Below are 55,492 nucleotides of genomic sequence, written 5' to 3' on the forward strand. Positions count from 1 at the left end.
CTGGGCCTGCCCGCCCTGGCGGTGCGGCGCGACCACCAGGCGGCGGGCGACGCGGTTGGCGATCTCGGCGCCGTGCATGCCGCGCAGCAAGTGCAGGCAGCAATCCAGCGCCGCGGCGGTGCCGGCCGAGGTGGTGATGCGTTCGTCGTCGACATAGAGCACATCGCGTTGCAGAGCGACCTGCGGATAGCGCGCGGCGAAGTGCTCGCTCCAATGCCAGTGCGTGGTCGCGCGGCGACCGTCGAGCAGGCCGGCTTCGGCCAACACGTAGGCGCCCAGGCACAGGCCGACGATGCGCGCGCCGCGCGCGTGGGCGCCGCGCAAGGCTTTGAGCAGAGGTTCCGGCGGGCGTTCGTCGGCGTCCCGCCAGGACGGCACGATGATCGTGTCGGCGCTGCGCAACGCCTGCAGGCCGTAGCGCGTCTCGATGCTGAAACCGGCGCGGGTGCGCAGGCGGCCGGGCTCGGCGGCGCAGACGCGCAGGTCGAACTGCGGCAGGTCTAGGTCGCGGTCGCCTTCGCGGTTGTCGAACACCAGGCAGGGCACCGACAGGTGGAAGGGGCTGATGCGGTCGAAGGCGACCACGGCCAGGCGGCGGGATGCAGCGGATTCGTTCATGGCCTGATTCTACATGGCCCGATCCTATCGAATATTGTCATTCGGGCCAGTATCGGCCGGATCGGCAAAGACGAACAATGAGCCCACTTCGCAGCCACCCCTTCCCCGGAGACCACTCATGAACGCTTCGTCCAACAGCCGCAAACGCGCCCTGGTCGTCATCGATGTCCAGAACGACTATTTCGCCGACGGCCTGCCGATCGAATACCCGCCGGTCGCCAAGACCCTGCCCAACATCGGCCGCGCCATGGACGCCGCGCGCGCCGCCGGGGCGCCGGTAGTGGTGGTGCAGAACACCGCGCCGGCCGGCTCGCCGGTGTTCGACAAGGGCACCCCGGGCTGGGAACTCAACGACGTCGTCGCCAGCCGCCCGCGCGATCACTACATCGAGAAGAACTTTCCGAGCGTGTTCACCGGCACCGACTTCAAACAGTGGATCGAGCGCAACGGCATCGATACCCTCAGCGTGATCGGCTACATGACCCACAACTGCGACGCGTCCACGGTGTTCGAGGCCGCGCATCTGAACTTGAACGTGGAGTTCCTGCACGACGCCAGCGGTTCGCTGTCGTACGAGAACAGCGCCGGCTATGCCAGCGCCGAGGAGATCCACCGCGTGTTCAGCGTGGTGTTCCAAAGCCGCTTCGCCGCGGTGCTGAGCACCGACGAATGGATCGATGCGCTGCACACCGGCGCGGTGCCCTACCTCGACAACCCGCATGCCTCGAACCAGCGCGCACGGGCACGCAACAAAGCCGCCGCCTGAGGACCGCTGCCGCCGCCCGGACCCGGCCCGGGTTCGAGCCGGTCTGGCGATGTGCGGCCTTGCAATGCGAAGCCCCGCCCAGGCGGGGCTTCGTCTGTCGGTGGCTCGGCGACTTCAGAACGACGGCGGGTTCTTGAGTTGGACCTGCTGCACCCAGGTGCCGAAACCGGTGTCCAGATGCACGATCTCGCCGAGCAACTGCGCGCCGAGCGCCTCGGCCTTGATGAAGACCGAGCCGTTGTTGTACTCGTTGATTTCGTACTCCGGCCGGCCGCGCACGATGGTGCGCGAGGCGTTCACGTACTGCAGGCCGGTCACGACGATGTTCCACTGATTGCCGTTGGCGTTCAGGGTGGCGAAGGCCGAGCTGTCGTAGACGCCGCCGTTGGTGTAGTTCAGCACCGCATGCTTGATCGCGTCGGTGAGCGCGCTCCAGTTCACGTTGAATATCACCGTGCTGGTGCGCGCGTTCGGGTAGTTGCCGAAGCGCTCGTAGGCGGCCTGCGCGGCGATCTCGGGTAGGTCGGTGGGCTCGAAATGCTTGTCGAGGAATTCGAACTGGTTGGCCATGGACGGCTCCTTGGTGGTGACGGCGGGTTGTGCGGAAGTGGGCTGGCCGGCGCCCGCCGCATCCGTCGCGGGCGAGGGCCGGGTCAGGGCGTTGTGCAGAAGCAGCAGTTCGAGGGGGTTCAAGGCCATGCGGTGCCGATCCTCAGCGCGGGCGGTGCACATCTGGAAACGTGAGGGCGGGGGTGTTGTGAAGCGCGGCGGCGCGCCGCGACGGGGTTCACAGGGGCGGCGCGGCTGCGTTAGTTCGGGCAGTGGATGCAGGCGGGCCGTTCGTTGCGAGCGCACCGCTTTCGATCTCGTCCCGACCGCCAGGAGCCCGCCCCGATGCCCGTATTGACCGCCGCACAACTGCAAGGACTCGCCAGCAACAACCTCGGTGCCGGCACCGAGCTCGATCCCGATTGGCCCGATCCTTATCCCGATGCGCCGTGCTGGGGCTATGCATTGTTCGGCGGCCCGGGCGGGCATGCCGCCAACACGCCGCCGACGATCTTCGACCAGGCGTGGTCGTTCGATGCCGAGGCCGAAGACTTCGTGCTCAATCCGGGGTTCGTCGACTGGGTCCACGACAGCTTCGGCAACGCCGCGGCCGATGCGCAAGCGCAGATTCTCGCGGCGAACGCCGCCACCGCCGGCAACGATGCCGCGCCCGGCAGCGCCGCCGCGAAACAGGCCTGCACGCGTGCGCTCGCGCGCCTGTGCATGATCCTCAGCGGCCTGACCTTATCGGGCAACGGCGGAGCCGCGCCGACACAGTATTCCATCGTCATGGCCTCGGACGGTTGGCGGACTTGGGAGCATTGGGCTTTGGGCTTGGCGAACAACGTCGGCGCGCCGGATAACCCGGCGGTCCAATACACTCAACGCGATGCCGGCGTGAACCCGGTCAATACGCGTTGCGGGATCGTCTGGGGGAATCATCCGATCCTCACCACGCTCTACGTCGCCGAGCTGCTGCCCGGGCATATCGAGTATCTGCAACACGCCGTCGGTTGGCCCTGAGCCAAGCGCTGGATGCGGGGCGTTGGACGCAGATGAGGGGAACTTTCCCGCTGTCGTTCCCGCGAGGGCATTGGAAGATCGCCCGCGAAACTTAGCTGCCGTCGTTCCCGCGAAGGCGGGCTCCGCTTCGCTTCGGCGGAGCCGAATACCCAGGGTTTCGCCGAGGCAAGACGCTGAAAGTCCGCTTTTGCCGGACGACGATTTGTTCTCAAGGCTGAAGAAGGCGGGTGCGGCCGCTATCGAGCCGCACCCGCGTGGTGCGATCAACCGGCGGCGAGCACCGACAGCACCGCGTCGTCGAGCACGCCCGCGACGATCCGCGCCGCGCCAGCCTTGTCCCACAGGATGAAACGCAGGCCGGCGGCGTCGGCCTTCTTGTCCAGGCGCATGCGTTCCAGCAAGGCTTGCGGCGCCAGGCCGTCGGGAATCGAGGTCGGCAGGTCCAGCCGCTCCAGCAAATGCTTCAGGCGATCGACGTCGGCCGGACTCGCGCGTCCGAGCGCCGCCGACAAACGCGCCGCCAACACCATGCCGACCGCGACCGCTTCGCCGTGGTTGAGGCCATCGCCGCGGGTGCCGGCATAGCCTTGTTCGGTTTCGATCGCGTGGCCGAAGGTGTGGCCGAAATTGAGCATGGCGCGGTCGCCGTGTTCGTACAGATCGCGTGCGACCACGTCGGCCTTGTAGCGGCAACTGCGCGCGACCGCTTCGGCCAGGGCCTCGTCGTCGCGGGCCAGCAAGGCCTCCGCGTGCGCCTCCAGCCAATCCAGAAAACTGGCGTCGAAGATCGCGCCGTACTTCACCACTTCGGCCAGGCCGGCGCGCAGTTCGCGATCGGGCAGGCTGCGCAAGGCGGTGGTGTCGGCGATCACCGCGCGCGGCGGATGGAAGGCGCCGACCAGGTTCTTGCCGCTGGGCAGGTCGACCGCGGTCTTGCCGCCGACCGAGGAGTCGACCATCGCCAACAAGGTGGTCGGCACCTGTACGCAGTCGATGCCGCGCATCCAGCAGGCCGCGGCGAAGCCGGCCAGGTCGCCGACCACGCCGCCGCCGAGCGCGATCACGCTGGCGTCGCGGGTGGCGCCGAGCGCGGCGAGTGCGGCCAGGCATTCGCCGAACCGCGCCAGGGTCTTTTCGTGTTCGCCGGGTGGGATCACGAAATGCGCCACGCTCAGGCCCGGCCTGGCCGCATGCAGGGCGGCCTCGACGCGGGCGAGGTAGAGCGGGGCGACGTTTTCGTCGCTGACGATCAGCGCGTGGCGTCCGCGCACGGTGCGCGCCAGGCGTGCGCCGTCGTCGAGCAGGCCGGCGCCGATCTCGATGCTGTAGGTGGTCCCGCCCGATACTTCGACCCTGCGTATCGCGCTCATGCGTTGACTCCGGAATAAGGATGGGGCGGCGACGAGGCGTGCGGGCGTCGCCAGAGCCGATCGAGTTGCTCGGCGAGCTGGGTCGCGGCCTCGGCCGAGGTCAGCGCGCCGGTGTCGAAGCGCAGGTCGGCGACTTGCGCATACAGCGGCGCGCGTTGCTCGGCCAGCGTGCGCAGCACCTGCTCGCGGTTGCTGCCGGCGAGCAGGGGGCGGCTGCGGTCCTGGGCCAGGCGTTCGAGCTGTTGCTCGACGGTGACCAGCAACTGCACCACGAAACCGCGTTCGCGCAGCAAGCGCCGATTGTCGGCGGCGAGCACGGCGCCGCCGCCGGTGGCGAGCAGCAGGCCGTCGCCTGCGAGCAGCTCGGCCAGCACCGCGCTTTCGCGGGCGCGGAAACCGGCTTCGCCTTCGTGTTCGAAGATCGCCGCCACGCTGCTGCCGGTGCGTTGCTCGATCTCGCGGTCGGCATCGGCCAGGCGCAGGCCGAAATGCTCGGCGAGGCGTTTGCCGATGCAGGTCTTGCCGGCGCCCATGGGGCCGACCAGGATCAGGTTGCTGGCGGGGTTCATGCCCCGATTGTAGGGCACGCAGTAGGGCGCCCGTGCGACGGTGCTTGCGTCGTCTTAACAGGCACCGGCCTAGGCTCGGATCTCCGTCGCCGCGCAGGCGGCGGGCGGTCCTCCGGGACGTCCCATTCGCAGCACCCATCAGGAGAAAGACATGGCGGTCGCCAAAGTCATCGAACTCAATACCTCGTCCACCATCGGCATCGAGGACGCGGTCAAGACCGGCCTGGCCAAATGTGCCGAGTCGGTCAAGAACATCCAGGGCGCCTGGGTCAACGACGTCAAGGTGGTCACCGACGGTTCCGGCAACATCACCGAATGGCGAGTCAACCTGAAAGTGACGTTCGTCGTGAAGTAAGCGCGACCGCTGCGACCGATCGGGAGTGACGAAGCCGGCATTGCCGTCGCTTCGTCACTCGCCGCGTCACTGCGGGTTCGCGGCTGAGAGAACCCGTCGCGAGGCATCCAGGCGCAGGCTCGCGTCGGCGATCTGCGGCAGCCGCGCCAGCGCCTGGCGGCTGACCCGTTCGAACAGGCTTACGAAGCGCTCCACCTGCGCCCGCGTCATCGCCTGGCGGCGAGGGCGCCGCGCCTGCATCGCGGATTCCTGTTGCCAGCGCCAATCGGCGACGACCTCGAAACCCGGCGGCTGCAGGAACAGCAAGCGATCCAGCCGCGACCACAGCGCCGGATAGTCGCGGCCCAAGGCGGCGTTGCAGTGGCCGCGCCAGTGGCCGTCGCCGTCCTCATCGCGTTCGAGCGCATTGATCGGTGCGACCAGTTCGGCCGCAGTCTGCATCGGCGTCTTCAGGAACCAGCCTTCGAACAGGGTCAGGTCGACGGCTTCGGCCTGTGCCCAACGCGACGGCACGACCCGCGTATCGCGCAACTTGTCGAAGCGCGGCCAGCGCACCGCGGCGCCGGCGCGCAAGCGGTCGAGCACATCGCAGGCCAGATCGACGTCGTGGGTGCCCGGCGGCCCGCGCGTGGCCAGCAGTGGATGGACCTCGCGGCCCAGGCGCAGGCGTTCGCGCCGGCCGAGATAGAAGTCGTCGATCGACAACACCGCCACGCGCAACCCCCGCGAGCGCGCGAGCGCCGCCACCTGCGCCGCCAGCGTCGATTTGCCGCTGCCCTGCAGGCCGCAGATGGCGTAGATGCGGGCGTTCGCGGCAAGCGCGTCGTCGAGCACGTGGGCGACGCAGGCCGGTTCAAAGCCGGCCGGTGCGAAGCCAGCCGGTTCGAAGCCAGCCGGTTCAAAGCCGGCCGCTGCGGCCCGCTCGTGGCCTGGCGCTTTACCGGATAGGGCTGACGGATGCAGGCGCGTCGACATCGGCTCACAATAGCGCAATGACCACGACCCCCGACCTGCTCAACGAAGCCCTCGCCACCTTCGACACGCTGTTCGAAGAAGCCTTCATCGCCGGCGAGCCCGACCCGACCGCGATGACCGTCGCCACCGCCTCGCTCGATGCGCGGCCGTCGGCGCGCACGGTGCTGCTGAAGGCCCATGACGCGCGCGGTTTCGTCTTCTATACCCATCTGGACGGGCGCAAGGGCCGCGAATTGCAGGCCAACCCGCATGCGGCGCTGTTGTTCCATTGGCCGCGCGTGCGCCACGGCGTGCAGGTGCGCATCGAGGGTTCGGTGGAAGTGGTCGGCGAGGCCGAGGCCGATGCTTATTTCGCCACCCGCGCGCGCGGCAGCCAGCTCGGCGCCTGGGCCTCGAAGCAGTCCGAAACCCTGGCCGACCGCGAGACCTTCGAGCAACGTCTGGCCCAGACCGAACTGCAGTTCGAGGGCCGCGACGTGCCGCGTCCGCCGCGTTGGACCGGCCTGCGCGTGCGCGCCGAGAAGATCGAGTTCTGGTACGGCGCCGACTTCCGCCTGCACGAGCGTTGGTCCTACGAATGCGACCGCGCCGGCGACTGGAACAAGCGGATGCTGTATCCGTGACGCTTGCCGCTGCAGTGCGCGCGGCAGGCTCGCGCCGCGCGCATCAGTGCTCGCGCTTGTACCAGAAGGTGTCCTGCATCCGCGCCATGCCGGCGCGTTCGTAGAAACCGACCGCATCCGGCACCGAGGCCAGGACCACGCTGACGCTCGGCCCGACTTGACGGCGGACTTCGTCGAGCAGGCCTTTGCCGATGCCGAGCCCCTGCGCCGAAGCCGACACCGCCAGTTCCGACAGATAACAGCACCAGGAAAAATCGGTGACGCAGCGGGCCACGCCGACCAGAGTGGCATCGGCCCGGTCCAGGCGCGCGGTGACGATCAGGTTCGCGGCCGACAGCATCGCCTGCAGGCGCGGCTCGTCGGCGACCGGACGGATGGTGCCGAGGCCGGAACGTTCGAGCACCTGCCGGAACTCGGCGACCTCGATCGTCGGTTCGCGGGCATAGACGATGCGGATGGGCTTGGCCATGGCCGGCACCTTCGCACCGCCCGCGCCGCGGTGCAAACGCGCGTTCGGCGCGCGCTCAGCGGTGTCAGCGCTGTTTGGCCGACCAGGCCTGGATGATGCCGCTCAGGGCGTCCAAGCCCGCGGTCAGCGCGGCCGGGCCGGGCTGCAGGATGATCGGCGACTTGATCTCGTGCAGTTCGCCGTCGCGCACCGCGGGGATCGCGTCCCAGCCCTCGCGCGCGGCCACCTGTTCGGGGCGGAATTTCTTGCCACACCAACTGCCAAGGATCAGGTCCGGCGCGCGCCGCACCACTTCGAGCGGATCGGCCAGGATCCGGTCGCGCGCCAGCGGCATCGCCGCGCGTTCGGGAAAGACGTCGTCGCCGCCGGCGATGCCGACTAGCTCCGAGACCCAGCGGATGCCGGTGATCGGCGGCGTGTCCCACTCCTCGAAGTACACCCGCGGCCGGCGCGGCATCGCCGCGGCGCGCGCCTGCGCCTCGGCGATGCGCCGCTCGTAGTCGGCGGCGAGGGCATCGGCGCGGTCGCCGGCGCCGACCAGGGCGCCGAGGCGGCGGATGTAGTCGAGGATCCCGGCGACGCTGCGGTGATTGCTGATCCAGACTTCGATGCCGTGCTTGATCAGCTCGCTGGCGATCTCGGCCTGGATGTCGGAGAAGCCGACCACGAAGTCGGGCTGCAGCTTGAGGATCTCGCCGATCTTGGCGCTGGTGAAGGCGCTGACCTTGGGTTTTTCCTTGCGCGCGATCGCCGGCCGCACGGTGAACCCGCTGATGCCGACGATGCGGTGTTGTTCGCCGAGCAGGTACAGGGTTTCGGTGGGCTCTTCGGTGAGGCAGACGATGCGTTGCGGGCCCATGGGGTTCCGATGCTGACGACGAAGCGGGGATTGTCGGCCAAGCCGGCGATCCGCGGCGAGGGGCCCATGGCCGGCGGCAGGGCGACTCGGCGCAGATTTGGGTGCAGCGCAGCAATCGCAGGCCCCTCCAGGCGCGATAAACGGCGGATTCTAACGGCGGGATCACAGTTCGTAGCCGTATGGTGCGGCGCGGCGTGTGTTGACCATACCGGTTCGTACAGTCGGGCCGTCGGTGCCTGCCGACGTCCACCCACGATCGGAGGGATCATGTCGCGAGTTCATTACCGGCGCCTGTTGCGCGCACCGCTGCTGCTGGCCTGTCTGTTGCTGGCCGGGGTGGCCCCGGCATCGGCCGACGATTACACCCGGACCCGCTACCCGGTGGTGCTGGTGCACGGCCTGTTCGGCTTCGATGCGATCGGCGGCGTCTACGGTTACTGGTTCGGCATACCCGAGGCCCTGCGTGCCGGCGGCGCCCGCGTGCACGTCGCGCAAGTGGCCGCGACCCAGTCCAACGAAGTCCGCGGCGAGGCGCTGATCGACCAGCTCGAACACCTGCAGGCCCTGCACGGTTACGGCATGTTCAATCTGATCGGCCACAGCCAGGGCGGCCCGACCGCGCGCTATGTCGCGGCGGTGCGTCCCGATCTGGTCGCGTCGATGACTTCGGTCGGCTCGCCGCATGCCGGCAGCAAGGTCGCCGATTTCGTCGGCACGACCCTGCCCGAAGGCTCGCCGCTGCGGCCCCTGGTCGCATCGTTCGTCAACGCCTTCGCCGGCCTGATCGGCCTGTTGTCGGGCAGCGACGACCCCCAGGATTCGCTGGCCGCCTTGGCCGCGCTGGAAAGCGCAGGTTCGGCGCGGTTCAACGCGCGCTACCCGCAGGGCGCGCCGACCACCGCCTGCGGTTCCGGCGCCGCAAGCGTCAACGGCATTCGCTATTACTCGCTCGGCGGCACTTCGCGCGGCACCAACCTGCTCGATGCCTCCGACGTGGCGATGGTCGCCGGCGGCCTGTTGTTCGGCGGCGAAGCCAACGACGGCCTGGTCGGGCGCTGCTCCTCGCATTGGGGCCAGGTGATCCGCGACGACTACGGTTGGAACCATCTCGACGAGGTCAACCAGATCGCCGGCCTGCGCGGCCTCTTCAGTTCCAGCCCGACCAGCGTTTATCGCAGTCAGGTCAACCGCCTCAAGAACGCCGGTCTATAAGCGATGCGGCCGGTGCCGGGCATGCTCGCGGCGGCGTGTGCCTTCGCCGCGATGCTCGCGGGCGGGTGGTGGCTGTCGAGCCGCGACGGCGGGTCGGCGATCACCACCGCGGCGGTAACCGCGGTGCGCGACATCGATCCGCCCTTGCTCGTTGCGGCGCCTGCGGGCAGTCCGGCGACTGTCATGACGGCATCGTCGCCGACCGACTCCCTGCGCGACACCGACGTCGACGGCGCGGTGCGCGTCGACGCGCAGGGACGCCCGCAGCCGGATCGCGAGTTGCGGCGCTTGTTCGATTACTTCCTCAGCCGCACCGGCGAGCAATCGCCGGAAGCGATCCGCGTCGCCTTGATCGCGCATCTGCAGCCGCGCCTGGCCGCCGATGCCTTGGCGACAGTGCTGGCCTGGTTCGATGCCTATGTCGCCCTGGAACGCGACTCGGTCGTGGCCGGACACGAGGCCCGCGACATGGCGGCCGCGGTGGCGCGGGTGCGTTCGCTGCGCCGCGAGCGCCTCGGCGCCGAACTCGCGCAGGCCTGGTATGGCGAGGAAGAGCGTGCCTACGACGATGCGCTTACTCGGCGCAGGTTGTTAGCCGATCGCAGCCTCGACGAGGCCACGCGCGCAAGGCGCCTGGCCGAACTGGACGCGCGCTTGGACCCGCAACGGCAGGTCGTGCAGGCGCAAGCTCTGGAACTCGACAGCGCCGTGCGGCAAAGCCGTGATTTCGAATTGCGCCAGGTCGATGCCGCCACGCGTTACGCCGAACGCGAAGCCTTGTTCGGGCGCGAGGCCGCGCAGCGCCTGGCCGCTCTGGATGCACGCAAGGCGCAATGGCAGGAGCGCTTGCGTCGCTATGCCGCGCAGCGCCGACGCGTGCTGGCCGATACCGCGCTCAGCGACAGCCAGCGCCGGCAGCGCATGGCTTCGCTATTGCAGGGGTTCGACGCCAACGAACGCCGCCGCGTCGATGTGTTGACGCGCAACGGTTTGCTGCCGGGGCCATAGAGCTTGCGTCGGCGGTCGTAGTGTCGTGGTCGCGGCTTGCGCCGCTCCTACCCCTTGCTGCGTCGCCAAAGGGTAGGAGCGGCGTCCTACTGGATTTCCTGCGGTCACGAGCCGCGACCGCCATGGTCAACGACTGCGTTGCGCAACGACCCCTTACATCTAAACGTCCATCGCTCTTGCCCGTCATCCCGGCGAAAGCGGGGTGAATGGATGTGCGACCGACAACCTCAGAAAAAATCCCGATTGAACTGCAAGGTATAGCGCTGCCCCTGTTCGCCGACTGCCTTGACGTCGAAGCGCAAGGTGTCCGGCGGCGAGATCGCGACCACGCCGACGTAGTCGAGCAGGTCGCCGTCGCGCATCTCGCGCATGCTCAGGGCCTGCTTGCGGCCGAGCAGATCGACGCTGGTCACCGTGACTTTCGCCGGCACCGACACCGAGGTGGCGTCGTCGCCCTTGCGCAGCGACACCACCACCAGCACCGTGCGTTCGTCGTGGCTGGCGCCGTAGCGTTGCGCGATCGCCGGCGACAATTGCTTGGCCTGGATGGCGCTGGCGCGCACGCTGATGTCGCCGATGCGCACCACTTCTTCGCTGCGCGCGGCATTCGGGTTCTGCGCCGGCGTCGGGCCCTCGCCGCCGCAGCCGGCGAGCAGCGCCAGCATCAATCCCGCCGCGGCCTTGCCTGCGAAGCCGTTCATTCGTTCGCCGCCGACAACTGGCGGCCGCGCTCGGTCGCCGCAGCGATCGCGCGGTCGACCAGGGCGCGGAAACCGCCGGCTTCGAAGGTCTCGATCGCGGCTTGGGTGGTGCCGCCCGGCGAGGTCACGCGTGCGCGCAGCACTTCGGCCGGGTCCTCGCTATGGGTCAGCATGGTCGCCGCGCCGAGCAGGGTCTGCCGGACCAGGGCGCGCGCCGCCTCGGCGCTCAGCCCTTGGGCCTGGCCGGCCTGCTGCATCGCTTCGGCGAGCAGGAACACGTAGGCCGGGCCGCTGCCGGAGACCGCGGTCACCGCATCCATCTGCGCTTCCTCGTCGATGCGGACGGTCGGCCCGACCGCATCGAGCAGGCTCGCCGCCTGATCGAAACGCGGAGCCGCGGCGGCATTGGCGTACAGCCCGGTGATGCCGGCGCCGAGCAGGGCGGGGGTGTTCGGCATGGCCCGCACGACCGCGGCGCCACCGCCGAGCCAACGGTCGAGCTGGCCGGCGGTGATGCCGGCGGCGATCGAAATCGCCAGCGGGCGTTGCGCCGCGGCCTGCGCCGCGAGGCTCGCGCAGACCTCGCGCATGACCTGCGGTTTGACCGCGAGCAACCACAGCGATGCACCCTCGGCAGCGACGCTGGCGTCGTCGAAGCACTGCACGCCGAAGTCGCGCTGCAGGGCTTCGCGCAGGGCCTCGACGGGTTCGGCGACGCGGATGTCGCTTGCGGCGACGCCGCGGGCGACCAGGCCGCCGATCAGGCTGCGCGCCATGTTGCCGCCGCCGATGAAGGCGATCGACCCGGAGGGGAGGGAAGCGGATTCGGACATGTTCGACCAGTGCGGAAAACCGGACCGCAGGATAACAACCGGCGTCGGCGGCGTCCGCCGCGTCCGCAGTGTCCGTCTGGGCGCCGAGGCACCCAGGCGCCGGGTCGGTCAGGTCTGCGGCTTGGTCCGCGCGCCGAACAGGGCGGTGCCGATCCGGACCATGGTCGAGCCCTCGGCGATCGCCACCGCGTAGTCGTCGCTCATGCCCATCGACAAGGTGTCGACGCTGCGGTGAGTTTGAGTGAGCGAGTCGAACAACTGCTTGCTGCGCCGGAACGCCGGGCGCAGCAGTTCCGGCTCGTCGTGCGGCGCCGGGATCACCATCAGCCCGCGCAGGCACAGCCGCGGCTCGGCGGCGATCGCCGTCGCCAGCGCCTCCACTTCCTCGGGACGGCAGCCGTGCTTGCTGGCTTCGTCGTCGATATTCACTTGAATCAATACGTTGAGCGCGGCTTGGTCGGCGCGCCGGTGCCGGGCCAGCGCCGTCACCAGCTTCAGGCGGTCGACGGTCTGGACCCAATCGAAGCGCGTGGCGGCCTCGGCGGCCTTGTTCGACTGCAGGTGGCCGATCAGGTGCCATTCCAGCGCCAGCCCGGCCGCGGCGGTCCCGGCCATCGCGGTTTGCTTGGCCAGGGCCTCCTGAACGTAGTTCTCGCCGAACGCGGTTTGCCCTTTCAGCGCCAGATTCGCGACCGCCGTCTCATCCCGGGTCTTACTGACCGCAAGCAATCGAGGTACCGGCCTTCCGGCGTCATGCGCCGTATGCGTCAACTGATGCAAGATGTCGTGCAGGACGTGCTCGTGCACGAGGGGAATCCTGTAGTGAAAGGGCTGGATCGGACATGCCGTGAGGGGGCTATACTGCCTCGCAGGGGTGGTTTGGTTCCAGCTTGAAGTTGCAATCAAGCCCTTGAGGCTGGCTTTTCACGGACCCGGTTGACGGGTCCCTGCAGTGCGGGGAGCACGCATGGATATCGCCGAACTTCTGGCGTTTTCGGTCAAGAACAAAGCATCCGATCTTCATCTGTCGGCAGGTCTGCCGCCGATGATCCGGGTCGACGGCGACGTACGCCGCATCAACATCCCGGCCCTGGACCACAAACAGGTCCATGCGCTCGTCTACGACATCATGTCGGACAAGCAGCGCCGCGACTTCGAAGAATTCCTCGAGGTCGACTTCTCGTTCGAGATTCCCGGCCTGGCGCGTTTCCGCGTCAACGCCTTCAATCAGAACCGCGGTGCCGGTGCGGTGTTCCGTACCATTCCGTCGGAAGTGCTGTCGCTGGAAGACCTCGGCTGCCCGCCGATCTTCCGCCAGCTGATCGAGCAGCCGCAGGGTCTGATCCTGGTGACCGGCCCGACCGGTTCGGGCAAGTCGACCACGCTCGCGGCGATGATCGACCACATCAACAAGAACGAGTACGCGCACATCCTGTCGGTCGAAGACCCGATCGAGTTCGTGCACACCTCGCAGAAGTGCCTGATCAACCAGCGCGAAGTCCACCGCGACACCCACGGCTTCAACGAGGCCCTGCGTTCGGCCTTGCGCGAAGACCCCGACTACATCCTGGTCGGCGAGTTGCGCGACCTGGAAACCATCCGCCTGGCGCTGACCGCGGCCGAGACCGGCCACTTGGTGTTCGGCACCCTGCATACCTCGTCGGCGGCCAAGACCGTCGACCGCATCATCGACGTGTTCCCCGCCGGCGAAAAGCCGATGGTGCGTTCGATGCTGTCGGAGTCCTTGCGCGCGGTGATCTCGCAGGCCCTGCTCAAGAAGGTCGGCGGCGGTCGTACCGCGGCGTGGGAGATCATGGTCGGCATCCCCGCCATCCGTAACCTGATCCGCGAAGACAAGGTCGCGCAGATGTATTCGGCGATCCAGACCGGCCAGAGCCACGGCATGATGACGCTCGACCAGCACCTGCAAGACCTCGTCAAGCGCGGCATGATCCTGCGGCCGCAGGCGCGCGAGTACGCGAAGGACAAGCGTTTGTTCGACTGATGCGCTCGCCGGCGAAGTTTCCCGCTTCGCCGGCCTCCGCATCGCGCCGATTGCCGCTTGCGCACGACTTCCCCTAGTTCCAGACCTCCCGAGGAGGTAGCCCCATGAACAACCCAGCCAATCCGAATCCGGCCGGCCCGGCCAGCCCCGCTACCGGCGCCATCGACTTCACCTCGTTCCTCAAGCTGATGGCGCACCAGCGCGCCTCGGACTTGTTCATCACCTCGGGCATGCCGCCGTCGATGAAGGTCCACGGCAAGATCAGCCCGATCACCCAGAACCCGCTGACGCCGCAGCAGAGCCGCGATCTGGTGCTCAACGTAATGAGCCCGCAGCAGCGCGAAGAGTTCGAAAAGACCCACGAGTGCAACTTCGCCATCGGCGTGACCGGCGTCGGCCGCTTCCGCGTGAGCTGCTTCTACCAGCGCAACCAGGTCGGCATGGTCCTGCGCCGCATCGAGACCAAGATCCCGACCGTCGAAGAGCTGAATCTGCCGCCGATCATCAAGACGCTGGCGATGACCAAGCGCGGCATCATCATCTTCGTCGGCGCGACCGGTACCGGTAAGTCGACTTCGCTCGCGGCGATGATCGGCTACCGCAACCAGAACTCGACCGGCCACATCATCACCATCGAAGACCCGATCGAATTCGTCCACCGCCACGAAGGCTGCATCATCACCCAGCGCGAAGTCGGCATCGACACCGACAGCTGGGAGAACGCGCTCAAGAACACCCTGCGCCAGGCGCCGGACGTGATCATGATCGGCGAGGTGCGCACCCGCGAAGGCATGGACCACGCCATCGCCTTCGCCGAAACCGGCCACCTGGTGCTGTGCACGCTGCACGCCAACAACGCCAACCAGGCGATGGACCGCATCATCAACTTCTTCCCCGAGGACCGCCGCGACCAGCTGCTGATGGACTTGTCGCTGAACCTCAAGGGCGTGGTCGCCCAGCAGCTGATCCCGACCCCGGACGGCAAGGGCCGCCGTGTCGCCATGGAAATCCTGCTCGGCACCCCACTGGCCCAGGACTACATCCGCGACGGCGAGATCCACAAGCTCAAGGAGCTGATGAAGGAATCCGTGCAGCTCGGCATGAAGACCTTCGATCAGGCCTTGTTCGAGCTCTACCAGGCCGGCGAAATCGGCTACGAAGACGCCCTGCGCTACGCCGACTCGCAGAACGAAGTGCGTCTGCGCATCAAGCTCGCCCAGGGCGGCGACGCGCGCACCTTGTCGCAAGGCATGGACGGCGTGGAAGTGGCCGAAGTGCGCTGAGGCATCGGCGACATCGTCAGAAATGAAGAACCCGGCTTCGGCCGGGTTTTTTGTTGCCGGTCGAGTGGCAGAGTAGTGAACGAAACTATTTCGGTCGTCAATGGCCGACGCACACGCAGGATGTTGCGGAGTGCCGGGCGAACCGCAATGGTCCGAGTTTGTCGGCTTAATGTGATATTCGTGAACTGCTTACACCGTCCGAATTCTTGAGACGGCCGTCAAGGATCATCGCCCCGGGCCCTAGCCCTCCGGTCGCCCGTTCGTCGACACCGGCACATTGCCATCGTACGTACAGGACCCAGGATGTCCGGCCGCTTCGGCGGCGCTTTCATCGGAAGAACCCGTCATGCCCTCCAGTTTTGTCCTTCGTCTGTCCGCCCTTGTTTGCCTGGCGCTTGCCGCGTGGCTATTGCCCGGGGGCGCGCGCGCTGCCGATCGATACTGCGCTAATCGCTACATGCCTTTGAACCAGGAGTCGGCATGCTTCAAAACCAAGGCCGAGGCGCTGCAGTTTATTCGTACCGAGCCGGCGACACCGAGTGGCAATTCGTTGCTGGAGCTCGAGTCAAAGCGGACCAGCCTGAACAATGTCTCGGAGACTTACCGCGTCAAGCGTGCGGTTCCAGCGTTCTATGGAGATTACTACTCCGCCGACGACCAGTGGGGAAAGGGACGGGCTTGCGCCTCCAATGGGGTGGTACAGCCGAACGGCCGCATCGCCTGTGATGATGAGGGGCGTTTATCGGATGATATCAACGCGTCTTATTCGATCCCGGTTCTCGATCATTACTACACCGGTTCCTATAGAGAGTACGGTGCAGGCTGGGGAGATGCCGGTCAATACATCTATATACAGCGCAACTTCAGCGGCGCGGACGCTCGGAAGTATGTGGCGAAGCTGTCGATCGGAGATCTGAGAACGTGGACCGTATCGCGGGTGGACTGGTTTAAGTGCCCTGAGTTATTTCATGGCACCTGGGCCAACCCGAATGTCGATAAGTGGCCTTATGCGTGCGCTAACGACTCGCGCGGTGAGATTTACTGGAAGTCGAATCAGCACGATTCTTGCTGCAAAGACGGCAATCCCGTGGTCGCCGCCACAGGAAACAAAGAGCATCGGGAAGACGATTTCGATTGGGAAGGGCAGGCGTTTATCCGAACGTACAATTCGATCGGCGATTTCGAGTTCAGTTCCGGCCTGACCGATCATTGGGCGCATTCGTATTCCAGCCGGCTGATCATGTACAACGGCTTGCCGAACACATGGTTGCGTTCGGACGGGTACTACGAGTTTGTCGGCAAGGTAACGGACACGTCGTACCACTCCGACAACCGGCCCGGCGTGATCATGATCCGCGAACCCGATGCGATCGCTGCGGAAAAAGGTCGTTGGAGGTTGTCGACCTCGTCTTTATTGGAGTGGTTCGACGATTCCGGCCGCCTCAGCGCCTACGAAAACGGCGGGCGCCTGTATCGGCTGGATTATTGCAGCCAGGCCGATGTCCAGGGGGGCCTTTGCCCGGCAGTTGGCAAGCTGTTGCGGGTGCGCAGTCCTTCGGGGCGCGAACTCAACTTCCAGTATGTGGCGGCCATCGCCGCCGGGCCAGACGACGACGGACTGCGCATCGCGCGCATCGGCAACGCCGGTGCCTGGTTGGTCGAATACGCCTACGACACGGCCGGGCGTCTGACTCACGCCAGCAAAGGCGGCGCCGCGGCTGGTGAAGGTATGCAGTACCTGTACGGCGAGGGCGACCGGGTCTGCCGCAATGCGGCCGGGCAGGCGATCGCCGGTTGCAATCCGGCTCTATGGGGCAGCAAACTCACCGGCATCATCGACGAGACCGGGCAACGTTACGCCACGTACAGCTACGACGAATTCGGCCGGACCACGATCAGCGATCATGCGCTTGGGGCCGGCAAGGTCACCCACACCTATAACAGTTCGGGCTCGGTGATGGTGACCCTGCCGACCGGTTCGGCCAAGACTTATGATTTCAATGCGGATCCGTTTAGGCAGCCGACCCGCATTGCGCTCTCGGCCACCGACGGCTCGAATGCAGGCACGTCTACGGCCCAGTACTTGAACAACCGCATCTGGTGGCGCCAAGACGAGCGCGGCTACCGTACCGATTACGAGCACGACTCGTTCCAGGAAATCAGCCGCATCGAAGGCCGCACGTCCGGGCAGGGCGTCACCCCAGTCACTCGCAAGATTCAGACCGACTGGAATCCGGGTTATACCAAGCCGACCGAACGTCGCACCCTCGACAGCGCTAACATCCTCGTCGCCAAGTCGAAGTGGAGCTACAACGACCGCGGCCAGTTGCTGACCTCGACCAAAATCGACCCGATCACGAATGCCGAACGCACCACGGTCACGAGCTATTGCGAGGCGGCGGACGTGACGGCGGGTAGTTGCCCGATCATTGGCTTGGTCAAGTCGATCGATGGTCCTCGTAGCGATCTGGCCGACATCGCCGCTTATACCTACTACGCCAGCGACGACCCGGCTTGCGCCACATCGCCTGCAACCTGCGCCTACCGCAAGGGCGACCTGTGGAAGATCACCGACGCCCTCGGCCACGCTACCGAATTCCTGCGTTACGACGTCGCCGGCCGAGCGCTGTCGAGCAAGGACGCGAACGGCGTCGTTACCGACCTCGAATACACGCCGCGCGGTTGGTTGGTGGCGCGCAAGGTGCGCGGCGCCAATAACAGTTCGGAAACCGACGATGCGATCACCCGCATGGAGTACGACCTGATCGGCCAGGTCAAGAAAGTCATCCAGCCCGACGGCATGTTCTTGCGCTACGAATACGACGCGGCGCATCGCCTGACCGACATCTACGACAACGCCGGCAACCGCATCCACTACACGCTCGACAGCGCCGGCAACCGGACCAAGGAAGACACGAACGACAGCGGTGGCGCCCTGATGCGCACCTTGTCGCGCGTCTATGACCAATTGGGGCAACTCAAGACGGCTAAGACCGCGCAGGACCACGCCACCGGCTTCAGCTACGACGCGAACGGCAACGGCGACGTCACCACCGATGCGCTCGGCCGCAAGACCGACAACGACTACGACCCGCTCAACCGTCTGGCCAAGACCCTGCAGGACGTCGGCGGCATCAATGCCAAGATCGAATACAAGTACGACGCGCTCGACCGGCTGACCCAGGTCACCGACCCCAAGGGCTTGAATACCACCTACAGCTACAACGGCTTGGGCGACCGGGTTCAACTATCGAGCCCGGACACGGGCGTCACGAACTTCAGTTACAACGCAGCCGGCCAGGTGGCGACCAAACAGGACGCCAATGACGCCATCCCGCACACCTACACCTACGACGCACTGGGCCGCCCGAAGACAGTGTCCTACGGCAGCGGAAGCGCTGATGTCGAATACGACTACGACACCGTCAACGAGGTTTGCACCGCCGGAGAAACCTTCGCAGTCGGTCGGGTAAGTGCGATGCGTACCGAAGGCACGGAACTGAAGTACTGCTACGACCGTTTCGGCCAGGTCGTACGCAAAGTGCAGTCGGTCGACAGCCAGAGCTTCACCTTGCGCTATGCCTACACCCTGGCAGGGCAGCTGCAGGCTATGGCTTATCCCGACGGTGCGGTTGCCGATTACGTTCGTGACAGTCAGGGGCGGATTACAGAGATTGGCGTGACACCTTCAGGTGGCGTGCGAAGCGTGCTGCTCAACAATGCGATCTATAAACCGTTCGGCCCGGTAGCCGGGTGGACTTATGGCAATGGCCGCAGCCTGCAGCGGACTTATGACCAGGATTACCGGGCTAAATCGATCCTGGATGCCGCCAGCGGTGGGTTGTCGCTATCTTATGGCTACAACGAGGTCGGTGAGCTGACCGAACTCAAGGACGGGCTGCAGAGCGCTTTTCTGGCCAAGTACGACTACGACACGTTGGGTCGATTGAAGATTACTCGCGACGGCCCGACTGGCACACCGCTGGAAACCTACGGCTACGACGCGACTGGCGATCGCACCAGTTTGCTACGCGCCGGCGCCACGACGAACTACACCTATTTGACGAACAGTCACCGACTGAGCGACGTGGGTGGTATAGCGCGCGGTTACGACACGGTCGGTAACACTACTAGCATTGGCGGCACGGCGAAGGAGCTCGTCTACAATGCCAATGATCGTATGAGCCAGATCAAGTTGGCTGGCGTGGTTAGCCGAAGCTATCGTTACAACGCTAAGGGTGAGCGCGTCGCTGCCAGCAATGGTTTAAACAGTCCGGTCGTTCTTTACACGCTATACGACGAATTCGGCCACTGGCTTGGCGACTATGATGCCAACGGCGTGGTTAACCAACAGGCGGTATGGTTGGACGAGTTTCCCGTTGGCATTCTCGATGGCGTTGGCACGGCGCAAAAGCTGCACTACATCCAGCCCGATCAACTCGGTACGCCACGCACGGTTATAGATGCGAGTCGCAATGTTGCGGTCTGGAACTGGAATGCCAAGGGTGAAGTCTTTGGCAACGATGTCCCGAATCAGGATCCCGACCAAGACGGCACCGCTTTCGTTTTCGATATGCGCTTCCCCGGGCAGCGCTATGAAGCGGCTGCGGGGTTGAACTACAACTACCTTCGGGATTACGAGCCAGGTGTTGGGCGTTACGTCACGTCGGATCCTGTTGGTCTAGCGGCTGGGGTTAATACCTATTCGTATGTTCGGGGGCGTCCATTGACGCAAATTGACCCTCAAGGACTTACGGCCATAACGGCAGCTCCCGCGTATCCAATATCGTTGCCACCTTGGCTCGGCATAGCCGGACGGTATCTGCTTTGGGGCGGGACTCGGGGGGTAGTCCTTTGGGCGATATCGCCCACTGACATGGGGTACGCAGCATGTGAAATGCCCGGCGGGCCGCCTTGTGGTGGGGGGCATGCCGAGTCACGTTTCCATAATGACCCGGTGGTTCTGCAACCAGTTGATGTTGGTCGCGATTGCGATGGGAACTGTAATCCTTGCCCAGCTGATGTGAAGTGGTACGTTAATAAGCCTGGTCACGGCCATTCGACGGGATACTGGCACGTGATCGTTTACAACCAGAACCCAAAGACCTGCGTCTGCTACCCAGATCGCCCAAGTCAGGGATTGGAGGGGAACTAATGGCCTGCCTAGACATTACAGGCGAAATGATTGGCTTCAAGGAAACGTGTCGCCACCTTTGGAATGCCGCCCTGGTTTCGCCAGATCGTGCGATTTCATTGCTGAGAATCCAGTCTTTTGAGCATATCGAGAGAGAGCTTCTAAAGGAAATGGTACTAAGAAGGGTTGGCGCAGCAGAAGCTGCATCGAATTATCGACAAGTCCCTATTGATAGGCTTCTCGTTCACCCCAAGAGATTCTTGTCCGTGTTGTCCGTAATGGTTGGCGATGAATCTCAAGGCGGTGGCCGGCGTTGGTCTGAGGAAGTTGCGATTCCGGTGGATAAATTAAGTCAAATGGCTTTCTTTGATTTTTTTGACTGGGATATGTACGTGCATAGGAATTTTTCTTATGTCAGAGTCGTGGACCTCCAGACTAGTGTTTTTCATCTTGTAGAGTCCTGTGATGTGGATTTCTGTTTTCATGCGGAGCTGGAGGCGAAGGGGCGGGCTTGATCACTATTCACATGGGCATATCAGTTGAGGGGCGGTCCCCGTGATTTGATAGGGAATGAGGTTCGGATTTTGTTGTGTGGCGACAAGCGTTGAACCGATCCTGAACTCAGTCGGTCTTGCACTGAGCATTCTGCGAGCGATCAGCAGCAGTTGCGGCTGCTCAGGTTTCACGCCAGCCGGCGCAGCCGCCTTCAGCCGCTACGCCCGCTCAAGTTACAGCCGAATTCGCCTCGCAGTCTGCGCCGAACTGATCGTCGGCCGGCGACGAGGCGCCGGACGGACGTCGCCTTTGCGCAGAGCAAGTTCGATCGCGTCGAAGTGGGCTCCCACATGGCTGTTGCCGGTCTTGACCTAGTCTCCATTCTCGAAGTTTCGGCTCGGAGATGCGCAGTCGGATGGGGTTGGCCTTATGCCTCAAGGACCTGCTTACGGATTCGATATTTCGGCTGGTATTTACGTTGAAGCGTCGTACGTGCTCCCGTCGTCAAGCAAGGATCGCTCGGACTGTACCAAGTGAGCTATGCACATGAAGTTTGCAGACATTCGAAGCGGCTTTAAATTGGCAGTTGTCGTTAACGGCTGTCTTTTCGTCGCGGCAATGTTGTCGCAAAGCGCTGATCTGGCTGATTTTGTGTTTAGCCTCGTGTGGATGATGGGGCTGTTAGCCATATGCGTCGTCTTCTGTTGGCTTTACCGCAGATACGTTCAAGGCCGTAGGGCACACACCTAGGGTGTCAATAAGCGAAGCGCATTACGCTGATTCAACAAAAGCCCTGCCCACACCCGGCGGGACTGTCGTTTTAGCTCCTAGCGTGCGGTGGAGCGCGCTACGCGGTTCTGGCGTTGCCGCTGTTGGCTCGGTCCGACCGAACAGGCGCTTGCCTGATAGTTGTTGATGAGGCTTTCGAGCAGGGCTTCGTCCCGGCGAAGAGAGTGCCCGAGTTGAGCAAGCTGTTCCGGAACGACATCTATTTCCGATGGCGACTTTAGTGTGCGAGAGGGCTCTGGGCGATCGTTGGCCTGGCTGTCATCTTCGGCGCCAGGTGATTGAGGGCTCGCGGTTCTATGCCCGAGGCCCGTGGCGCTATGACGCATTTCTCAGGATTCGAGTTGCAGATGAAGAACCCGGCTTCGGCCGGTTTTTTGCTGGGGATAGTGTTAAAAGAGCGGCTGCTCGTTTCCTTCGCAGCTATCGATTGGAGGCGAATGTATGAGTGCTGGGCTTGGGGTGAAATTAGGGTGGCGATTTCATGAGTGATGAAAATTATTTGAATGCCCGACTGCTGAGTGCTTTGGGCTCCGGGAGGCCTGAGAGGGACGTCAAGAAGTTGTTGTCCGATTTTGAAGACTCTCTTCTTGGTTGTGATTTTATGCCTGACGCGCAGTTCAATTTTGTTGTTTTCTTCCTTCGGGCGGATGATGCGTTGCGATTGGAGGCTGCCGTATATTTATTTTTGGCTCTGCAGGTTGAGTTCTACTTGCTATCTAGTGCGCAGGTGGAGCGCTTGATTGATTCCCTGCGTTCAGTCCATTTTATTTCTGCGGGCTCTGAGGCTGTGGCAATTGCTTGTGCGGATATGATCGCAAGAAGTCTTGATCCAGGAAGGGCGGCGCTAATATTTAAAGAGGCCGAGGAAGTCGAGGCCTATGCATTCGCGAGATTTGGGGTGGAAGTGTTGCGTATGCGCTCTCTTCGTTACATATAAGTCGATATGGGTCGGTTGGTTGGGTCTTTATGTTTTTCACTGTCTCGGTGTGCCACTGTTCCTTTGTAGCTATCGATTAGAGGTGGATGTATGAGTGTTCGGATTGGGGAGATATACGAAGATGCATTCTTTCATCCCTGCCTATGCTTGGGAATTGATGAGGCAGGTTTTGTATGGGGAGTGTCTCTGGTCGACGGAAGTTATCCTCGGGCGACAGATATTCATAGGAGCGGCGTTCGCCGTTTGACGGTCGAGGAAGCCTGGGAGTGGAAGATGAAGGGGCCGGAACGTATTGCGGTAGAGTGGGGCGCGGAGCATCCTGAGAAACAGTAGGTTTGTTGCCAGGTACCTGTATCGAAGCGATCAAAGGAATTAGCCCGAGATGCCATGTGTTTTCGATTTTGTTCGCGGCGCCGGTGTCACACTGTTGTTTTTAATGGCGTCTTGCTCGACGGAGACAGAAGCAGAGACGCAGCCAGAGGCGCGTGGTGAGGTCTGGGTCAGAGGAAGAGGGGTGATCAGCTCCTTTGATCTGCGCAAAGACGGCACATACGTGTCCTCAGTGAACTGCGATATCTGCCCTGAGAACCAGCAGGCAGGTACTTGGCGAAGAGGCGGAGAGCGCCTGGTGCTTACCGAGGCTGGAGGCTCGGTAGAGCACGTTTTTGTTGAAGTGAAATATCGGGGCTGCAATGGCCTCGTCCCGGAGAAGAAGGTGCCCGAGCTGAGCAAGCTGTTTCCGACCGACATCTATTTTCGATGGCACGATGAGTGCCCCCGGGATCTGTGAGGATTCAACACTTGGGCCGCCTTTTGCGGTGGCGCATTGAATTGATTGGGCTGCATAGTGGCGCGAGCCCAAGTAGTTCCCCTTAAAGATCTAATCTGCAATGGAGTACCGTATCTATCTTCGTGCGGAGGGCCGCGTCAGCGACTGCTCTCAGGCACTGCTTGAGTTCGCAAGCCGCATCGACGGACATATCCCCGGCATGCTGCGTCGCCGCAAGCATGATAGCTCGCCGTTGATACTGGGCCTGTTGGAGTACTGGATGAGCGACGAGGTCCGCGTAACATCGGGTCGGCCTGAGGATCGCTTGTTGACGATGCTCGAATCGTACGAGCCCGCCTTGACTGCTGCCGTATCCGGATTGGCAGTCGACTTCAACGTACAGATCGTCGTGGAGTACTGCAAAGGCGAAGAGCCGTCCGGCTTCTTTCTCGATAGACCCTTGCTCAAGCTGCTCGTTAAGATCGGTGCTACGTTGGATGTTGATGCCGTGCAGATTGGCTGAGGAGAAGCTGCGTCGGTCTTGCACCCGCTCGGGCTCGTCCCAATAGCGATAGAGCGTGGTTCACGCCACTCTTGCAGGGGGCAGCAGGCATAGCTGCGGTTATACAGGTTTCGCAGGGGCCGGCAGATGACTTGCAACCTGGTTGGGTTCCTGTTGAGCCGTTTAGTAATCTAATTTCAAGGGCCTTCCTGATGAACTATGCCGGTCTAGATAGGGAGATGGCCGTCGGAGATATTGTCCTGGTCGAGGGCGCAGCGCAGGGGCTTGTCATCTGTGATTTTGAGCGTTGGCTTTGTCTCGATGGGTATGAAGATTGGCTCACAAAGAAGGAAATGGTGGGCGGGGGTTATCTTTCGAGCGGCGTGCTTGTCAAAACTGCCGAAATGGGAATGGTTCATTACGCGGTGCCGGATGCAACTATCGTTTTTGTTGAGTCTTCGAACGGATAGGTACGTGGCGCAGGGGCGAGGCGCCTATCGACTTAGTGAGCTGGCTCTATCGACAGGGCGGCACACAGTTTTGGTCCCTCCCGCCTCGCTTGAGGTCGGAACGGTCTCTCATCGCGAAGCTCGGTCGCGGCTTACGCCGTTCCTACAAGGGAGCGACGATCAGGCGCAGTTGGGGTTACTCAGGTTTCGTAGCCGTGGCCGGCGCAGCCGCCTTCGCACGCTCCACACGCTCAAGCTCCAGCCGAATCACCTCGCCACCCTCGCCGAACTGATAATCAGCCCAACGGCGGGGCACCGGGCGGACATCGCCTTTGCGCAGGGCCGGTTGGATCGCTTCGAAGCGGTCGCCGAGATAGCTGCTGCCGATCTTGATCCAGGCTCCGTTCTCGAAGGCGTAGACGAAACAGCTGGCGCCGTATCGGTTGGTGTTGCACAGCAGGTAGTCGTTGCGGCCGTCGCGGTCGAGGTCGGGCGTGAACAGCAGGCATTCGGCGTGTTCGCCGAGGCAGTCGGGCGTGAACAGCTTTCCGTCGAGCACGATCTGTAGCCAGGCCAGGCCGGGTCGGGTGCGTCGGCGCGGGGTGCGGGTTTGATGTGTTCGCGCACCGCAGCGAGTGTGTTCGGCGACTTGCCAGGGCGGTTGGCCAGGTAATCCCACGGAGTGTCGAGTTTGATGACGCGTTCGAGTTCGGCTTTCTCGGCAGCGGTGGCGAACTTGGGATCCTTGCGCAGGGCCAGCAAGGCTTCGTAGCCGCGGCGGCCGCTATCGAAGCGCAGGTGCCTGAGGTCGAAATCTTCCGCGGCGATGCGGTCGTCGTGCAGGCGCGCAAGTTGGTCGCCGACGCTGAGCCGGTGCGGGTCCAGCAGCCAGGAGTTGGCGGCGACCGCGAATGCCAACGCGACCAAGGAGACGATCACGTTGACCCGCATCAGCGGGCGCAACCAGCCTTGGCGCGGCCGCAGCGCGGCCCAGGCGTAGCCGAAGGCATAGGCGCTCAGCAACAAGGAAGCGACCAAGGCCCAGAAGCGGTCGCCGGTCCAGCCGTGCTGGGCGATGCGCAGACCCAGCGCGTACAGGCCCAGGGCCGCATACACCGGCAAACTCAGCAAGGCGGCCTCGACGATGCGCCGCAGCCACGCCGGGTAGGGCGGTTCGCCTTCGCCGTCCTGGTAGACGGCGTTGACGAACAGCACCAGCAGGGCGATCAGGCACATCAGGATCAGGGTCGCCGAGCGGGTGCGCCACAGCGCGTCGAGACCGGTGAACGGCAGACTGACGACGAACAGCACCGCGATCAGCGACAACAGCGGCAACAGGCCCTTGAAGATCGCGAACAAGATCTGGCGTGCGACTTGCACCGGCCGCTGCTGGGTGCGCCCGACCAGGATGCCCAGGCCGACCATGATGCCGGTGGCCAGATAGGCGAAACGCGGGTCCGAGAACAGGTCGCCGAAGAACTTGATGCCGATCAGCTCGAACAACACCGCGCACAGGGCCAGCACGCCCCAGCTGATGCCGACGAAGACGCCGGTCAGGATCAGGGTCAAGGCGTTCTGCCAGCCGTACTCGAACAGGTCCGGGTAGGGCGCGTTCCAGCGCCGATGCGCGATCCGGCATTGCAGGTAGGGCAGGGCGATGAACAAGGCGATCGCCACGCTCGCACCGAACGGCCATAGCACCGCGCCGGCCTTGATCTGCGGCGCACCGGTGACGCTCCAGCCGGCCCACGCGGCCAGCACGGCGTAGATGGCGGCCAAGCCGAGGCTCTGCTGCCAGAAGCGGCGGTCGCGCAACTCCTGCACCGACAGGATCATCGCGCTCGGCACCGACAGCACCAGGGCATACCAGCAGATCTGTGCGCTGTGGCCATCGAGGACGTGGCCGCTGCGCGCCAGGTACAGCAACAGACCTTGCAGCAGGGCGATGGCGACGATGAAGCCGCGGGTGGAGCGGGGCAGTGCGGGGGCCGTGCTCATGTTCTGTCCTGATGGCCTGGGTCGTTGTGGCGGTGCCAGCCGGCCTGCGAAGGCGGGTACGGCGCTGCCATCCATGACGTTCGGTTCAGCGGGTCTGGCGTGGTTTGCGCGCCGGCGCTTTGCTTGCGGTCTTCTTCGCGGCCGTTCTTTTCGTGACGGCCTTTTTTGCCGCCGTTTTTTTCGCGGTCGGCTTGGGCGCCGCCTTGGGCCCAGCCGGCGGCGCGCTGGCCTGCGCCTGCGCTTGCTGCCAGTAGGGCCCTTGCTGCTCGATGCGTCGATAGGCCGGGCAATCTTCGCGATGGGCCCCGGGCAGGTAGCCCAGGCTCATCAGGAATTCGTTGGTGATCTCGCCGCCGGTGAAACGAAAGGTCTGCTTGAACAGCTTGATCCACGCGGCCTTGTCGCGCGGCCGGCCGTCCAGCAGCAGATGGGCGTCGAGCCACTGGGCGAAGCCGCCGTGGCTCGCGCGCAGACCCTGAACGACCTGGGCGTTGTGGATCGCGGCGTCGACCTTGAGCCGGTTGCGAATGATGCCGGCGTCGTCGAGCAGGCGCAGGCGCTCGTTCTCGCCGTAGCCGGCGACGGTGTCGACGTCGAAACCGCCGTAGGCGCGGCGGAAGCCGTCGCGCTTGCGCAGGATGGTTTCCCAGCTCAGGCCGGCCTGGTTGATCTCCAGGATCAGGCGCTCGAACAGCTCGGCTTCGTCGCGCCGCGCATAGCCGTATTCGTGATCGTGGTAGTGGCCGTGGACCGGGTGGCCCGGTGCGATGTCGCAATAGCCCGACATGGGAACCTCGTGGGACGCGGATCCCGATTGTGGTGCCGGGGCTCGGGGGAATCCAGCGGCAGGGCGCCGCGGACCGTATGGTCGGATGCATGCCGGGATGCGGGCCGGCACATGTCCTGGATTCGGGACGCAGGCCCTCGGGGGTGGCCGCGGACCGTGCGTTTCCGGGTCCGAATTCGCGCCGGGGCGGTTAGAATGGGGCCATGTCCGTGATGCCCACACCCCTCGCCAATCAGGTCCTGATCGCGCTGTCCGCGCTGGCCGATACCAATTTCTCCCGCAGCGTGGCGCTGATCTGCCAGCACGACGACGACGGTGCGATGGGCATCGTGGTGAACCGCCCCTCCGAATACACGCTCGGCGAAGTGTTCGGGCAGATGGGCGTGGACGGCGGCGACGAATCGCTGCGTTCGCAGGTCGTGCTGGCCGGCGGCCCGGTCCATCCCGAACGCGGCTTCGTGCTGCACGACGGCGGCACCCGCTGGGACTCGACCCTGGTGATCGGCAACGACCTGTTTCTGACCACCTCGCGCGACATCCTCGAGGCGATGGCCAAGGGCGAAGGCCCGGACAACGCCATCGTCGCGTTGGGTTGCGCCGGCTGGGGTTCGGGCCAGCTCGAACACGAGATCACCGAGAACGACTGGCTGACCGCGCCGGCCGACGCCGAGCTGCTGTTCGAGCTGCCGCTCGATGTGCGCTGGCAGGCGGCGGCGGGGCGCATCGGCGTCGATTTCGCCCACCTGGCCGACTACGCCGGTCACGCATGAGTTCGGTGGCGAGCAAGCCCGTCAGCATCCGCCGCGACGGCACCGTACTTGGGTTCGACGTGGGTTCGCGCCGCATCGGTGTCGCCGTCGGCAGCGCCTTCGGCCACGGCGCCCGTGCGTTGGCGGTCATCGACGTGCATGGCACCGGTCCCGACTGGGGCACCATCGATCGTCTGCACAAGGAATGGCGCCCCGACGGTTTCATCGTCGGCGACCCTATGACGCTGGAAGGCAACGATCAGCCGGCGCGCGTGCGCGCGATCGAGTTCGCCCGGCAACTGCGGGTGCGCTACAAACTTCCGGTGGTGCTGGTCGACGAGCGTTCCAGCTCGATCGAGGCCGCGCACCGCTTCGCCGCCGACCGCGCCGAAGGCCGCAAGCGCCGCCGCGATGCCGAGGCGCTGGATGCGGTGGCCGCGGCGGTGATCGTCGAACGCTGGCTGGCTTCACCCGACGACGCAACCGATATCGACGAGCTTCCGCACATATGAACGCCCCTGTTTCCACCGTCGCCGGCTCGCGCCATCTGCTGAGCTTGGCCGATGCCTCGCGCGAGACGCTCGAAGCCCTGTTGATCCGCGCCCAGGCCTTCGCCGAGGGCCATTACGATCGCCGCGCGCTCGACGGCATCGCGGTCTGCACCTTGTTCTTCGAACCCTCCACGCGCACCCGCTTGAGTTTCCAGCTCGCCGCCCAGCAACTGGGCGCGCACGTGTTGAATTTCGACGCCTCGACCTCGTCGACCAGCAAGGGCGAAACCGCGCTCGACACCCTCAAGAACATCGAAGCGATGGGCGTGCGCGGTTTCATCGTCCGCCATCGCGAAGACGGCGCGGTCGCCGCGCTGGCCGGGCAGGCGCGGGAAGGCACCTGCCTGGTCAACGCCGGCGACGGCCGCAGCGCGCACCCGACCCAGGGTCTGCTCGACATGCTCAGCCTGCGCCAGGCCAAGGGCCGCGACTTCTCGGGCCTGCGCGTGGCGATGATCGGCGACGTCAAGCATTCGCGCGTCGCGCGCTCGGACTTGCAGGCCCTGCGTACGCTCGGCACCGGCGAGATCCGCGTCTGCGGCCCGGCCTCGCTGTTGCCCGATGACGGCACCCTCGACGGCTGCACCGTGACCCAGGACTTCGATGCCGCCCTCGACGGCGTCGACGCGGTGATGATGCTGCGCCTGCAACGCGAGCGCATGGAAGAAGGCCTGGTCAGTTCCTTGCAGGACTACCACCGCGACTACGGTTTGAGCGCGGCGCGCCTGAAGCGCGCCGCGGCCGATGCGGTGGTGATGCATCCGGGGCCGATGAATCGCGGCGTCGAGATCACCGACGAGGTCGCCGACGGCCCGCAATCGCTGATCCTGACCCAGGTCGCCAATGGCGTCGCCGTGCGCATGGCGGTGCTTGAGGCCCTGCTCAAGGGTTGATGTTTTTCGCCGCGCCGTCGTGGCGCGGCCGTTTACCGGATATCGACATGATCGTGAAAGACAGCAATGGCACCCCGCTTGCCGACGGCGACTCGGTGCTGCTCATCAAGGACCTGAAAGTGAAGGGCACCTCGGTGACCCTCAAGCGCGGCACCTTGTGCAAGAACATCCGCCTGACCGACGAAGAAGGCGAGATCGAGTGCAACGTCGACAAGGTCAAGGGCCTCGTGCTGAAGACCGAGTTCTTGAAGAAGGCTTGATTCGCTGGTTGTGCGACGGCTGGTTGTTGCGCCGGGCGTAAGGGGAGAGCAAATCCCCCTCGGTCCCCCTTTTCCAAAGGGGGAAGGTCGTCTTGGCGGCTAGTCGCTATGCGGCTGGCACAACCTTGCTTGGTGCATGTCCAGGCAGGCCGCCGTTAGCGGTGCCGCTCACCGGCTCGCTGCATCACTCAACACCCATCGTTAGGCCTCCCCCTTTGCAAAAGGGGGATTGAGGGGGATTTGTTTTCCCCCAGCGAACGATGCGAATCCATCAAGGCCTGCGTTGCGCGAACAACCAAGGCCACAGCGCCGCGGTCGCATAGGCCGGATCCCAGCTGTTGTGCTTCGCTTCCGGGAATTCCGTATAGCGCACCTCGGCACCGGCGCGCTTCAGAGCGGCCACCATCTGGCGCGAATTTTCCACCGACACCACGTCGTCCTTCGCGCCATGGAAGACCCAGAACGGAATGCCGCGCAATTTCTGCGCGGCTTCGTCGTGGCTGGACACGCCGCCGAGCGCTTTGCGGCGCGCGACGAACTGCGCTTCCGGCGGGTCGAAGCCGCCGCAGATCGGCACCACCGCGGCAAAGCGCTCGGGTTGCATCAGGGCCAGCTCGAAGCTGGCATAACCGCCGAGCGACAAACCGGTCAGCAACACCCGCTGCGGGTCGCCGTCGAACTCGGCCTGCACCGCATCGAGAATCGCGAAGGCCGTGTCGCCGAAGCGTTCGAGGTCGGCGTGGTCCGTATGCATCTGCGGGAACACGACGATCGCGGGAAACTCGTCGAGACGCGAGCGGACCACCGGCCCGAGCCCGACCTCGACCTGTTTGCGGTTGTCGTCGCCGCGTTCGCCCGAGCCGTGCAGGAACATGATCAAGGCCGGCCGCTCGCCGCCGGCCCGGCGCGAAGGCAGGAACACCTGATAGCGGTGGACGGTGCCGTCGCGCTCGAGTTGGCGCGAAACGAAATGGCCGCGCGCTCGGGTGTCGGACATAAGGGCGACGCCGGGTCGGGTGGAAGAGGCGGGTGTGCATGCGGCAGCGAGAGCGAGCGAGCCGGCCATCAGCAAGGCGACTGCGAGACGAAGCGGACGGCCATGCGGCATCGACGTTCTCCTCCATAGATAGGAGCATCATCGGCGGCGAACAGTGTGCGATTCAAGCATCGGGTGGTAGATCCGTCTTTCTGCGGTCCGACTTGACTTGGGTGCGAACGGTCAGGGACTGGACGGCTTCGGGTTGAAACCGGTGGGCTTTGCCTTGGTCTGGCCAGAGATGGCCGCTGCTCCAGCCTCCCCGCGTTCCAACGGCTAGAAGCGCCGTGACTATCGATCCCGGCTCTCAGAGAACATCGGCTGTTCGATAGATTGGGGAGGGGAGCAATGACGATTGTTAGCCTGGACGATCAGCTCAAGCTCGCTCAGATCAGGAAAGCACGTGTCGAAACAAAAAAAATGGCATGCGACATCGCCAATGCTCCGCGCCAGTTGCGTATCGGCATTGCCTCCGAATGGCTGAAGATCATTGCCGGCGTCGTCGTGGGAATAATCGGCAGCGTCGCCGTCTACTCGGAGTTTCGGGCTGGCAAGCTGGTCGTGGAGAACATCAAGAGGGAGGCCAGAGAGGCGGAAGCGCTTCGGGACAGGGCCAATGCCGAAGCCGGTAGAGCCAGGAAAGAACGGGATCAGGCTTTTCGCGATCGCGACCGCGCCATCAAGGAAGGTGCGACCGTTAGCAAGGAGCTGAAGCAAAAGCTCACCTATACCACTGCAGAACTGGGTAAGGTTGCGCCGCAGTTGGTTCAATCGCGTCTGACCTACATCCAGTTCCGAGGTGCATTGCCTAGGGATTTGATCAATGATCTGCGGGCGAATTTGGGCAAGGATCATTTCGACGCACCCGGCGCCGAGCGCGTGGCGAAAGATTACTCCAGCCACATTAAGTACTTTTCACCTTCCGATCAGCCGGATGCGGAGCGCTTGAAGCAATCGGTCGTCGCCTTTTTCAACGCCAAGGGCTGTCCGTTGCTGAAGTTGCCAACGATCCTGCCGAAGGACGCGCCGGATAAGCCATTGCCGCTCGAAGTCTGGATATCGCATTCCTGCATACCGGTCGATTGACCAGTCAACTCGCCATTCACCGCCCGAGGGCGTTGTTGAACAGGGAAGGAGAAGACAGCGCAACTTTTGGCGTAGGCCGCTTCAATGAATCAAGATCAGCGTCGCCAGGCCGAGGAAGCTCAGGAAGCCCATCACGTCGGTGAGGGTGGTCAGCATCACGCCGCCGGCGAGGGCCGGGTCGAAACCGAGCCGTTTGAGCGTGATCGGCACCAGCACGCCGCCCGCGGCGGCGGTCAGCAGGTTGATGGTCAACGCGGCGCCGATCACCAGGGAGAGGCCGGGCTGGCGGAACCAGGCCAACACGATCAGGCCCAGGCCGACGCCGAGCACCAGGCCGTTGATCAACGCGACCATCAATTCCTTGCGCAGCAGCACGCCGACGTTGGAGGCGCCGATCTGGCCGAGGGCGAGGCCGCGGATCATCAGCGCGAGCACCTGGGTGCCGGCGTTGCCGCCCATGCCGGCGACGATCGGCATCAGCGCGGCCAGGGCGACCAGCTTGGCGATGCTGTCCTCGAACTGGCCGACCACGCTGGCGGCCAGGAAGGCCGTGCACAGATTGATCGACAGCCAGATCAGGCGGCGCCGGAACGCGCGCCGGACCGGGCTGAACAAGTCTTCGTCCTCGTCCAGGCCGGCCGCGCTCAAGGCCTGGTGCTCGGCCTGTTCGCGGATGATGTCGACGACGTCGTCGATGGTGATGCGGCCGAGCAGGATGTTGTTGTCGTCGACGACCGGGGCGCTGATCCAGTCGTGGTCGGAGAATTGGCGCGCGACTTCGGCGGCGGTTTCGCCGACGTCGATCGCCGGCTGTTCGTCGTCGATCAGCTTGTTGATCGCGGTGCCGGGCTCGTGGGTGAGCAGCGCGGCCAGGGCGATGCGGCCGAGGTACTGATGGCGCCGGCTGACCACGTAGAGGTGGTCGGTGTGTTCGGGCAGTTCGCCGCGCAGGCGCAGGTAGCGCAGCACCACGTCGATGGTGGTGTCGGCGCGCACCGTCACCACGTCCGGGTTCATCAGGCGGCCGGCGGTGTCTTCCGGATACGACAGGACCTGTTCGAGCCGCTCGCGGTTCTCGCGGTCCATCGACTTGAGCACTTCGTCGATGACGGTGTCGGGCAGGTCTTCGACCAGGTCGGCCAAGTCGTCGATGTCGAGGTCTTCGACCGCGGCGACGATCTCGTCGGTGTCCATGTCCGCGAGCAGGCTTTCGCGCACTTCCTCGCCGACGTGGACCAGCACCTCGCCGTCGTCTTCCGGGTCGACCAAGCCCCACACCACCACGCGCTTGCCCGGAGGCAGCGATTCGAGCAGGTTGCCGATCTCGGCCGGGGAGAGGGTGTTGACCAGGCGCCGCACCGGCCCCAGACGACCGCTGTCGAGCGCGTCGGAGAGCAGGCGCAGCTGACGTGCGGTTTTGTCGTGGCGGACGGCTTCGGCCATACGGTACTTCCTGGCGGGTGACGGACGCGGCCACGAAGCCGGCGAGGGTCAGATGTTCATGCGGCGATTATCGCCCCTGCAGCTTACAAAGCCCAGCTTTCAGCCTTGCGTCGGAAGAAGGCGTGATTGCGGCGCCTGGAGATGAACGACGCGGCGGCGCAGCGGCGCCGGGCCAAGGCCGCGCAGAACGCGGCCGCATATCAGCTGCGTGTCAGGCGCGCATCAGCCGCGCAGCCAGGCCTCGATGCCGGCGCGGTCGCGCGCCCGCAGCAGCGCCGGCGCGCGTTTGCGCAGCACGCTCAGGTCGAGCGAGCGGATCGCGCGGCGCAATTCCAGCAAGGTCGCCGGATGCAGGCTGAATTCCTCCAGCCCCAGGGCCAGCAGCAGCGGCGCGAAGTTGGCGTCGCCGGCCATTTCGCCGCACACCGCGACCGGCTTGCCGCGCGCCTGGGCCAGGCGGATCACGTCGCGGATCACTCGCAGCACCGCCGGATGCAGCGGCGTGTAGAGCTCGCTCAGCGCTTCGTTGTTGCGATCGACCGCGAGCAGGTACTGGACCAGGTCGTTGGTGCCGATCGACAGGAAGTCGATGGTGTTGATGTAGCCGGGCAGTGCGATGGCCGCGGCCGGTACTTCGATCATGGCGCCGAGCGGCACGTCGTCGGCGATCTCCTGCCCCTGCCGGCGCAGGTCGGCGGCGACGCGGTTCAACAGCTCGCGCACACGGCGCATCTCTTCGGCCGAGCTGACCATCGGCACCAGGATCCGCACCGGGCCGTAGCCGGAGGCGCGCAGGATCGCGCGCAACTGGGTTTCGAGCAGGCCGTCGCGGGCCAGCGACAGGCGCACGCCGCGCACGCCGAGCGCCGGATTGGGCTCGTCGCGCAGGGCCAGGCCGGTCTTGTCGGCCTTGTCGGCGCCGAGGTCGAGGGTGCGGATGGTGACCATGCGGCCGGTCATGCCGAGGACGACGTCGCGATAGACGCGGAACTGTTCGTCTTCGTCGGGCAGTTCGTTGCGCTGCAGGAACAGGAATTCGGTGCGGTACAGGCCGACGCCGGCGGCGCCGAGCGAATGCGCCTCGGCCACGTCCTCGCGCGATTCGGCGTTGGCGTAGAGCTTGATGTCGACGCCGTCGAGGGTGCGGGTCGGCTCGCGGCGCAGGCGATGCAACTGCTTGCGTTCGCGGGCGAGTTCGCGGGTGCGGGTGCGGTGGCTGCGCAGGTCCTCGGCATTGGGCTCGAGGATCACCGTGCCGGTGGCGCCGTCGACGACCAGGGCGTCGCCGTCGTTGATCTTCAGCAGCGCCTGGGCGGTGCCGACCACCAGCGGCAGGTGCAGGCTGCGGGCGAGGATGGCGCTGTGCGACAGGGTGCTGCCGGCGGCGGTGACGATCGCCATCACCCCCTGGGCCTGCAGTTGCGCGAGTTCGGCCGGGGCGACGTTGTCGGTGACCAAAATCTCGCCGGCGACCCCCGAGGTATCGTGGTCGCGCCGATGCAGCGCCGCATGGATGCGCCCGATCACCTGGTCGATATCGTCGACGCGGCTGCGGAAATAGGCATCGTCCATGGCCTCGAACACCGAGGCGATGCGGTCGCGCTGCAGGCGCAGGGCGTAGTCGGCGGCGTAGTGGCCGCTGCGGATCAGTTCGTCGAGGCCGTGCAGCAGTTCCGGGTCGTCGAGCAGCAGGGTGTGCAGGTCGAGGAACTCGCCGACCTCGTGCGCGAGCGCGCCGTGCAGGCGGTCGCGCAGGGTATGCATTTCGTTGCGGACGGTATCGATGGCGACGTGCAGGCGGGCCAGCTCGGCTTCGACCTGATCGTGGCCGATGCGTTCCTCGGCGACTTCCAGCGCATGCGGCAGGCGGACGCGGGCGCGGCCGAGCGCGCTGCCGCGCGATGCCCCATGCCCCTGGAATTCCTGCCTCATGTGCGCCTCCGGCTCAGCTGTCTTCGTCGAAACGACGGTCGAACAGGGCGATCACCGCGTCGGCGGCATTGGTTTCGTCCTCGCCCTCGACGCGCAGTTTGACGTGGGTGCCTTGTCCGGCGGCGAGCAGCATCACGCCCATGATGCTCTTGGCGTTGACCTCGCGGCCCTTGGCGGTAAGCGTGGCGTTGCTGCGGAAGGCCGACAGCACCTGCACCAGTTTGGCGGTGGCGCGGGCGTGCAGGCCGAGTCGGTTGGAAACAGTCAGGTCGCGTTCGATCATGTCGGGGTCCTCAGGCAATGGTCTTACGCGTCGTTGCGAGTCGCGTCATGCGGTCAGGCGTCATCCAGGATTACACCGTTGCGGGCGCCGGCGGCGGCGATCGCCGGCAGTTGGTCCAGTTCCAGCTCCGAGTAGTTCATCACCCGCAGCAGCATCGGCAGGTTCAAGGCCGACACGCGCCGCACCGGCGTGCCCAGCCGCGACACGCGCGCGGCGAGGTTGCTAGGCGAGGCGCCGTAGAGATCGGTCAACACCAGCACGCCGTCGCCGTCGTCGACGCGGCGCAGCGCCGCGCTCGCGAGCGGCAGCAGAGCGTCGGGGTCGGCGTCGAACGGGACCTCCAGCGCTTCGGTGCGCAGCGGCAAGGGGTTGAGCAGGCGGTTGGCGACCGCGACGAGTGCGCTGCCGATACCGGAATGGGTGATGAGAAGGACGCCGACGGACATGCCTCCAACTTAACAGAGCGGAGTGACAAGCCGGAAGCGCCGAATGCGGCGGTCCGCAGGCACGGCGACGGGCGCTCCGGGTCGAGGGCCGGAACGCGGCGGGCAACTGTTTGATTCTTCGAGTCCGCCGCGGCGAATGCGGGGCGAGCGGTGCCGCGAGCGGGGTGCCCGGGGCGCGATGGAAGCGTGATCGATGGGCGCCGCGGCCGATCGGGATCACGGCGGAGGCGGGCCGTGCTGTGACGGCCCGCTGCGCTGCGGATGGTGCCGCGTCACCGCATCGACGGTGCGCGGTCCTCGGACGGCGGTGGCGGTCCGGTCGGGTCGGTCGGCGTCGGTTGCGGGTTCTGCACCGGCGGGGTGTCGCTGGGGGTGTCGATCGGCGGCGGCAGGTTCGCCGGCGGGAGGTCTCCCGGCGGCATGGCGGTTGCCGGTGCCGGGTCGTTCGCGGGCGGCGTTGGCCCCGGATCGGTCGTGGCCGGGGCCGGCCCGCTCGATTCCATCGGCGCCGGCTCGGGCTTGTTGCAACCGCCGAGCAGGCCGGCGGCGAACACGGCGCTCAAGGCCGCGGCCAGGGCACGCGGGTGAGCGCGAGTGGTAAAGATATTCATGATGATCCTTGGCGGGTGATCCTTGGCGGTCAGGAGAGGGCGCGATCGGCAGCGGACGCGGCGGCGTCATTTGTCGCCGCCGCGCTGGCCATCGCCGGCCTGGTATTCGGCCAGCGACAAGGCGCCGTCGCCGTCGTGATCGTGCGTGGCGAAGTTCGCGGCGAGGCGCGCATCGAGCGCGGCTTCGTCGCGGCTGATCTTGCTGTCGCCGTTGCGATCGAGCTCGGCGAAGCTCGCCGGTACGGTGGTGTCGGCCGGTGGCGGTATCGGCGCCTGGCCGCGTTGATCGTTGACCGGCGGCTCGGTGCGCTGCATCGCATCGCCCGGCGGTGCGGACTGCGTTTGCGCCATTGCGGCCGGTGGCAAGGTGAGCACGCCGACCGCAAGCAGCATCGGCGCGAGGCGGCGGATCATGGCTTTCATGTGGTGGCTCCGTGGGGATTCAGACGCACCGGAGCGCTCAGCTCCCGGCACACCCCGAAACTAAGGCGAGGCTTGCAAGCGTCGCGACACGGCAATGGGAAAATTTTGTAAGGACGCTCAGCCGGTCGCGAGGCTCAGAGCGCGTTCATATCGCCGCAAAGGGGGGAACTGCGTTCGCCTGCCCTCTGCAAGGCGCATGCGTCAGTTCGCCCCCTTTGCAAAAGGGGACGGCGCCCTGCGCAGTACGAAGCCTGTGGAAAGCGACTGGCGCGCGGGATTTGCTCTGCACGCGCGGCTTGACGGCGCTTAAGAGCAAATCCCCCTAGCCCCTCCCTTTGCAAAGGGGGGAGGAGGGCTGCGTTAACGCGCTCGAGAAGAGGGGCTGCGTTCGGGGTTTGAATGAGCGGCGGCGCGCGGCTCAGTCGAGCTCGCGATGGTGCACGGCGACTTCGTTCCAGCCGCGGGTGCGGGCGTGTTCGGCCATGCGTTCGGCCAGATACACCGAGCGATGGCGCCCGCCGGTGCAGCCGAAGGCGATGGTCGCGTAGCTGCGCGTGCTGTCGGCTTGCAGGCGCGGCAGCCAGGTGTCGAGGAACTGGCTGATCTGCTCGACGTAGAGGTTCACGTCGGCCTGCGCTTCCAGATAATCGCGCACGCCGCCGTCGCGGCCCGACAAGGGCCGCAGCGCCGGGTTCCAGTGCGGGTTCGGCAGGCCGCGCGCATCGAAGACGAAGTCGGCGTCGGCCGGCACGCCTCGACGATAGGCGAAGGACTCGAACAACAGCGACATGCCGGCGTCGCCGCCCATCGCGAATTCGGTGATGACGTGGCGGCGCAACTGATGAACGTTGAGCTCGCTGGTGTCGACGATCGCATCGGCGATCTGGCGCAGCGGCTTGAGCACCTGGCGCTCGAGCGAGATCGCATCGGCCAGGGCCAGGCCGAACTGGCTCAGCGGATGACGGCGGCGGGTATCGGCGTAACGCTTGAGCAGCACGCCGTCGCTGGATTCGAAGAACACCAGCCTGGGGTCGGCGCCGAGCGCGCCGACGGCCGACAGCCATTCGGGAATATTGGCCAGGTCGCTGTGGCGATTGCGCACGTCGATGCCGACCGCGAGCTTGGTCGGCATGCCTTCCTCGGCCTTGATCACGTTCTGAACGAACTGCGGCAGCAGTTCCGCCGGCAGGTTGTCGACGCAGTAGAAACCCAGGTCTTCGAAGGTGTTCAGCGCCACCGACTTGCCCGAGCCGGACATGCCGCTGACGATGACCAAGGTGAAAGCGTTGCTCTCGGCGGCCGAGGCAGTGTCGAAGGGGGAGTTGCTCACGATTCGCCGCGCTCCAGGAAGTTGCTGTGCCGGGCGATGAAGGCCGCGGCCGGGTCGAGGCCTTTCATGCGCAGGCTGTGCAGCCGCGTCGCCGCTTCGGTCAGCACGGCGAGGTTGCGACCGGGCATGACCGGCAGGGTGATCATCGGCACGTCGAGATCGAGTACGCGGCGGATGCCGGTGTCGCCGGTCAGGCGCTCCATGCCGGCCGGCAGCGGTTCGCTCATCGGCTTGGTCAGGTGCACGATCAGGCGCAGGTATTTGTTGTTCTTGACCGCGGTGTCGCCGAACATCTGGCGGATGTTGAGCACACCCAGGCCGCGCACTTCGAGCAGGTCCTGGAGCATGTCGGGGCAGGTGCCGTCGAGCACGTCGGGCGCGATCTGGGTGAATTCCGGCGCGTCGTCGGCGACCAGGCGGTGGCCGCGCGTCACCAGTTCCAGCGCCAGTTCGCTCTTGCCCGATCCCGATTCGCCGGTGATCAGCACACCGATCGAATAGATCTCCATGAACACCCCATGCAGGGTGATCTGCGGCGCCAGCGCGCGCGCCAGATGGTATTGCAGGTGATTGAGCAACTCGTGGCCGCGGCGCGGCGAGACCCACAACGGGGTGTCGGTTTCCTCGGCGGCGATGCGCAGGTCTTCGGGGCAGGGCTGGTCCTTGCTGATGACCAGGGCCAGGGGCCGGAACTGGATGATCTTCTCGATCGTTTCCCAGCGCAGGCGCGAGTCCAGGCCGTCGAGCCAGGTCAGCTCTTCGGTGCCGAGGATCTGCACCTTGTTCGGATAGATCGCATTGAGATAGCCGGCCAGCGACGGGCGCCGCGCGACCGTATTGACCGCTTCGACCAGGCGGCCGTCGCCGCGTTGGCCGGCCACCCAGCGCAGGGCGAGGCGCTCGCGCTGCTGTTCGAACAGTTCGCCTGCACGGATGCTCTTGCTCATGGGCGGAAGTTTACGAGCAAAGCGATGGCAGTGTCCGCATCGGCGCGGACCCGCTCGCGTCCTCGGCGCGGTGTGAAGCAGATGGGGCGGGCGAGCCGATAGACCGGCTCAGCGGCTCGGGGAACGAACTGGGCTGGGATCAGTGCGTCTCAGATCCGTACGCCTCGAATCGCCACGGCTCAGAACGGCACGGCTCAGGCCGCGCTGCGGCGGCAGTGATCCAGCAGGCGATAGCTCAGCTCGGCGACGTTCGGTGCCGTGCGCAATCGCTCGAGAAAGCCGTTATCGGCGAAGCGTTCGGCCAGTTCCGCCAGCAACTGCAGATGTTGCTGGACGTGGTGCTCGGGAATGGCCATGGCCAGGACCAGGTCGACCGGGCGCCCGTCGATGGCGCCGAAATCGATCGGCTGGGCCAATCTGAGAAAGGCGCCGCGGCTGTTTTCGAACAAGGGCGTGCGCGCGTGCGGAATGGCGACGCCGTGGTCGATGGCGGTGCTGGCGAGGCGTTCGCGTTCGCCCAGGCTTGCGCGCAGGGCGAACGCAGTGGAGGCATTGCCGTCGCAGAGCATGCGTGCGGCGACATCGAGCACGGTATTGCGATCGCCGGGTTCGACCACGATCGCGACCCGTTCCGCACTCAGTAATTCATAAAGCGGCATGACAGCGTGTCTGGATCGATGACCGGGTCCCGGGGACCGGGTTCAGCCTACGAATTCGCCATTGCGTGCGAGGCTTTCGCCACGGTGATGGTCGACTTGCTTGCTCTTGTGCTTCATCAGCAGGCGGTCGAGCTTGTCGGCGAGCAGATCGATGGCGGCGTACATGTCGATGGCGGCGGCATCGCAGTGCAGGGTACGGCCGGCGATGAGAACGGTGGCCTCGGCGCGATGGTCGGGCTTGTCGAGACTGAGCTGGGTACGCACGTCGAAGGGTTGGTCGAAATGGCGTTGCAGACGGGCCAGCTTGGTTTCCACATAGTCACGCAGGGCTGCAGTGACTTCCAGTTGCTGGCCGTGGGTTTCGATACGCATCGGAGACCTCCTTCACGTCGCGGGAGAATGCAGACTGGGCTCCGGACCGTCGGTCGTCGACGGCTCCGGGGCCTGATTGACGCCCTGGCCGGGGCCAGGGATTCCAGCATCTCACGCTCAGCTCTGGGTGCAAGTGGCAAGACCGCAACAATGGTCGTAGGCCACTGCTAAGGCACTGATTCTATGGGGAATTGAGGCCGAAATCCCGCGGCTTTGCGGGATTTGGCGGCCTCAGGCCATGCGCACGCGCTCTTGCGACGAGGGAATGCTCATCGCCTCGCGGTACTTGGCCACGGTGCGGCGCGCGACCGGCACGCCGGTGGCCTTGAGGGTTTCGGCCAGGCGCGCGTCGGACAGGGGTTTGCGCGGGTTCTCGGCCTCGATCAGGCGCCGGATCATGGCCTGGATCGCGGTGCTGGAGGCCTCGCCGCCGGAGCCGGTGTCGATGCCGGAGGCGAAGAAAGCGCGCAGCGGCATGGTCCCGCGCGGGGTGCGCGCGTACTTGCGGGCGATTGCGCGCGAGACCGTGGATTCGTGCAGGCCGACTTCGGTGGCGACCTCGCGCAGGGTCAGCGGGCGCAGCGCGCTGTCGCCGAATTCGAGGAAACCGGCCTGTTGCTTGAGCAGGCAGCGCGCGACCTTGAGCAAGGTGTCGCCGCGCGCTTCCAGGCTCTTGAGCAGCCAGCGCGCTTCCTGCAGATGGCCGCGCAGATAGCTGGCGTCGGAGGCGTTGGCGTGGCGGATCATGCTTTCGTAGCCGCGATGGATCGAGATGCGCGGACGCATCGCTTCCGACAGGGCCACGCGCCACAGGCCGTTCTGGCGCCAGATCACCACGTCGGGGGTGACATAGGTGTCGGTGGAGATCGCGCCCATCTGCGCGCCGGGACGAGGGTCGAGCGAGCGCAGCAACTGCACCGCGATCTCGACCTCGGCGATGTCGCGCTTGAGTTCGCTGGCCAGGCCGGCCGCGCCGATCCGCGGCAGGCGTTCCAGCGGTTCGCCGGCGATCACCAGGGCCAGGGCCTTGCCAGGGGTGTCGTCGGACAAGGTGTTGAGCTGCAGGCTCAGGCACTCGCTGAGCGAGCGCGCGCCGGAGCCGACCGGGTCGAAGCGCTGCACCTGGTGCAGCACGGTCGCGACTTCTTCCTCGCTGACGCCCATCGCCAGCGATTCGACGATCGCGGCCAGGCTTTCGCGCAGGTAGCCGTCGTCGTCGATCGCCTCGATCAGGGCCACGCCGATGCTGCGGTCGCGCTGCGACAGCGGGCTGAGGTGCAGTTGCCACAGCAGATGGTCGTGCAGGGTCTCGGCCTCGGCGACCTGTTCGGCCGCGGGCGAGTCTTCATCGCCGTGATCGGAGGGCCCGACCCGCTCGTACCAGGTCTCGCCGTCGTCCATGGTCCATTCGGGTTCGGCGGTCGGCGCTTCGGCGCCTTCCTCGGTGCTCGGCGGCGGGCGCGGTTCGTCTTCGTTGACCGCGGACGGGTCGGTCCAGTCGAGCAGCGGATTGCTCTCGATCGCGGTGGCCAGTTCGGCTTCCAGTTCGACAGCCGACAGCTGCAGCAGGCGAATCGCCTGCCGCAATTGCGGCGTCATCACCAACTGTTGTCCGAGCGAGGCTTGGAGGCGGGGCTTCATCATCGATTGCTAACGCGACCTGAGATGGCTGTCGGCCCGGGCCGCGCGTCGTGGGCGCCGTCCGCGCCCGGCAACCGCTAGGTTACAGACGGAACTGCTCACCCAGATAGACACGGCGGACATCGGGATTGGCCAGCAGCGCGTCCGGAGCCCCCTGCGCGAGCACGCCACCGTCGTTCAGGATATACGCCCGGTCGCAAATGCCCAAGGTTTCACGGACGTTATGGTCCGTGATCAACACTCCGATGCCGCGATTCTTGAGATGGCGCACGATTCGCTGGATCTCGCCGACCGAAATGGGGTCGACGCCGGCGAAGGGTTCGTCCAGCAGCATCAGGCGCGGGCGGGCGGCCAGGGCACGGGCGATCTCGACCCGGCGGCGCTCGCCGCCGGACAGGCTGGCGCCGAGCTGCTCGGCGACATGGGTCACCTGCAGTTCGTCCATCAGGCTGGCCAGCTCGCGCTCGATGCCGGCGCGGTCGAGGTCGTCGCGCAGTTCCAGCACCAGGCGCAGGTTGTCGGCGACGCTGAGCTTGCGGAACACCGAGGGTTCCTGAGGCAGGTAGCCGACGCCGTACTTGGCGCGGGCGTACATCGGCTCGGAGGTGATGTCCTTGCCGTCGAGGACGATCTGGCCGGCATCGGCTGGGACCAGGCCGACGATCATGTAGAAGCAGGTGGTCTTGCCGGCGCCGTTGGGGCCGAGCAGGCCCACCACTTCGCCCGCATCGAGGGTCAGGCCGAAGTCGCGCACGACCTCGCGCGAACGGTAGGCCTTGCGCAGGCCTTGTGCGACCAGCATCAGCCGCCTCCCTTGGCCGGCGCGGCGGTCTTGCTCTTGGGCAGCATGCGAATGTTGACGCGGCCGCCGGTGCCACCGCTCTCGACCTGGCCGGTCTTGGAGTTGTAGACGATGCGTTCGCTCTTGATGGTGTCGCCGTTCTTGTCGACGTAGGCGTTGCCGGTCAGGACGATGGTGTCCTTCGGCATGTCGTACTCGATCTTGTTGGCGCGGCCGTTGAACGGAGCGCCGTCGTCGAGTTCCTGCTTCAGCGTCGCCTGCGAGCCGGTCAGGGTGACGAAGCTGATGTCGCCGCCGGCGCGCTTGATGTCGGCCTTGGCGGCATTGATGATCAAGGTGCCTTGGGTGATCTTGACGTTGCCGGTGAGCACGCAAGGGCCCGAATCGGTGCTGACCGAGCAATTGCTGCTGTCGGCGCCGGCATCCATGGGCTGGTTGCGGTCCGAAGAGCGCGCGAGCGCGGCCGCCGGCGCCAGCAGAAGGGCGACCAGGCACAGCGCCGGCCAGTTAGCGGGCTTTCGCTTCATAGCGGACCTTGACGTTGGGGATGGTGACGTTCTTGGTTTCGAGATCGGCCTGCAGTCCCGAGCCCGTCATTATAGTGCCGGGCTGAATCAACCTGACCGGAACGGCCGACGTGGCCTTGTTCGTGTCGGGGAACACGTTCAGTTCCTCGGTCGAGATATTGATCGGCTTGCCGTCGGCATTGGTGCTGTCGGCCTTGACCTGACCGCGCAGGCGTACTTCGTCGCCCTCGGCGCTGACCCAGCCGCGCTGCGAGCGCACTTCCCACGGCCCGCCGCTGCCGCCGGCCTTCGGCGGAATCAGGAACAGCGGGGTGGTGACGTCCAGGGTTTTTTCGTTCGGGTCGCGGGTCAGCTTGGGGGCGCGCAAGGTGAACGATTCCTTGCCCTCCTTGTTGAGCACGACCGCCTCGAACTGGTTGAGCACGTAGTCCGGGCGCGCTTCGGCGCGGCCGTCGCCGCCGTTCTTGTCGCGTTGCGACCACAGCGCCCAGCCGCTCAATGCCGCGGCGGCCATCAGGATCAGGGTCAGCATGCCGCGCCAGCTCATCCGAGCGCACCGGTCAGCACGCGCTCGGCATGGCCTTGCGCGCCGAGCAGCAGATCGCACAGTTCGCGCGCCGCGCCTTCGCCGCCGCGCGCCACGGTGCGCCAGTGCACGCGCTCGCGGACCCAGGGGTGAGCATTGCCCGGGGCGACCGACAGGCCGACGTGGGGCAGGATCTTGAGGTCGGCAAGGTCGTCGCCCATGAAAGCGACCTGGTCCAGCGACAGCCCCAGGCCGGCGGCGATCTGCTGCACGCAGGCGAGCTTGTCGGCGACGTCGCCGTGGGCGGTGGCGCCGAGCTCGGCCGCGCGCTGGGCGGCGATGACGCCGCCGCGGGCGGTGACGAAATGCACGGCGATGCCGAACTTGCCAAGCAGCGACAGACCCTGGCCGTCCTGGACGTGGAAGCTCTTGAGCTCGCGCCCCTCGCTGTCGTAGGTCAGCCGGCCGTCGGTCAGCGTGCCGTCGACGTCGAAGCAGGCCAGCCGGATGCGGGCGGCGCGTTCGCGGATTTCAGCGGGGTAATCGTTGAGGTGGCTGTAGGGCACGGGATCGGGAATCGAGAATGGGGAATAGGGAATCGTCTGCACCGAATGGGGTGGGAATCGCGAGGAACCGCTTTGCGATTCCCTATTCTCGATTCTCCATTCCCGGCCGTTAAACCACTCTCGCACGCAACAAGTCGTGAATATTGAGAGCGCCGACCACGCGGCGTTCAGTGTCCACGACCAGCAGGCCGCTGATCTTGTGGGTTTCCATGAGCTGCGCCGCCTCGACCGCGAGCGCGTCGGCGCCGATGGTCTTGGGCGAGCGCGTCATGACCTCGGCGATGCGGGTCGAACGCAGGTCCACGCCGGCGTCGTCGAGGGTGCGGCGCAAGTCGCCGTCGGTGTACAGACCGATCAGGCAGCCGGCGTCGTCGACGATGGCGGTCATGCCCAGGCGCTTGTGGCTCATCTCGACCAGAGCCTCGCTGATGCTGGCATCGGCGTGAACCCGCGGCACTTCCTCGCCGGCATGCATGATGTCGGTGATGTGCAGCAGCAGGCGCCGGCCGAGCGCGCCGGCCGGGTGCGAGCGGGCGAAGTCGTCGGCGGTGAAGCCGCGCGCCTCGAGCAGAGCGACCGCGAGCGCGTCGCCCATCGCCAGCGAGGCGGTGGTGCTGGAGGTCGGCGCCAGATCGAGCGGGCAGGCCTCGGCCGGCACGCTGACGTCGAGGTGCACGTCGGCTTCGCGCGCCAGGGTGGACTGCGGCCGGCCGGTCATCGCGATCAGGCGGTTGCCCTGGCGCTTGAGCACCGGCAGCAGCATCAGCACTTCGTCGCTTTCGCCCGAGTAGGACAGGGCCAGGACCACGTCGGCGTCGGTGATCATGCCCAGGTCGCCGTGGCCGGCTTCGCCCGGGTGGACGTAGAAAGCCGGGGTGCCGGTCGAGGCCAGGGTCGCGGCGATCTTGCGGGCGATATGGCCGGACTTGCCCATGCCGGTGCAGACGACCCGGCCGCGCGCGGCCAGGACCAGCTTGCAGGCGGCGGTGAAATCGCCGTCGATCCGGGCCGCGACCGCCGCCAGCGCCTGGGCCTCGATCTCGAACACGCGGCGGCCGCTCTGGGCCAGGCCGGCCTGGGCCGCGGGCGATTGCAGGAAGGCGGGATCGAGGGCGGGGCGTGCGGTGCTGGTCATAGAGTGGCCGTTTCGAAGGTCGCCATTTCGGACCGGAGGGCTTTCCGCTAGGCTAATCCGTCAATTCTAAGCGGTTCGTCCGCCCAGCGCCGTCCCGCGCGGCAGATCCTGCCAGGCAAGGATCCGTCTCGGGCGGCGGCCACCCCGCATTCAGCCGGCTTCCGGCGCACGCAGCGCGTCTGCGTCGTCCGCGTTGCCGCTTCATCCCTTGGCCCGCACGGCCGCATCACCCAGAGGCTCGAGTAGTGAACGCCGAAACCATCCGCTCCCTGATCGAACAAGGCCTGCCCGGCGCGCAAGCGCAAGTGAGCGGCGACGACGGCGTCCACTTCGAGGCCACCGTGATCGCCGAGGCGTTCCGCGGCAAGCTGCCGCTGGCGCGCCACCGCCTGGTCTATTCGACCCTGGGCGAGCGCATGGGCGGCGAGATCCACGCCCTGGCGCTGAAGACCCTCACCCCCGAAGAGGCCGGCAATCGCTGAAGCGGCGGCGCGGCGAGCGCTCGCCAGCGGGCCCGCGCCGACCCTGCCACCTGCCCAAGGCGGCACTTCACCGAGACCTCACCCGTCCCCGGCCGTCTGCTCTTACCATTGCTGATTCTTCATTTCCTATACCCGGCTCCCTAAATGCAAAAAATCGTGGTCGAAGGCGGGCAGCCGCTCAATGGCGAAGTCCAGATTTCCGGCGCCAAGAACGCCGTGTTGCCGATCCTGTGCGCGACCTTGCTGGCCGACGCGCCGGTGACGATCCGCAACGTGCCGCAACTGCACGACGTGCTGACCACCGCCAAGCTGCTCGGCGAGCTCGGTGCCGGCGTGCGCAGCGAAGGCGCGACGATCACCGTCGACCCGACCACGGTCAACAGCCATGTCGCGCCGTACGAGCTGGTCAAGACCATGCGCGCCTCGGTGCTGGTGCTCGGCCCGCTGCTGGCCAAGTACGGCGAAGCCGAAGTCTCGCTGCCGGGCGGTTGCGCGATCGGTTCGCGCCCGGTCGACCAGCACATCAAGGGTCTGCAGGCGCTCGGCGCCGAGATCACCGTCGAGAACGGCTACATCAAGGCGCAGCGCAAGGGCCGTCTGAAGGGCGCGCGTTTCGTCTTCGACGTGGTCACCGTCACCGGCACCGAGAACGTGCTGATGGCTGCGGTGCTGGCCGAGGGCACCAGCGTGCTCGAAAACGCCGCGATGGAGCCCGAGATCGTCGACCTGGCCGACTGCCTCAACGCCCTGGGCGCGCGTGTCGAGAACGCCGGTAGCGGCCGGATCGTCGTTCATGGCGTGGAAAAATTGCACGGCGGCAGCCACGACGTGTTGCCCGACCGCATCGAAACCGGCACCTTCCTCGTGGCCGCGGCGATGACCGGCGGCCGCGTCACCGTCACCCACAGCCGTGCCGACACGCTCGACTCGGTGCTCGACAAATTGCGCGATGCCGGCGCCCAGATCGAAGTCGACGGCGACCGCATCACCCTCGACATGGGCGGCCGCCGCGCCCGCGCCATCGACATGGTGACCGCGCCGTACCCGGCGTTCCCGACCGACATGCAGGCGCAATTCATGGCGCTCAACTGCGTCGCCGAAGGCGTGGGCGTGATCAACGAGACGATCTTCGAAAACCGCTTCATGCACGTCAACGAACTGCTGCGCCTGGGCGCCGACATCCGCGTCGACGGCCACACCGCGGTGATCCGCGGCGTGCCCAAGCTCAGCGGAGCGCCGGTGATGGCGACCGACCTGCGCGCGTCCGCGTCGCTGATCCTGGCCGGCCTGGTGGCGCAGGGCGAAACCACGATCGACCGCATCTACCACCTCGACCGCGGCTACGAAAACATCGAAGCCAAGCTGTCCAAGCTGGGCGCGAAGATCCGCCGGGTTTGACGACGAGCGTATTGCACTTGCGATAGCCAGTGCCCTCGAGAGTCGCCCCTTTGAGAAGAGGGGCGGCGCTTCGCATCGTGATGAAGTGGACTCGCATGCATCGGATGCGGAGGCGGCTTTGGGGTTGGCGAATGCATGTCGCCGCAGAACCCAAAGCAAATCCCCCCTAGCCCCCCTTTTTCAAAGGGGGAGTAACCGCGCGCGGGGTTCGGCGGTTCTTCGCTGCGACGAAGCGCCCTGAAGCGCCTGTGCTCCCGAAACTCTCTCGATGCAGCCACGATAGTTCGCCCCCTTTGCACAAGGGGGCTGCGCCTTGCGTCGCACGAAGTCGATTCGTCAGTGACTGGCGCGGGGGATTCGCTCTTCGTTCGGCGAAAATGCCGTCGCAAAGCAGGGCAAATCCTCAGGCCGCTCGGCAAAGGCGGAATCCCTCTGCTGCAGGAATGCCGAGGGTCTCGATGTCATCCCGCCCGAATCGCCACGACAACGAAAAAGCCCCGCCGAAGCGGGGCTTTTTCGTGCCGGCGCGGCGCCAGCGCTGCCGCGCGGCGCCTCAGCGCACCGACTGCACGCGCAGGTCGATCGCGTCGGCGCCCTTGTCGCGCTGCAGGATGCGCGCGGGCACCGGCATGCCGGGGACGACCCAGGCGATGGTTTCCTTGTCGCCGTTCTTGCTGACCAGCTTGGTCGCCTGCTGCGATTTGCCGCCGACGGTGATCGCTTCCTTGCCTTCGACGGTGTAGGTCAGTTGCTTGACGCGGCCGTCTTCGACCATGCGGTAGCTCATCGGCTTGCCGGCGGGCGCATCGCGCACCAACGCCAGGTTGATCAACAACGCGTCCAGATCGCCGGTCTCCAGCTTGATCGGGCCGGCGCGGTCGGGCTTGACGTCGCCGGTCCAGGTGGCGACGCCGCGCGCCCAGTCGTAGGTCGCGTTCTTGTTCTTGTTCTTGGTCAGCACCTTGCTGCTGTCGCTGCCGCTGATCGGGCGCAACTGGCCGGCCTTTTCCTCGAACACGGTCGACTGCTGCAGGTTGGCCAGCGGGCTGGTCACCGCCAGGCTGTACTTCCAGCGGTTCGCACCGGCGGCGGCGACGGTCATGCGGCCGTTGCCCTGCATGCCCATGTAGCTGGCCGAATAGTCGGCGCTGAACGGCTTGACCGCGAACGCCGGAGCGCTGGCGAGGGTCAGCGCGGCCGCGAGTAAAGCAAAACGAATCTTGGGGATTCGACTATTCGTTTGGGTCGTCATTGTTCGTTGACTCCTTTGTATTCGACCAGACGCAGATCGTAGGTGTCCTGGCCATTTTCGCGTTGCAGGATGCGCACCGGGGTGGGAACGCCGTCGACCACCCAGATCGAGGTTTCCTCGTTGCCGCTCTGCACGCGGTTGACGCGCATCGCGTTGAAGCTCATGTCGTCGACCTTGACGCCTTCCAGCTCCTGGGCCACCAGGTATTGATGGGGGCGGGCACGGCCGGAATCCACGAAGCGGTAATTCAGGGTCTTGCCGGGTTGGGCGTCTCGGACCACGGCGAGATTGATCAGCAGGCCGCTCATGTCGCCGTCGGCCAGCGGAATCGGCTTGCGGCGGTGTTCTTTGACGTCGCCGCTCCACTGCGCGCTGCGCTTGTTCCAGTCGTAGACGCCGGTGATCGTGCGCTTGGAGAACAGCACCTTGCGCACCATGGTCTGGCTGAGCGGGCGGTAGCCTTCGCCGGCGGTTTCGAACAAAGTGCTTTGCTGGGCGGCGGCGCCGGCCAGGCCCATCATGCCGCGTTCGGCATGGATGTTCAGGTCGATGCGCCAGTGGCCGCCCTCGGGCTTGACCTGCATGGTCGCGTCGCCGAGCGCCTTGCCGCTGTTGAAGACCTGGTAATTGGCCACGAACGGTTCCAGCGCGAAGGCGCTGCCGGGGAGGGCCGTGCCGATCAGCACGGCCAAGAGCAGGGGCAGGTGGGACTTCATGGGCGACGCGAAGATCCTGGAAGGGCTCGAGTGCAGCGCGTGGACGGCGTGTGCGAAACGCCTTCGACCCGTACCCGGGCGCGGAGTTCAGGCCGCGAGGCCGGTGGCCGGGTGGGTCAGATCGCCGGCGAAATCTAAACGCAGCGGCGTAAATAGCGGATGACCGTCGAGGGTGACGGTTGCGCCGTGTTCAGCCAGGCGGCCACTGACGGCCAGTCTCATTACCGCGAGCAACAACGGGTGTTCGACCCCGAGCACGCGCTGCGCCAGGGCTTCCGGCGTGTCGCCGGCTTCGATCGCGACGACCGCCTGGGCGATGACCGCGCCGGCGTCGAGTTCGGGAATGACGAAGTGCACGCTCGCGCCGTGTTCGCGCTCGCCCTCGGCGAGGGCGCGTGCATGGGTATGCAGGCCGCGGAACTTCGGCAACAGCGAGGGGTGGATATTGATCGTGCGGCCGCGGAAACGCTCGACGAAGGCCGTGCCGAGGATGCGCAGATAACCCGCGCACAGGATCCAGTCGGGCCGGCAGGCGGCGACGGCGTCGGCGAGATCGGCGTCGAAGGCCTCGCGGCTCGGGTAAGCCTTGGCCGGGGCCGACCAGCGCAAACCCTCGGGCACGCGCTCCAGCGCGGCCGCGCCAGGCTTGTCGGAGAACACCCCGACCACTTCGGCGGCGAGCCGGCCGGCGGCGATGGCGTCGAGCACGGCCTGCAGATTGCTGCCGCGGCCCGATGCGAGGACGGCGATCCGGGGAAGCGGCTGGGACATTACAGGCCATCGGGTCGAGACAGGCCGGCATTTTAAGCGATTCGCCGGGTGCGCGATGTGGCGGTTGGCGGGGGCGGGCGCTGCGGAATGTGCCAACGCCTGGCAGGGGCGCGGCGACCGGCGGCGGCGCGGTCGCGCCTCGTGACCGAAAGAAATCCCGTAGGCCGCCGCTCCTGCTCTGGAAGCGGCCACTCCCGCTCCCCCGCGCTTGAAGCGAGGGGAGGACCGCAAGACCGAGAGGGCCTGGACAGGGGTGAACGAGCACTGCTGCGAAAGTGCGAGTGTCGATGAAGTCCACGATCACTGTGACCGAATGCGCTAAATGAGCGCGATCGATGGGGACTTTCTCCAACGCCATCGCTTCCGCTTCAGCGCCGGATCGGCAAAGCTGCCGATAGCGGCAGCCGGGAGCGGGGCGTGGGCAAGGACAGTTCGAGGTGTTGGGCTTTTGCGGTACTGACCAGTTTCCTGTTGAACATGCCGGCGGCGGCAGCGCAGGCCAATGCGAACGCGGCGTGTCGACCGCTGCAGCCGAGCGTGGCGCTGCCCGACGCGGACGAGTGCTCGCGGCGCTATGGCCTGACGCCCGGCGGCGATCGCGCGCATGCGCTCGCAGCACTGTACGAGGCCGGCGACCAGCGTTCGCGCGGCGGCGATTTTTCCGCGGCGGCCGGTGCGCTCGATTGCGCGCAGGCCGTGGCCGGCGCCGACGCCGGTTGGCAGGTCGACTACGAACTCGTGCGCCGTCGCGGCGTGCTCGATTACCGCCAGGACTGTACGGTCGAAGCCCTGGGCAAATTCCATCAGGCCTTGCAGATCGCCAAGCGCCAGCAAGACCGCCCGGCGCAATCCAAGAGCTGGAACAACATCGGCGCCTCGCTGCGACGGCTCGGCGACTATCGCGGCGCCTTGCAGGCATTCCTGTCGAGTCTGGAAATTCAGCGCGGCGCCCGCGAGCCGGCCTTGGGCCCGGTGCTCAACAACATCGCCGATATCTATCGCGACCTCGGCGCGACCGATAATGCCGCGCGGCACTACGATCAGGCATTGGCCGAGTTCCGCCGCGTCGGCAATCCGATCGAAGCCGCTCACGTGCTGCAGAGCATGGGCGTGCTGGCCCTGGATTCGGGCGATACGCAACGCGCCGAAGGTCTGCTGGAACAAGCCTTGGCCGCGTTCGTCAAAGCCGGCGAACGCACCTACCAACTGCGTGTGCATGCCGAACTCGGCCGCGCCGCGATCCTGCGCGGCGATCTGGCCAAGGCGCGCGATTGGACCGATCGCGGTCTCGCCCTCGCCGCCGAAGATGGTGTGCGGCCGCCCGCGCCGCTGCAATTGCAGGCCGCACGCGCCGCGCGTTTGTCCGGGCAGGCGCGTGCGGCGCAACTGCGCCTGAGCGATGCCTTGTCGAGCCTGCCGGCGCAGGACAGCGACCGGCCGGCGCTGTTGGCCGAATTGGCCGATGCTTACGAAGCCTTGGGCGAATGGCCGCGCGCGCTGACGACCTTGCGCGAGTCCGAGGTCGCCGCGCGCACTTTGCGCGAGGCGCGCTACGACCGCGAGATGAAGTGGATGCAGATCCGCTTCGAAACCGCCGAACGCGACCGCACCATCGCCGCGCTCGCCGCCGAGAACGAAGTGCGCGCACTCAGCCTGCGGCAACGCACGCTGGCCTTGTGGCTGACCGCGGTGTCGGCAGTGGCGGCCTTGCTCGGCCTGATCGTGTTCTTCCTGCGCCGGCAACAGCGCGCCCGGCTCGCCGAAGCGGCTCGGCAGGCACGCCTGGCCGAGGAAGTGGAGTACTACCGTCGCGCCGCGGCCGAGCTCGGCGTCGACCGCACGCGTTTGCAGGCCGCGCTCGACAGCCGCGACGATGCGGTGCTGGTCCTCGACGCCGGCGGCCAGGTGCTCGCCGCCAACCGCAGTGCCGGGCAATTGCTCGGACAGGCCGGCGACAGTCTGCCCGGACGTGCCTTCGGCGAATTGCTCGGCGAGTCGGATGCGTCGCGCTTCGCCCAGGCGATGGAGCGGCTCGATGAGTCCTCGGCCTCGCAGCGCCTCGACTTCGGCCTCAGCGGCGGCGCCTTGCGCGCGCAGCTCAGCGAAACCGGGCAGGGCGAGGGTTTGATCGTGCTCGGACTGGACGCGCTCGGTGTCGGACAGGTTGAGCGCGTCGGCCTGGAGCCGGTCGGTATCGACACCGGCGCGGTCGAAGCGCTGGCCGACGTCGAAGCCGCCTCGGCCCTGGACGCTACCGCCAACGAGGCCATGCGCTCGTCGTTCCGCCGCGCCCTGGTCGAGTTGATGCTGGCGGTGGTCGAAGCCTGGGAACGCAGCACCGGTCACGGCCGGCTGGAACTGGCCGAGAAAAGCCGGATCTGGCGCGTCACCGTCGACGACGGCCGGCTGCGGGCGCGGGCGATGGAGCGTTACCTGAGCCTGTCCAAGCTGCCGCGCCAGCCGCGCTGGCGCGACGTGCTGCGTTCGGGCTATTACGTGCTGGCCGAGTGTCCGCTGGAAGAGTCGGTGCGCAGCGAACTGCAGAAGCACGTCGATACCGTGCTGACGTATACGCGACGCCACGCGCTGGTGTGAGCGACTGCCTGCAGGTTGGGTTCTGCCTGCCTGGCATCGCTAGCCCGCGACAATTCAATCCGTCTTCGCAGCGAAAGCGGGGGTGAAGGGATCCGCTTGCGAGCCACCGGCTCGCGCATCCGTGAACGCCAGGGCGCTGTGCGCCCTGGCCGGGCCGCAGACTTCAGTTCGCGTGGAGTCCCGGTTCGCACGACTGCGCCATCCGTCATCCCCGCGAAGGCGGGGATCCAGGGCTTTATCGGGGCATCCCTCTGAAGTCTCTGGATTCCCGCCTTCGCGGGAATGACGGCGGGTGGGTTTCGCCGCTTACGACCGATGGGTTTCGCCGTTTACAGAGGGGCGGCTTCGCTGCTTACGGCCGCAGCGCGTTAGCCGCCTTCGTCAGCTTGATCGGCGTGCCACTGAGCACCTGGCAACGCACGCACAGGCCCTGCAGGTTCGGCGTGTTCGGGCCGAAGCTGTAAGCGGAGTGGTGCAGCAAGGTGTCGTTGTAGGTGGCCGGGGAGGTTACCTGGGCGATGCTGCCCGGTGCGATCTGCTCGCAGTACTGGAAGGCACGGCGGGTCGCGACCGCCCAATGGTCGTCGACGATGCCGCAACTGCTCGGCGTACACATGCCGCCCGGCGGCAGCCGGATGCCGCCGCCGAGTTCGCGCTGTTGGAATTCCAGCAGGTCTTGCGAGCTGAAATTGAACGAGCCGACCACGGTCATGCGTGCGCCTTCCTGTGCGCAGGCGCCGTCGGTGTCGTGGGCGATGGCGCTGGTGCTGAGCAACGCGGCCGCGAGAATGATTCCCTTGAGTGTCGTACGCATGTCCGCCCCCTGTAGGCGAAGCTCGATGGAGGCCCAGCCTACGAAGCGCGCCGAAGCCGAGTCCAAGCAATTCGGGGACCAAAGCGGGAACGAATCGGCGCGAACTTGTCGGACGACACGATTGCACTGTGACCTCATTGGCGATCTGCATGTTCGGCATCGCCCCCGATCGCGAAACGTTCCCGCCGCGTCCCGATTCGGTCCCTGAACGTTCCTCGCAAATCGACGCGCGCCGACAGTAAATAGAGACGTCGCCGGCGCGGTGTCGGCCTGGTCAACGCCGGGCTCGTCCACTGGAAGGACGCACCGCGATCGCGTCGACAGGGCGCGTCGGCATGCGCATCGGGTACCGCTCAGTCCCCGTTCGCATGCCGACGCGGCCGATCCATCGGTCGGCGTACGGCCGAGACGGACAGCGACAGCCGAATAGGTTCGACGATGAACTTCGCGGCCCGCCGTGATCGCGCGTGCACGTCCCGCGACTCCAGGCGAGTCTCACGGGCGGGAACGCAGGCAGCGATCCGGTCGGGCCGGTGATGAGGCATAAGGACATGCCGCCCGCCCCGCGTCGGCCATGGACGGTCCGGCGCGGTCGCTGGCGCTGCGCGCAACGCGCGGCGCAGGCGGGAGCGATCGGTCCGACGGGGGAGCCAACGGGCTGGACGCAGCGGGCTATGGCGGGTCAGGCCGCCATAGCCCGCGTTTGGATCGGTGCGTGGCTCGACGGGCGAGGGCGGGGTTGGAAGGCGGAGGCCGGTGAGAGCCGCCACCGACGGCGATGCCTCAGTGCGACAGCCGCGAACGCAATTGGACGACGTCCGCCTGCCAGGCGGCGTAATCGTCGGTCTCTTCCCATAGCTCGCGCAGCTCCGACTCCGGGCCCAGTACGCGGTCGATGGCGCGCAGCGCATCGGCGATGAGCGCGGCATCCGGCGAAGGCTTGCGGTGCGCGATCCAGTGGGTCAGCGTTTCCTGCTTGCGCGCGGTGGCCGAGGGGCGGCCGATCGCGGCGGCGATCAGTTCGCAGGCGGCCAACGCGGTCGAGGCTTCCGGTGCTTCCAGATAATCGTCCGCCTCGAGCGCGGCCGCGATGGTCTCGCGCACCAAGGCCAGGCTTTGGTGGTCCGACAGATCGGCCAGCCAGTCCGCCGCATCGTCGTTGTCGAACGTGCTAATGCCCCAAGCGCCCATCGATTCGCTCCTGCTGATGAAATTCGCGAGCCGCCGGGGCGGGTCGATGTGTTGCATGGTGTTGCGTGCTGCCGACGATGCGCCCGGCTTATTGCTGGTCCGGGGCCCTGGCGATCAACGACAACTCGTCGTGCTTGAAGCCGTTCGGATAGTGCACCAGCCCGCCGAAGTCGGTTTCGACGAGCACGCCGCGTTCCAGGTAGGCCCACTCGGCTTGCGGGAACCGCGCCGAGTACTCGCCTCGGTCGATCAGGGCCACGATCCTGCCGCGATTGAGTTCATAGGACAGGACCTGGTCGCCGATCCTGACTTCGAGTCCGTCGCTGTATCGCACCATGGCGGCTCCCATGTCGAAACCTTCCGATCAGCGTTCGCCGAACAGCGCCTTCACCGAAGGCCGGCTCAACACGATCAGGGTGAACACGCCCAACGCGGTGCCCAGCGGAACCGACAGGCAGGAAATGCAGGCGACGACCATGCACAGCGTGCGGCTGCGGCGCTGGCCGAGGCGGCGCGCGGCGATGAAGGTCAGGCTGCCGCCGATGATGGCCACCAGGAACAACGCCACCGCGAAGCCGATCAGGACATAGCCGCCGACCTCGTCGCCGGGTTGGCTTTGGATGCCGCCGTTGAGGATCGCCGCCCCCATGAAGACGTACAGGAAGGCCACCAGCAGCGGCAGCAGATACAGGGCGGCGAACACGTAGTGCAGGATGCTCAGCGTCTTGAGCTGCGAGGCGTCCTGCGGGTTTTCGACCGCCGATGCGGCTGGGACCTGGTTCATGGATGGATTTCCTGGGTGGGAGGTTGCGGCCGCATTCCGGGCTTGCGGCGACGGGGGCGAATCAATCGCGCGCGGCGAACTGCGCCTGCACCGACGGACGCGCCAATACGATGAAGGTGAACACACCGAGCAAGGTGCCGAGCGGCACCGACAAACAGCTCAGGCCGGCGACGATCTGGCAGAAGCGGGGGCT

General features: G+C 66.0%; 57 protein-coding genes and 2 pseudogenes (2 of these 59 running past the window's edge). 22 read left to right on the plus strand and 37 right to left on the minus strand.

The genetic code is table 11. From position 1 onward, the window contains the following. On the minus strand, positions 1-618 hold the 5' portion of the coding sequence (locus LC490_RS08350; RefSeq protein WP_223619870.1) for a helix-turn-helix domain-containing protein. It extends 357 nt beyond the left edge of the window; the window shows 618 of its 975 coding nt (coding positions 1-618); its start codon is at positions 616-618; its stop codon lies off the left edge, out of view. Between the two features lie 118 nt (positions 619-736). On the opposite strand from LC490_RS08350, the gene LC490_RS08355 reads away from it, so the two are divergent. Further along, positions 737-1,384: a cysteine hydrolase family protein gene (locus LC490_RS08355; RefSeq protein ID WP_223619871.1), complete on the plus strand. Its 648-nt coding sequence runs from the start codon at positions 737-739 to the stop codon at positions 1,382-1,384. Positions 1,385-1,498: 114 nt separating this feature from the next. On the opposite strand, the gene LC490_RS08360 is transcribed toward LC490_RS08355, so the two are convergent. Further along, the gene (locus tag LC490_RS08360) at positions 1,499-2,083 is read right to left on the minus strand and encodes a hypothetical protein (protein WP_223619872.1); all 585 of its coding nucleotides are present in this window, start codon (positions 2,081-2,083) and stop codon (positions 1,499-1,501) included. A gap of 195 nt (positions 2,084-2,278) precedes the next feature. Between LC490_RS08360 and LC490_RS08365 the strand changes: the two genes are divergently transcribed. Continuing rightward, positions 2,279-2,956, plus strand: coding sequence for a hypothetical protein (locus LC490_RS08365; RefSeq protein ID WP_031370972.1), 678 nt, complete (start codon positions 2,279-2,281; stop codon positions 2,954-2,956). 263 nt (positions 2,957-3,219) lie between these two features. Here the strand turns inward: LC490_RS08365 and aroB are convergent, their stop codons facing one another. Together aroB and LC490_RS08375 are read right to left on the minus strand one after the other, a co-directional pair. Continuing rightward, positions 3,220-4,326, minus strand: a complete 1,107-nt coding sequence (aroB, locus tag LC490_RS08370; protein ID WP_223619873.1) for a 3-dehydroquinate synthase — start codon at positions 4,324-4,326, stop codon at positions 3,220-3,222. Beyond that, positions 4,323-4,895 (minus strand): shikimate kinase, encoded by a 573-nt coding sequence (locus LC490_RS08375; protein ID WP_223619874.1) that lies wholly within the window; start codon positions 4,893-4,895, stop codon positions 4,323-4,325. Before LC490_RS08375 ends, aroB begins: the two co-directional genes overlap by 4 nt. Positions 4,896-5,046: 151 nt before the next feature. Between LC490_RS08375 and LC490_RS08380 the strand changes: the two genes are divergently transcribed. After that, positions 5,047-5,250, plus strand: coding sequence for a dodecin family protein (locus tag LC490_RS08380; protein ID WP_031370969.1), 204 nt, complete (start codon positions 5,047-5,049; stop codon positions 5,248-5,250). Between the two features lie 66 nt (positions 5,251-5,316). Here LC490_RS08380 and LC490_RS08385 read toward each other — a convergent pair whose 3' ends face one another. Then, complete coding sequence (locus LC490_RS08385) at positions 5,317-6,084, minus strand: kinase (protein ID WP_223619875.1); 768 nt, start codon at positions 6,082-6,084, stop codon at positions 5,317-5,319. 158 nt (positions 6,085-6,242) lie between these two features. Here LC490_RS08385 and pdxH point away from each other — a divergent pair, with 158 nt between their 5' ends. Continuing rightward, positions 6,243-6,848, plus strand: coding sequence for a pyridoxamine 5'-phosphate oxidase (gene pdxH / locus LC490_RS08390; protein ID WP_223619876.1), 606 nt, complete (start codon positions 6,243-6,245; stop codon positions 6,846-6,848). Between the two features lie 43 nt (positions 6,849-6,891). Here the strand turns inward: pdxH and LC490_RS08395 are convergent, their stop codons facing one another. Then, positions 6,892-7,317, minus strand: coding sequence for a GNAT family N-acetyltransferase (locus LC490_RS08395; RefSeq protein ID WP_223619877.1), 426 nt, complete (start codon positions 7,315-7,317; stop codon positions 6,892-6,894). A 64-nt stretch (positions 7,318-7,381) separates the two neighbouring features. Beyond that, complete coding sequence (locus tag LC490_RS08400) at positions 7,382-8,176, minus strand: ABC transporter substrate-binding protein (protein WP_223619878.1); 795 nt, start codon at positions 8,174-8,176, stop codon at positions 7,382-7,384. Between the two features lie 267 nt (positions 8,177-8,443). Between LC490_RS08400 and LC490_RS08405 the strand changes: the two genes are divergently transcribed. Then, positions 8,444-9,388, plus strand: coding sequence for a triacylglycerol lipase (locus tag LC490_RS08405; RefSeq protein ID WP_223619879.1), 945 nt, complete (start codon positions 8,444-8,446; stop codon positions 9,386-9,388). A gap of 21 nt (positions 9,389-9,409) precedes the next feature. Further along, on the plus strand, positions 9,410-10,396 hold the full coding sequence (locus LC490_RS08410; protein ID WP_223619972.1) for a lipase secretion chaperone: 987 nt from the start codon (positions 9,410-9,412) through the stop codon (positions 10,394-10,396). A gap of 227 nt (positions 10,397-10,623) precedes the next feature. Here LC490_RS08410 and LC490_RS08415 read toward each other — a convergent pair whose 3' ends face one another. The 3 genes from LC490_RS08415 to LC490_RS08425 all read right to left on the minus strand — a co-directional run bounded on the left by LC490_RS08415 (position 10,624) and on the right by LC490_RS08425 (position 12,722). Next, positions 10,624-11,097 carry a DUF4426 domain-containing protein gene (locus LC490_RS08415; RefSeq protein WP_223619880.1) on the minus strand — a complete coding sequence of 158 codons (474 nt, stop codon included), beginning with the start codon at positions 11,095-11,097 and terminating at the stop codon, positions 10,624-10,626. Continuing rightward, entirely contained in the window at positions 11,094-11,930 is an 837-nt protein-coding gene (gene proC / locus LC490_RS08420) for a pyrroline-5-carboxylate reductase (protein WP_223619881.1), read from the minus strand. Before proC ends, LC490_RS08415 begins: the two co-directional genes overlap by 4 nt. 108 nt (positions 11,931-12,038) lie before the next feature. Beyond that, complete coding sequence (locus LC490_RS08425; RefSeq protein ID WP_223619973.1) at positions 12,039-12,722, minus strand: YggS family pyridoxal phosphate-dependent enzyme; 684 nt, start codon at positions 12,720-12,722, stop codon at positions 12,039-12,041. 175 nt (positions 12,723-12,897) lie between these two features. On the opposite strand from LC490_RS08425, the gene LC490_RS08430 reads away from it, so the two are divergent. The 8 genes from LC490_RS08430 to LC490_RS08465 all read left to right on the plus strand — a co-directional run bounded on the left by LC490_RS08430 (position 12,898) and on the right by LC490_RS08465 (position 24,314). Then, a complete protein-coding gene (locus LC490_RS08430) occupies positions 12,898-13,935 on the plus strand; it encodes a type IV pilus twitching motility protein PilT (protein ID WP_031370959.1) in 1,038 nt (345 codons plus the stop codon). 104 nt (positions 13,936-14,039) lie between these two features. Then, positions 14,040-15,218 carry a PilT/PilU family type 4a pilus ATPase gene (locus tag LC490_RS08435; RefSeq protein ID WP_051884544.1) on the plus strand — a complete coding sequence of 393 codons (1,179 nt, stop codon included), beginning with the start codon at positions 14,040-14,042 and terminating at the stop codon, positions 15,216-15,218. 346 nt (positions 15,219-15,564) lie between these two features. Beyond that, positions 15,565-20,373 (plus strand): RHS repeat-associated core domain-containing protein, encoded by a 4,809-nt coding sequence (locus tag LC490_RS08440; RefSeq protein ID WP_223619882.1) that lies wholly within the window; start codon positions 15,565-15,567, stop codon positions 20,371-20,373. After that, positions 20,373-20,867, plus strand: coding sequence for a hypothetical protein (locus tag LC490_RS08445; protein WP_223619883.1), 495 nt, complete (start codon positions 20,373-20,375; stop codon positions 20,865-20,867). The genes LC490_RS08440 and LC490_RS08445 overlap by 1 nt, the downstream gene beginning before the upstream one ends. A 1,250-nt stretch (positions 20,868-22,117) precedes the next feature. Next, positions 22,118-22,573 (plus strand): hypothetical protein, encoded by a 456-nt coding sequence (locus LC490_RS08450; RefSeq protein ID WP_223619884.1) that lies wholly within the window; start codon positions 22,118-22,120, stop codon positions 22,571-22,573. Positions 22,574-22,955: 382 nt separating this feature from the next. Then, complete coding sequence (locus LC490_RS08455) at positions 22,956-23,363, plus strand: hypothetical protein (protein ID WP_223619885.1); 408 nt, start codon at positions 22,956-22,958, stop codon at positions 23,361-23,363. A 100-nt stretch (positions 23,364-23,463) separates the two neighbouring features. Further along, positions 23,464-23,865, plus strand: a complete 402-nt coding sequence (locus LC490_RS08460) for a hypothetical protein (RefSeq protein ID WP_223619886.1) — start codon at positions 23,464-23,466, stop codon at positions 23,863-23,865. Positions 23,866-24,056: 191 nt separating this feature from the next. Continuing rightward, positions 24,057-24,314, plus strand: a complete 258-nt coding sequence (locus LC490_RS08465) for a hypothetical protein (protein WP_223619887.1) — start codon at positions 24,057-24,059, stop codon at positions 24,312-24,314. Positions 24,315-24,560: 246 nt separating this feature from the next. Here the strand turns inward: LC490_RS08465 and LC490_RS08470 are convergent, their stop codons facing one another. Both LC490_RS08470 and LC490_RS08475 read right to left on the minus strand, forming a co-directional pair. Further along, the gene (locus tag LC490_RS08470; protein WP_223619888.1) at positions 24,561-26,291 is read right to left on the minus strand and encodes a DUF4153 domain-containing protein; all 1,731 of its coding nucleotides are present in this window, start codon (positions 26,289-26,291) and stop codon (positions 24,561-24,563) included. 265 nt (positions 26,292-26,556) lie between these two features. Continuing rightward, a pseudogene (locus LC490_RS08475) lies at positions 26,557-27,078 on the minus strand (DNA-3-methyladenine glycosylase I); the annotation flags it as partial. Positions 27,079-27,281: 203 nt separating this feature from the next. Here LC490_RS08475 and LC490_RS08480 point away from each other — a divergent pair. From LC490_RS08480 to LC490_RS08495, 4 genes and pseudogenes are all read left to right on the plus strand, one after another. After that, the gene (locus LC490_RS08480; protein WP_031370954.1) at positions 27,282-27,848 is read left to right on the plus strand and encodes a YqgE/AlgH family protein; all 567 of its coding nucleotides are present in this window, start codon (positions 27,282-27,284) and stop codon (positions 27,846-27,848) included. 5 nt (positions 27,849-27,853) lie between these two features. Further along, positions 27,854-28,339 (plus strand): Holliday junction resolvase RuvX, encoded by a 486-nt coding sequence (gene ruvX, locus LC490_RS08485; RefSeq protein ID WP_223619889.1) that lies wholly within the window; start codon positions 27,854-27,856, stop codon positions 28,337-28,339. Beyond that, positions 28,336-29,271: an aspartate carbamoyltransferase catalytic subunit gene (locus LC490_RS08490; RefSeq protein ID WP_223619890.1), complete on the plus strand. Its 936-nt coding sequence runs from the start codon at positions 28,336-28,338 to the stop codon at positions 29,269-29,271. Before ruvX ends, LC490_RS08490 begins: the two co-directional genes overlap by 4 nt. Before the next feature lie 50 nt (positions 29,272-29,321). Next, positions 29,322-29,531 (plus strand): annotated as a pseudogene (locus tag LC490_RS08495) (alkylphosphonate utilization protein); the annotation flags it as partial. A gap of 271 nt (positions 29,532-29,802) precedes the next feature. Here LC490_RS08495 and LC490_RS08500 read toward each other — a convergent pair. Then, positions 29,803-30,528 carry a prolyl oligopeptidase family serine peptidase gene (locus LC490_RS08500; protein ID WP_223619891.1) on the minus strand — a complete coding sequence of 242 codons (726 nt, stop codon included), beginning with the start codon at positions 30,526-30,528 and terminating at the stop codon, positions 29,803-29,805. A gap of 387 nt (positions 30,529-30,915) precedes the next feature. On the opposite strand from LC490_RS08500, the gene LC490_RS08505 reads away from it, so the two are divergent. Then, positions 30,916-31,653, plus strand: a complete 738-nt coding sequence (locus tag LC490_RS08505; protein WP_223619892.1) for a hypothetical protein — start codon at positions 30,916-30,918, stop codon at positions 31,651-31,653. 81 nt (positions 31,654-31,734) lie between these two features. Here LC490_RS08505 and mgtE read toward each other — a convergent pair whose 3' ends face one another. From mgtE to LC490_RS08585, 16 genes are all read right to left on the minus strand, one after another. Further along, complete coding sequence (mgtE, locus tag LC490_RS08510) at positions 31,735-33,096, minus strand: magnesium transporter (RefSeq protein ID WP_031370948.1); 1,362 nt, start codon at positions 33,094-33,096, stop codon at positions 31,735-31,737. Positions 33,097-33,318: 222 nt separating this feature from the next. After that, positions 33,319-35,028: a phosphoenolpyruvate--protein phosphotransferase gene (ptsP, locus tag LC490_RS08515; protein ID WP_031370947.1), complete on the minus strand. Its 1,710-nt coding sequence runs from the start codon at positions 35,026-35,028 to the stop codon at positions 33,319-33,321. A 13-nt stretch (positions 35,029-35,041) separates the two neighbouring features. Further along, complete coding sequence (locus LC490_RS08520) at positions 35,042-35,311, minus strand: HPr family phosphocarrier protein (RefSeq protein WP_031370946.1); 270 nt, start codon at positions 35,309-35,311, stop codon at positions 35,042-35,044. Positions 35,312-35,364: 53 nt separating this feature from the next. Next, entirely contained in the window at positions 35,365-35,757 is a 393-nt protein-coding gene (locus tag LC490_RS08525) for a PTS sugar transporter subunit IIA (RefSeq protein WP_031370945.1), read from the minus strand. Between the two features lie 272 nt (positions 35,758-36,029). Continuing rightward, on the minus strand, positions 36,030-36,368 hold the full coding sequence (locus LC490_RS08530) for a hypothetical protein (RefSeq protein WP_223619893.1): 339 nt from the start codon (positions 36,366-36,368) through the stop codon (positions 36,030-36,032). Positions 36,369-36,434: 66 nt separating this feature from the next. Continuing rightward, positions 36,435-36,791: a hypothetical protein gene (locus tag LC490_RS08535; RefSeq protein WP_223619894.1), complete on the minus strand. Its 357-nt coding sequence runs from the start codon at positions 36,789-36,791 to the stop codon at positions 36,435-36,437. 418 nt (positions 36,792-37,209) lie between these two features. After that, on the minus strand, positions 37,210-38,121 hold the full coding sequence (gene rapZ, locus LC490_RS08540) for an RNase adapter RapZ (protein WP_223619895.1): 912 nt from the start codon (positions 38,119-38,121) through the stop codon (positions 37,210-37,212). Next, positions 38,118-39,068: an HPr(Ser) kinase/phosphatase gene (gene hprK, locus LC490_RS08545; protein WP_031370941.1), complete on the minus strand. Its 951-nt coding sequence runs from the start codon at positions 39,066-39,068 to the stop codon at positions 38,118-38,120. Before hprK ends, rapZ begins: the two co-directional genes overlap by 4 nt. A gap of 194 nt (positions 39,069-39,262) precedes the next feature. After that, positions 39,263-39,727 carry a PTS sugar transporter subunit IIA gene (locus tag LC490_RS08550; protein ID WP_223619896.1) on the minus strand — a complete coding sequence of 155 codons (465 nt, stop codon included), beginning with the start codon at positions 39,725-39,727 and terminating at the stop codon, positions 39,263-39,265. Positions 39,728-39,769: 42 nt separating this feature from the next. After that, positions 39,770-40,099, minus strand: a complete 330-nt coding sequence (gene raiA, locus LC490_RS08555; RefSeq protein ID WP_031370939.1) for a ribosome-associated translation inhibitor RaiA — start codon at positions 40,097-40,099, stop codon at positions 39,770-39,772. Between the two features lie 231 nt (positions 40,100-40,330). Further along, complete coding sequence (locus tag LC490_RS08560) at positions 40,331-41,740, minus strand: RNA polymerase factor sigma-54 (RefSeq protein ID WP_223619897.1); 1,410 nt, start codon at positions 41,738-41,740, stop codon at positions 40,331-40,333. A gap of 82 nt (positions 41,741-41,822) precedes the next feature. Then, positions 41,823-42,542, minus strand: coding sequence for an LPS export ABC transporter ATP-binding protein (gene lptB / locus LC490_RS08565; RefSeq protein WP_031370937.1), 720 nt, complete (start codon positions 42,540-42,542; stop codon positions 41,823-41,825). Further along, entirely contained in the window at positions 42,542-43,069 is a 528-nt protein-coding gene (lptA, locus tag LC490_RS08570; protein WP_031370936.1) for a lipopolysaccharide transport periplasmic protein LptA, read from the minus strand. Before lptA ends, lptB begins: the two co-directional genes overlap by 1 nt. Continuing rightward, positions 43,050-43,616 (minus strand): LPS export ABC transporter periplasmic protein LptC, encoded by a 567-nt coding sequence (gene lptC, locus LC490_RS08575; RefSeq protein WP_223619898.1) that lies wholly within the window; start codon positions 43,614-43,616, stop codon positions 43,050-43,052. The genes lptA and lptC overlap by 20 nt, the downstream gene beginning before the upstream one ends. Next, entirely contained in the window at positions 43,613-44,161 is a 549-nt protein-coding gene (locus LC490_RS08580; protein ID WP_031370934.1) for an HAD hydrolase family protein, read from the minus strand. The genes lptC and LC490_RS08580 overlap by 4 nt, the downstream gene beginning before the upstream one ends. A gap of 109 nt (positions 44,162-44,270) precedes the next feature. After that, complete coding sequence (locus LC490_RS08585) at positions 44,271-45,296, minus strand: KpsF/GutQ family sugar-phosphate isomerase (RefSeq protein WP_051884534.1); 1,026 nt, start codon at positions 45,294-45,296, stop codon at positions 44,271-44,273. Positions 45,297-45,541: 245 nt separating this feature from the next. Between LC490_RS08585 and LC490_RS08590 the strand changes: the two genes are divergently transcribed. After that, the gene (locus tag LC490_RS08590; protein ID WP_031370932.1) at positions 45,542-45,778 is read left to right on the plus strand and encodes a BolA/IbaG family iron-sulfur metabolism protein; all 237 of its coding nucleotides are present in this window, start codon (positions 45,542-45,544) and stop codon (positions 45,776-45,778) included. Between the two features lie 144 nt (positions 45,779-45,922). Next, positions 45,923-47,176 (plus strand): UDP-N-acetylglucosamine 1-carboxyvinyltransferase, encoded by a 1,254-nt coding sequence (gene murA, locus LC490_RS08595; RefSeq protein ID WP_031370931.1) that lies wholly within the window; start codon positions 45,923-45,925, stop codon positions 47,174-47,176. A gap of 553 nt (positions 47,177-47,729) precedes the next feature. Here the strand turns inward: murA and LC490_RS08600 are convergent. The 3 genes from LC490_RS08600 to purN form a co-directional block, all read right to left on the minus strand. Beyond that, positions 47,730-48,428, minus strand: coding sequence for a DUF3108 domain-containing protein (locus LC490_RS08600; protein ID WP_051884533.1), 699 nt, complete (start codon positions 48,426-48,428; stop codon positions 47,730-47,732). Then, positions 48,425-49,144 (minus strand): DUF3108 domain-containing protein, encoded by a 720-nt coding sequence (locus LC490_RS08605; RefSeq protein ID WP_223619899.1) that lies wholly within the window; start codon positions 49,142-49,144, stop codon positions 48,425-48,427. The genes LC490_RS08600 and LC490_RS08605 overlap by 4 nt, the downstream gene beginning before the upstream one ends. Positions 49,145-49,231: 87 nt before the next feature. Further along, on the minus strand, positions 49,232-49,915 hold the full coding sequence (gene purN, locus LC490_RS08610) for a phosphoribosylglycinamide formyltransferase (protein ID WP_223619900.1): 684 nt from the start codon (positions 49,913-49,915) through the stop codon (positions 49,232-49,234). A gap of 417 nt (positions 49,916-50,332) precedes the next feature. On the opposite strand from purN, the gene LC490_RS08615 reads away from it, so the two are divergent. Continuing rightward, complete coding sequence (locus tag LC490_RS08615) at positions 50,333-52,510, plus strand: tetratricopeptide repeat protein (RefSeq protein ID WP_223619901.1); 2,178 nt, start codon at positions 50,333-50,335, stop codon at positions 52,508-52,510. A gap of 352 nt (positions 52,511-52,862) precedes the next feature. Here LC490_RS08615 and LC490_RS08620 read toward each other — a convergent pair whose 3' ends face one another. From LC490_RS08620 to LC490_RS08640, 5 genes are all read right to left on the minus strand, one after another. Then, a complete protein-coding gene (locus tag LC490_RS08620; protein ID WP_223619902.1) occupies positions 52,863-53,324 on the minus strand; it encodes a hypothetical protein in 462 nt (153 codons plus the stop codon). Positions 53,325-54,107: 783 nt separating this feature from the next. Further along, entirely contained in the window at positions 54,108-54,515 is a 408-nt protein-coding gene (locus LC490_RS08625) for a DUF4259 domain-containing protein (protein WP_223619903.1), read from the minus strand. An 88-nt stretch (positions 54,516-54,603) separates the two neighbouring features. Beyond that, positions 54,604-54,852 carry a hypothetical protein gene (locus LC490_RS08630; protein ID WP_223619904.1) on the minus strand — a complete coding sequence of 83 codons (249 nt, stop codon included), beginning with the start codon at positions 54,850-54,852 and terminating at the stop codon, positions 54,604-54,606. 27 nt (positions 54,853-54,879) lie between these two features. Continuing rightward, positions 54,880-55,299: a hypothetical protein gene (locus LC490_RS08635; RefSeq protein ID WP_031370923.1), complete on the minus strand. Its 420-nt coding sequence runs from the start codon at positions 55,297-55,299 to the stop codon at positions 54,880-54,882. Positions 55,300-55,360: 61 nt separating this feature from the next. Then, positions 55,361-55,492, minus strand: partial view of a hypothetical protein gene (locus LC490_RS08640; protein WP_223619905.1) — the final stretch only. 333 nt of this gene lie beyond the right edge of the window; only the last 132 of its 465 coding nucleotides appear in the window; its start codon lies beyond the right edge, outside the window; its stop codon occupies positions 55,361-55,363.

Source organism: Lysobacter sp. ESA13C (assembly GCF_019970005.1).
GTDB lineage: Bacteria > Pseudomonadota > Gammaproteobacteria > Xanthomonadales > Xanthomonadaceae > Lysobacter > Lysobacter antibioticus_B.

Excerpts from the sequence above, each read along its gene's own strand:
- LC490_RS08355 (WP_223619871.1), top strand. The coding sequence starts at position 737 with ATGAACGCTTCGTCCAACAGCCGCAAACGCGCCCTGGTCGTCATCGAT.
- LC490_RS08360 (WP_223619872.1), bottom strand. The coding sequence starts at position 2,083 with ATGGCCTTGAACCCCCTCGAACTGCTGCTTCTGCACAACGCCCTGACC.
- LC490_RS08365 (WP_031370972.1), top strand. The coding sequence starts at position 2,279 with ATGCCCGTATTGACCGCCGCACAACTGCAAGGACTCGCCAGCAACAAC.
- aroB (WP_223619873.1), bottom strand. The coding sequence starts at position 4,326 with ATGAGCGCGATACGCAGGGTCGAAGTATCGGGCGGGACCACCTACAGC.
- LC490_RS08375 (WP_223619874.1), bottom strand. The coding sequence starts at position 4,895 with ATGAACCCCGCCAGCAACCTGATCCTGGTCGGCCCCATGGGCGCCGGC.
- LC490_RS08380 (WP_031370969.1), top strand. The coding sequence starts at position 5,047 with ATGGCGGTCGCCAAAGTCATCGAACTCAATACCTCGTCCACCATCGGC.
- pdxH (WP_223619876.1), top strand. The coding sequence starts at position 6,243 with ATGACCACGACCCCCGACCTGCTCAACGAAGCCCTCGCCACCTTCGAC.
- LC490_RS08395 (WP_223619877.1), bottom strand. The coding sequence starts at position 7,317 with ATGGCCAAGCCCATCCGCATCGTCTATGCCCGCGAACCGACGATCGAG.
- LC490_RS08400 (WP_223619878.1), bottom strand. The coding sequence starts at position 8,176 with ATGGGCCCGCAACGCATCGTCTGCCTCACCGAAGAGCCCACCGAAACC.
- LC490_RS08405 (WP_223619879.1), top strand. The coding sequence starts at position 8,444 with ATGTCGCGAGTTCATTACCGGCGCCTGTTGCGCGCACCGCTGCTGCTG.
- LC490_RS08410 (WP_223619972.1), top strand. The coding sequence starts at position 9,410 with ATGCTCGCGGCGGCGTGTGCCTTCGCCGCGATGCTCGCGGGCGGGTGG.
- LC490_RS08415 (WP_223619880.1), bottom strand. The coding sequence starts at position 11,097 with ATGAACGGCTTCGCAGGCAAGGCCGCGGCGGGATTGATGCTGGCGCTG.
- proC (WP_223619881.1), bottom strand. The coding sequence starts at position 11,930 with ATGTCCGAATCCGCTTCCCTCCCCTCCGGGTCGATCGCCTTCATCGGC.
- LC490_RS08430 (WP_031370959.1), top strand. The coding sequence starts at position 12,898 with ATGGATATCGCCGAACTTCTGGCGTTTTCGGTCAAGAACAAAGCATCC.
- LC490_RS08435 (WP_051884544.1), top strand. The coding sequence starts at position 14,040 with ATGAACAACCCAGCCAATCCGAATCCGGCCGGCCCGGCCAGCCCCGCT.
- LC490_RS08440 (WP_223619882.1), top strand. The coding sequence starts at position 15,565 with ATGCCCTCCAGTTTTGTCCTTCGTCTGTCCGCCCTTGTTTGCCTGGCG.
- LC490_RS08445 (WP_223619883.1), top strand. The coding sequence starts at position 20,373 with ATGGCCTGCCTAGACATTACAGGCGAAATGATTGGCTTCAAGGAAACG.
- LC490_RS08450 (WP_223619884.1), top strand. The coding sequence starts at position 22,118 with ATGAGTGATGAAAATTATTTGAATGCCCGACTGCTGAGTGCTTTGGGC.
- LC490_RS08455 (WP_223619885.1), top strand. The coding sequence starts at position 22,956 with ATGCCATGTGTTTTCGATTTTGTTCGCGGCGCCGGTGTCACACTGTTG.
- LC490_RS08460 (WP_223619886.1), top strand. The coding sequence starts at position 23,464 with ATGGAGTACCGTATCTATCTTCGTGCGGAGGGCCGCGTCAGCGACTGC.
- LC490_RS08465 (WP_223619887.1), top strand. The coding sequence starts at position 24,057 with ATGAACTATGCCGGTCTAGATAGGGAGATGGCCGTCGGAGATATTGTC.
- LC490_RS08470 (WP_223619888.1), bottom strand. The coding sequence starts at position 26,291 with ATGAGCACGGCCCCCGCACTGCCCCGCTCCACCCGCGGCTTCATCGTC.
- LC490_RS08480 (WP_031370954.1), top strand. The coding sequence starts at position 27,282 with ATGTCCGTGATGCCCACACCCCTCGCCAATCAGGTCCTGATCGCGCTG.
- LC490_RS08490 (WP_223619890.1), top strand. The coding sequence starts at position 28,336 with ATGAACGCCCCTGTTTCCACCGTCGCCGGCTCGCGCCATCTGCTGAGC.
- LC490_RS08500 (WP_223619891.1), bottom strand. The coding sequence starts at position 30,528 with ATGTCCGACACCCGAGCGCGCGGCCATTTCGTTTCGCGCCAACTCGAG.
- LC490_RS08505 (WP_223619892.1), top strand. The coding sequence starts at position 30,916 with ATGACGATTGTTAGCCTGGACGATCAGCTCAAGCTCGCTCAGATCAGG.
- mgtE (WP_031370948.1), bottom strand. The coding sequence starts at position 33,096 with ATGGCCGAAGCCGTCCGCCACGACAAAACCGCACGTCAGCTGCGCCTG.
- ptsP (WP_031370947.1), bottom strand. The coding sequence starts at position 35,028 with ATGAGGCAGGAATTCCAGGGGCATGGGGCATCGCGCGGCAGCGCGCTC.
- LC490_RS08520 (WP_031370946.1), bottom strand. The coding sequence starts at position 35,311 with ATGATCGAACGCGACCTGACTGTTTCCAACCGACTCGGCCTGCACGCC.
- LC490_RS08525 (WP_031370945.1), bottom strand. The coding sequence starts at position 35,757 with ATGTCCGTCGGCGTCCTTCTCATCACCCATTCCGGTATCGGCAGCGCA.
- LC490_RS08530 (WP_223619893.1), bottom strand. The coding sequence starts at position 36,368 with ATGAATATCTTTACCACTCGCGCTCACCCGCGTGCCCTGGCCGCGGCC.
- LC490_RS08535 (WP_223619894.1), bottom strand. The coding sequence starts at position 36,791 with ATGAAAGCCATGATCCGCCGCCTCGCGCCGATGCTGCTTGCGGTCGGC.
- hprK (WP_031370941.1), bottom strand. The coding sequence starts at position 39,068 with ATGAGCAAGAGCATCCGTGCAGGCGAACTGTTCGAACAGCAGCGCGAG.
- LC490_RS08550 (WP_223619896.1), bottom strand. The coding sequence starts at position 39,727 with ATGCCGCTTTATGAATTACTGAGTGCGGAACGGGTCGCGATCGTGGTC.
- raiA (WP_031370939.1), bottom strand. The coding sequence starts at position 40,099 with ATGCGTATCGAAACCCACGGCCAGCAACTGGAAGTCACTGCAGCCCTG.
- LC490_RS08560 (WP_223619897.1), bottom strand. The coding sequence starts at position 41,740 with ATGAAGCCCCGCCTCCAAGCCTCGCTCGGACAACAGTTGGTGATGACG.
- lptB (WP_031370937.1), bottom strand. The coding sequence starts at position 42,542 with ATGCTGGTCGCACAAGGCCTGCGCAAGGCCTACCGTTCGCGCGAGGTC.
- lptA (WP_031370936.1), bottom strand. The coding sequence starts at position 43,069 with ATGAAGCGAAAGCCCGCTAACTGGCCGGCGCTGTGCCTGGTCGCCCTT.
- lptC (WP_223619898.1), bottom strand. The coding sequence starts at position 43,616 with ATGAGCTGGCGCGGCATGCTGACCCTGATCCTGATGGCCGCCGCGGCA.
- LC490_RS08585 (WP_051884534.1), bottom strand. The coding sequence starts at position 45,296 with ATGACCAGCACCGCACGCCCCGCCCTCGATCCCGCCTTCCTGCAATCG.
- murA (WP_031370931.1), top strand. The coding sequence starts at position 45,923 with ATGCAAAAAATCGTGGTCGAAGGCGGGCAGCCGCTCAATGGCGAAGTC.
- LC490_RS08600 (WP_051884533.1), bottom strand. The coding sequence starts at position 48,428 with ATGACGACCCAAACGAATAGTCGAATCCCCAAGATTCGTTTTGCTTTA.
- LC490_RS08605 (WP_223619899.1), bottom strand. The coding sequence starts at position 49,144 with ATGAAGTCCCACCTGCCCCTGCTCTTGGCCGTGCTGATCGGCACGGCC.
- purN (WP_223619900.1), bottom strand. The coding sequence starts at position 49,915 with ATGTCCCAGCCGCTTCCCCGGATCGCCGTCCTCGCATCGGGCCGCGGC.
- LC490_RS08620 (WP_223619902.1), bottom strand. The coding sequence starts at position 53,324 with ATGCGTACGACACTCAAGGGAATCATTCTCGCGGCCGCGTTGCTCAGC.
- LC490_RS08625 (WP_223619903.1), bottom strand. The coding sequence starts at position 54,515 with ATGGGCGCTTGGGGCATTAGCACGTTCGACAACGACGATGCGGCGGAC.
- LC490_RS08630 (WP_223619904.1), bottom strand. The coding sequence starts at position 54,852 with ATGGTGCGATACAGCGACGGACTCGAAGTCAGGATCGGCGACCAGGTC.
- LC490_RS08635 (WP_031370923.1), bottom strand. The coding sequence starts at position 55,299 with ATGAACCAGGTCCCAGCCGCATCGGCGGTCGAAAACCCGCAGGACGCC.